General features: G+C 72.0%; 57 protein-coding genes (1 of these 57 only partly in view). 23 read left to right on the top strand and 34 right to left on the bottom strand.

Annotated features, from left to right (window positions below; translation table 11 throughout):
* Positions 1–862: the 5' portion of an ABC transporter substrate-binding protein gene (locus ASF20_RS19945; protein WP_056277255.1), read on the bottom strand. The gene continues 371 nt to the left of window position 1, outside the view; the window shows 862 of its 1,233 coding nt (coding positions 1–862); its start codon is at positions 860–862; the stop codon falls past the left edge of the window.
* A gap of 190 nt (positions 863–1,052) precedes the next feature.
* Between ASF20_RS19945 and ASF20_RS19940 the strand changes: the two genes are divergently transcribed.
* Entirely contained in the window at positions 1,053–1,454 is a 402-nt protein-coding gene (locus tag ASF20_RS19940) for a nuclear transport factor 2 family protein (RefSeq protein WP_056213332.1), read from the top strand.
* Positions 1,455–1,567: 113 nt separating this feature from the next.
* On the opposite strand, the gene ASF20_RS19935 is transcribed toward ASF20_RS19940, so the two are convergent.
* Both ASF20_RS19935 and ASF20_RS19930 read right to left on the bottom strand, forming a co-directional pair.
* On the bottom strand, positions 1,568–2,281 hold the full coding sequence (locus tag ASF20_RS19935) for a GntR family transcriptional regulator (RefSeq protein WP_056213328.1): 714 nt from the start codon (positions 2,279–2,281) through the stop codon (positions 1,568–1,570).
* Between the two features lie 123 nt (positions 2,282–2,404).
* On the bottom strand, positions 2,405–3,373 hold the full coding sequence (locus tag ASF20_RS19930; protein WP_056277251.1) for a DMT family transporter: 969 nt from the start codon (positions 3,371–3,373) through the stop codon (positions 2,405–2,407).
* Positions 3,374–3,515: 142 nt separating this feature from the next.
* Here ASF20_RS19930 and ASF20_RS19925 point away from each other — a divergent pair, with 142 nt between their 5' ends.
* The 3 genes from ASF20_RS19925 to ASF20_RS19915 all read left to right on the top strand — a co-directional run bounded on the left by ASF20_RS19925 (position 3,516) and on the right by ASF20_RS19915 (position 5,160).
* Positions 3,516–4,004, top strand: coding sequence for an Lrp/AsnC family transcriptional regulator (locus tag ASF20_RS19925; protein ID WP_056277320.1), 489 nt, complete (start codon positions 3,516–3,518; stop codon positions 4,002–4,004).
* A gap of 72 nt (positions 4,005–4,076) precedes the next feature.
* Positions 4,077–4,244: a hypothetical protein gene (locus ASF20_RS24285; protein ID WP_156389604.1), complete on the top strand. Its 168-nt coding sequence runs from the start codon at positions 4,077–4,079 to the stop codon at positions 4,242–4,244.
* A gap of 559 nt (positions 4,245–4,803) precedes the next feature.
* Entirely contained in the window at positions 4,804–5,160 is a 357-nt protein-coding gene (locus ASF20_RS19915) for a hypothetical protein (RefSeq protein ID WP_056213320.1), read from the top strand.
* Between the two features lie 15 nt (positions 5,161–5,175).
* Here ASF20_RS19915 and ASF20_RS19910 read toward each other — a convergent pair whose 3' ends face one another.
* Together ASF20_RS19910 and ASF20_RS19905 are read right to left on the bottom strand one after the other, a co-directional pair.
* Positions 5,176–6,045 (bottom strand): NAD(P)-dependent oxidoreductase, encoded by an 870-nt coding sequence (locus ASF20_RS19910; protein WP_056277316.1) that lies wholly within the window; start codon positions 6,043–6,045, stop codon positions 5,176–5,178.
* A gap of 42 nt (positions 6,046–6,087) precedes the next feature.
* A complete protein-coding gene (locus tag ASF20_RS19905) occupies positions 6,088–7,107 on the bottom strand; it encodes an alpha/beta fold hydrolase (RefSeq protein ID WP_056277245.1) in 1,020 nt (339 codons plus the stop codon).
* Between the two features lie 315 nt (positions 7,108–7,422).
* Between ASF20_RS19905 and ASF20_RS19900 the strand changes: the two genes are divergently transcribed.
* The 3 genes from ASF20_RS19900 to ASF20_RS19890 all read left to right on the top strand — a co-directional run bounded on the left by ASF20_RS19900 (position 7,423) and on the right by ASF20_RS19890 (position 10,759).
* Positions 7,423–8,751: an MFS transporter gene (locus tag ASF20_RS19900; RefSeq protein ID WP_056277242.1), complete on the top strand. Its 1,329-nt coding sequence runs from the start codon at positions 7,423–7,425 to the stop codon at positions 8,749–8,751.
* A 74-nt stretch (positions 8,752–8,825) separates the two neighbouring features.
* A complete protein-coding gene (locus ASF20_RS19895) occupies positions 8,826–9,638 on the top strand; it encodes an SDR family oxidoreductase (protein WP_056213313.1) in 813 nt (270 codons plus the stop codon).
* A 92-nt stretch (positions 9,639–9,730) separates the two neighbouring features.
* Positions 9,731–10,759 carry a matrixin family metalloprotease gene (locus tag ASF20_RS19890; protein WP_056277238.1) on the top strand — a complete coding sequence of 343 codons (1,029 nt, stop codon included), beginning with the start codon at positions 9,731–9,733 and terminating at the stop codon, positions 10,757–10,759.
* 53 nt (positions 10,760–10,812) lie between these two features.
* Here ASF20_RS19890 and phoB read toward each other — a convergent pair whose 3' ends face one another.
* From phoB to pstS, 6 genes are all read right to left on the bottom strand, one after another.
* Positions 10,813–11,517: a phosphate regulon transcriptional regulator PhoB gene (phoB, locus tag ASF20_RS19885; protein WP_056213308.1), complete on the bottom strand. Its 705-nt coding sequence runs from the start codon at positions 11,515–11,517 to the stop codon at positions 10,813–10,815.
* Between the two features lie 30 nt (positions 11,518–11,547).
* A complete protein-coding gene (phoU, locus tag ASF20_RS19880) occupies positions 11,548–12,273 on the bottom strand; it encodes a phosphate signaling complex protein PhoU (protein ID WP_056213306.1) in 726 nt (241 codons plus the stop codon).
* 86 nt (positions 12,274–12,359) lie between these two features.
* Positions 12,360–13,178 (bottom strand): phosphate ABC transporter ATP-binding protein PstB, encoded by an 819-nt coding sequence (pstB, locus tag ASF20_RS19875; RefSeq protein WP_056213304.1) that lies wholly within the window; start codon positions 13,176–13,178, stop codon positions 12,360–12,362.
* Between the two features lie 52 nt (positions 13,179–13,230).
* On the bottom strand, positions 13,231–14,121 hold the full coding sequence (pstA, locus tag ASF20_RS19870) for a phosphate ABC transporter permease PstA (RefSeq protein WP_056213301.1): 891 nt from the start codon (positions 14,119–14,121) through the stop codon (positions 13,231–13,233).
* A gap of 33 nt (positions 14,122–14,154) precedes the next feature.
* On the bottom strand, positions 14,155–15,129 hold the full coding sequence (pstC, locus tag ASF20_RS19865) for a phosphate ABC transporter permease subunit PstC (protein ID WP_056213299.1): 975 nt from the start codon (positions 15,127–15,129) through the stop codon (positions 14,155–14,157).
* 225 nt (positions 15,130–15,354) lie between these two features.
* Entirely contained in the window at positions 15,355–16,392 is a 1,038-nt protein-coding gene (pstS, locus tag ASF20_RS19860; protein ID WP_056213297.1) for a phosphate ABC transporter substrate-binding protein PstS, read from the bottom strand.
* A gap of 339 nt (positions 16,393–16,731) precedes the next feature.
* Here pstS and ASF20_RS19855 point away from each other — a divergent pair, with 339 nt between their 5' ends.
* Together ASF20_RS19855 and dut are read left to right on the top strand one after the other, a co-directional pair.
* Positions 16,732–17,619: a CoA ester lyase gene (locus ASF20_RS19855; RefSeq protein ID WP_056277234.1), complete on the top strand. Its 888-nt coding sequence runs from the start codon at positions 16,732–16,734 to the stop codon at positions 17,617–17,619.
* Positions 17,616–18,107, top strand: a complete 492-nt coding sequence (dut, locus tag ASF20_RS19850) for a dUTP diphosphatase (RefSeq protein ID WP_056213292.1) — start codon at positions 17,616–17,618, stop codon at positions 18,105–18,107. The genes ASF20_RS19855 and dut overlap by 4 nt, the downstream gene beginning before the upstream one ends.
* A gap of 10 nt (positions 18,108–18,117) precedes the next feature.
* On the opposite strand, the gene ASF20_RS19845 is transcribed toward dut, so the two are convergent.
* A complete protein-coding gene (locus ASF20_RS19845) occupies positions 18,118–18,324 on the bottom strand; it encodes a DUF3606 domain-containing protein (RefSeq protein WP_056213289.1) in 207 nt (68 codons plus the stop codon).
* A gap of 165 nt (positions 18,325–18,489) precedes the next feature.
* On the opposite strand from ASF20_RS19845, the gene motA reads away from it, so the two are divergent.
* The 8 genes from motA (at position 18,490) to ASF20_RS19805 (ending at position 24,644) form a co-directional block, all read left to right on the top strand.
* On the top strand, positions 18,490–19,362 hold the full coding sequence (gene motA, locus ASF20_RS19840; RefSeq protein WP_056213286.1) for a flagellar motor stator protein MotA: 873 nt from the start codon (positions 18,490–18,492) through the stop codon (positions 19,360–19,362).
* A gap of 2 nt (positions 19,363–19,364) precedes the next feature.
* Entirely contained in the window at positions 19,365–20,297 is a 933-nt protein-coding gene (locus ASF20_RS19835; RefSeq protein WP_056213285.1) for a FliM/FliN family flagellar motor switch protein, read from the top strand.
* A complete protein-coding gene (locus tag ASF20_RS19830) occupies positions 20,281–20,580 on the top strand; it encodes a hypothetical protein (RefSeq protein WP_056213282.1) in 300 nt (99 codons plus the stop codon). Before ASF20_RS19835 ends, ASF20_RS19830 begins: the two co-directional genes overlap by 17 nt.
* 107 nt (positions 20,581–20,687) lie before the next feature.
* Entirely contained in the window at positions 20,688–21,077 is a 390-nt protein-coding gene (gene fliN / locus ASF20_RS19825) for a flagellar motor switch protein FliN (protein WP_056277231.1), read from the top strand.
* A 19-nt stretch (positions 21,078–21,096) separates the two neighbouring features.
* Positions 21,097–22,125: a flagellar motor switch protein FliG gene (locus tag ASF20_RS19820; RefSeq protein ID WP_244476507.1), complete on the top strand. Its 1,029-nt coding sequence runs from the start codon at positions 21,097–21,099 to the stop codon at positions 22,123–22,125.
* 27 nt (positions 22,126–22,152) lie between these two features.
* Complete coding sequence (gene flhB, locus ASF20_RS19815; RefSeq protein WP_056277228.1) at positions 22,153–23,214, top strand: flagellar biosynthesis protein FlhB; 1,062 nt, start codon at positions 22,153–22,155, stop codon at positions 23,212–23,214.
* Positions 23,214–23,666 carry a hypothetical protein gene (locus ASF20_RS19810; protein ID WP_056213276.1) on the top strand — a complete coding sequence of 151 codons (453 nt, stop codon included), beginning with the start codon at positions 23,214–23,216 and terminating at the stop codon, positions 23,664–23,666. Before flhB ends, ASF20_RS19810 begins: the two co-directional genes overlap by 1 nt.
* Before the next feature lie 294 nt (positions 23,667–23,960).
* Positions 23,961–24,644, top strand: a complete 684-nt coding sequence (locus ASF20_RS19805; RefSeq protein WP_056213274.1) for a response regulator transcription factor — start codon at positions 23,961–23,963, stop codon at positions 24,642–24,644.
* Positions 24,645–24,777: 133 nt separating this feature from the next.
* On the opposite strand, the gene ASF20_RS19800 is transcribed toward ASF20_RS19805, so the two are convergent.
* Complete coding sequence (locus ASF20_RS19800) at positions 24,778–25,026, bottom strand: hypothetical protein (protein ID WP_082501464.1); 249 nt, start codon at positions 25,024–25,026, stop codon at positions 24,778–24,780.
* A gap of 499 nt (positions 25,027–25,525) precedes the next feature.
* Between ASF20_RS19800 and ASF20_RS19795 the strand changes: the two genes are divergently transcribed.
* Entirely contained in the window at positions 25,526–25,744 is a 219-nt protein-coding gene (locus ASF20_RS19795) for a hypothetical protein (RefSeq protein WP_056213272.1), read from the top strand.
* Between the two features lie 25 nt (positions 25,745–25,769).
* On the opposite strand, the gene ASF20_RS19790 is transcribed toward ASF20_RS19795, so the two are convergent.
* The 19 genes from ASF20_RS19790 to ASF20_RS19700 form a co-directional block, all read right to left on the bottom strand.
* Complete coding sequence (locus ASF20_RS19790) at positions 25,770–26,126, bottom strand: cupin domain-containing protein (protein ID WP_056277227.1); 357 nt, start codon at positions 26,124–26,126, stop codon at positions 25,770–25,772.
* A gap of 140 nt (positions 26,127–26,266) precedes the next feature.
* Positions 26,267–26,890 carry a transglycosylase SLT domain-containing protein gene (locus tag ASF20_RS19785; RefSeq protein ID WP_082487038.1) on the bottom strand — a complete coding sequence of 208 codons (624 nt, stop codon included), beginning with the start codon at positions 26,888–26,890 and terminating at the stop codon, positions 26,267–26,269.
* Positions 26,844–28,553: a flagellar hook-length control protein FliK gene (locus ASF20_RS19780; protein ID WP_056277223.1), complete on the bottom strand. Its 1,710-nt coding sequence runs from the start codon at positions 28,551–28,553 to the stop codon at positions 26,844–26,846. The genes ASF20_RS19785 and ASF20_RS19780 overlap by 47 nt, the downstream gene beginning before the upstream one ends.
* Positions 28,550–29,794, bottom strand: a complete 1,245-nt coding sequence (locus ASF20_RS19775) for a chemotaxis protein MotC (protein ID WP_244472560.1) — start codon at positions 29,792–29,794, stop codon at positions 28,550–28,552. The genes ASF20_RS19780 and ASF20_RS19775 overlap by 4 nt, the downstream gene beginning before the upstream one ends.
* A gap of 14 nt (positions 29,795–29,808) precedes the next feature.
* Positions 29,809–31,224 carry a MotB family protein gene (locus ASF20_RS19770; RefSeq protein WP_056277218.1) on the bottom strand — a complete coding sequence of 472 codons (1,416 nt, stop codon included), beginning with the start codon at positions 31,222–31,224 and terminating at the stop codon, positions 29,809–29,811.
* Between the two features lie 4 nt (positions 31,225–31,228).
* A complete protein-coding gene (locus tag ASF20_RS19765; RefSeq protein ID WP_056277213.1) occupies positions 31,229–31,894 on the bottom strand; it encodes a hypothetical protein in 666 nt (221 codons plus the stop codon).
* Positions 31,894–33,591, bottom strand: coding sequence for a flagellar basal-body MS-ring/collar protein FliF (fliF, locus tag ASF20_RS19760; protein WP_056277209.1), 1,698 nt, complete (start codon positions 33,589–33,591; stop codon positions 31,894–31,896). The genes ASF20_RS19765 and fliF overlap by 1 nt, the downstream gene beginning before the upstream one ends.
* 109 nt (positions 33,592–33,700) lie before the next feature.
* A complete protein-coding gene (fliP, locus tag ASF20_RS19755) occupies positions 33,701–34,486 on the bottom strand; it encodes a flagellar type III secretion system pore protein FliP (RefSeq protein WP_056277206.1) in 786 nt (261 codons plus the stop codon).
* A gap of 6 nt (positions 34,487–34,492) precedes the next feature.
* Positions 34,493–34,987 (bottom strand): flagellar basal body-associated FliL family protein, encoded by a 495-nt coding sequence (locus tag ASF20_RS19750; RefSeq protein ID WP_056213255.1) that lies wholly within the window; start codon positions 34,985–34,987, stop codon positions 34,493–34,495.
* A 24-nt stretch (positions 34,988–35,011) separates the two neighbouring features.
* Positions 35,012–35,728, bottom strand: a complete 717-nt coding sequence (gene flgH, locus ASF20_RS19745; RefSeq protein WP_055957344.1) for a flagellar basal body L-ring protein FlgH — start codon at positions 35,726–35,728, stop codon at positions 35,012–35,014.
* Positions 35,728–36,228: a MotE family protein gene (locus ASF20_RS25370; protein WP_348271553.1), complete on the bottom strand. Its 501-nt coding sequence runs from the start codon at positions 36,226–36,228 to the stop codon at positions 35,728–35,730. Before ASF20_RS25370 ends, flgH begins: the two co-directional genes overlap by 1 nt.
* Before the next feature lie 455 nt (positions 36,229–36,683).
* Positions 36,684–37,811: a flagellar basal body P-ring protein FlgI gene (gene flgI / locus ASF20_RS19735; RefSeq protein ID WP_056277203.1), complete on the bottom strand. Its 1,128-nt coding sequence runs from the start codon at positions 37,809–37,811 to the stop codon at positions 36,684–36,686.
* Entirely contained in the window at positions 37,811–38,194 is a 384-nt protein-coding gene (gene flgA, locus ASF20_RS19730) for a flagellar basal body P-ring formation chaperone FlgA (protein WP_244472565.1), read from the bottom strand. The genes flgI and flgA overlap by 1 nt, the downstream gene beginning before the upstream one ends.
* A gap of 226 nt (positions 38,195–38,420) precedes the next feature.
* Positions 38,421–39,209, bottom strand: a complete 789-nt coding sequence (flgG, locus tag ASF20_RS19725; protein ID WP_056213247.1) for a flagellar basal-body rod protein FlgG — start codon at positions 39,207–39,209, stop codon at positions 38,421–38,423.
* A gap of 52 nt (positions 39,210–39,261) precedes the next feature.
* Complete coding sequence (locus ASF20_RS19720; RefSeq protein ID WP_056213245.1) at positions 39,262–39,606, bottom strand: flagellar hook-basal body complex protein FliE; 345 nt, start codon at positions 39,604–39,606, stop codon at positions 39,262–39,264.
* 8 nt (positions 39,607–39,614) lie between these two features.
* A complete protein-coding gene (flgC, locus tag ASF20_RS19715; RefSeq protein WP_056213243.1) occupies positions 39,615–40,031 on the bottom strand; it encodes a flagellar basal body rod protein FlgC in 417 nt (138 codons plus the stop codon).
* Positions 40,031–40,414: a flagellar basal body rod protein FlgB gene (flgB, locus tag ASF20_RS19710; protein ID WP_056277199.1), complete on the bottom strand. Its 384-nt coding sequence runs from the start codon at positions 40,412–40,414 to the stop codon at positions 40,031–40,033. Before flgB ends, flgC begins: the two co-directional genes overlap by 1 nt.
* 90 nt (positions 40,415–40,504) lie before the next feature.
* Positions 40,505–41,815 (bottom strand): MFS transporter, encoded by a 1,311-nt coding sequence (locus ASF20_RS19705; protein WP_056277303.1) that lies wholly within the window; start codon positions 41,813–41,815, stop codon positions 40,505–40,507.
* A gap of 32 nt (positions 41,816–41,847) precedes the next feature.
* A complete protein-coding gene (locus tag ASF20_RS19700; protein WP_056277194.1) occupies positions 41,848–43,800 on the bottom strand; it encodes a hypothetical protein in 1,953 nt (650 codons plus the stop codon).
* 198 nt (positions 43,801–43,998) lie between these two features.
* Here ASF20_RS19700 and ASF20_RS19695 point away from each other — a divergent pair, with 198 nt between their 5' ends.
* The gene (locus tag ASF20_RS19695; RefSeq protein ID WP_056277190.1) at positions 43,999–44,196 is read left to right on the top strand and encodes a hypothetical protein; all 198 of its coding nucleotides are present in this window, start codon (positions 43,999–44,001) and stop codon (positions 44,194–44,196) included.
* Positions 44,197–44,273: 77 nt separating this feature from the next.
* Here the strand turns inward: ASF20_RS19695 and ASF20_RS19690 are convergent, their stop codons facing one another.
* Entirely contained in the window at positions 44,274–45,257 is a 984-nt protein-coding gene (locus ASF20_RS19690; protein WP_056213236.1) for a LacI family DNA-binding transcriptional regulator, read from the bottom strand.
* 168 nt (positions 45,258–45,425) lie between these two features.
* Here ASF20_RS19690 and ptsP point away from each other — a divergent pair, with 168 nt between their 5' ends.
* From ptsP to ASF20_RS19670, 4 genes are all read left to right on the top strand, one after another.
* Complete coding sequence (ptsP, locus tag ASF20_RS19685) at positions 45,426–47,978, top strand: phosphoenolpyruvate--protein phosphotransferase (RefSeq protein WP_056277187.1); 2,553 nt, start codon at positions 45,426–45,428, stop codon at positions 47,976–47,978.
* Entirely contained in the window at positions 47,975–48,934 is a 960-nt protein-coding gene (gene pfkB / locus ASF20_RS19680) for a 1-phosphofructokinase (protein ID WP_056277184.1), read from the top strand. Before ptsP ends, pfkB begins: the two co-directional genes overlap by 4 nt.
* Before the next feature lie 82 nt (positions 48,935–49,016).
* Positions 49,017–50,744 (top strand): fructose-specific PTS transporter subunit EIIC, encoded by a 1,728-nt coding sequence (locus ASF20_RS19675; RefSeq protein ID WP_056277181.1) that lies wholly within the window; start codon positions 49,017–49,019, stop codon positions 50,742–50,744.
* A gap of 109 nt (positions 50,745–50,853) precedes the next feature.
* The gene (locus ASF20_RS19670) at positions 50,854–52,359 is read left to right on the top strand and encodes a carbohydrate porin (RefSeq protein WP_244476505.1); all 1,506 of its coding nucleotides are present in this window, start codon (positions 50,854–50,856) and stop codon (positions 52,357–52,359) included.
* 63 nt (positions 52,360–52,422) lie between these two features.
* On the opposite strand, the gene ASF20_RS19665 is transcribed toward ASF20_RS19670, so the two are convergent.
* Positions 52,423–53,670 carry an MFS transporter gene (locus ASF20_RS19665; RefSeq protein WP_056277175.1) on the bottom strand — a complete coding sequence of 416 codons (1,248 nt, stop codon included), beginning with the start codon at positions 53,668–53,670 and terminating at the stop codon, positions 52,423–52,425.
* Between the last annotated feature and the right edge of the window lie 192 nt (positions 53,671–53,862).

The raw sequence follows: 53,862 nt of genomic DNA, 5'->3' as shown, positions 1-53,862 counted from the left end.
CGGCGAGCTCGTCGAAGCGCCCGCCGGCCGGGCCCCAGTGCGAGACCACCGGCACGCTCCAGCCCATCCGGTCGAGGGACTTTACCACCTGGGCCGAGGGCCCGACATTGCCCACGAGGAACAGGGTGTCGGCGCCGGCCTCCCGCAGGCGGGTGAGCTGGGGCACCATGTCGAGGTCGGCGGCCTCGTACTTCTCGATGCCGGCGGCCGGCAGGTCGGCGGCCTTCAGCGCCGCGGTCAGGCCCTGCTGGTTCGACTCGCCCCAGGCGTTGTTGACCAGGATCATCCCGGGCTTCTTCGCGCGATGGGTCTTCACCGCGTAGGCGACCAGGGCCTCGTCCACCAGGGCGTCCACGGCCGAGACCCGGAAGGCGTAGTTGTCGGCCGCCCCGTTGCGGGTGATCCCGGTGCCGGCGGCCCAGGGCCCGAGGAAGGGCACCTTCATCTGGTTGGCGATGGGCACCAGCGCCATCGAGACCGGCGTGTCGAGGCCGCCGACCAGCGCCACCACGCCGACCCGCTGGATCAGCTCGCGGGCGGCGAGCACGCCCTTCGACGGGTTGGCCTCGTCGTCCCGCGCCACCAGCTCCAGAGGCCGCCCGAGCACGCCGCCGCGGGCGTTGACCTCGTCGATGGCGAGCCCGATGCCGCGGGAGATCGCCTCGCCGGATTTCGCCGACTGCCCGCTCAGCGCCGTGACGAGGCCGATCCGGATCGGCTCCGCGGCCCGGGCCGCGCCGGCGGCGGAGAGCCCGAGGACGAGGCAGGCGCCCAGAGCGCCGCAGGCCCCCAGGGCGAGGCGGCGGGTCAGGGGCGTCGATCGGCCGGACAGGGGTCGGCTGGACAGGGGTCGGCGGGGCATGGGGTCTCTCCGGCGGCTGCGTCTTGCCCCACCCCGCAACCCCCATGCCAGCCGCTTCGGCCTTGAATTTGCACGGGGATTCTCGCCAGACCCCGCTCGATGCCTGCGGATGCGCCAAAGTGCATACACTTGTTGCATGCACTTTGGCGGCGTTTGCGGCAGGGAGGGGCGTGTCACCGGAGGCCCGACCATGACCGACACCACCGCCCGCGACGCGGCCAACGTCACCGCCTATCTCGAAGCCTCGATGGTGCCCGACCCCGAGCGGGCGGCGACCTACATGGCGCCGGGCATCACCATCGTGTTCACGGGCGGGCGCACCTTCGGGCATCCCCGCGAGGTCACGGCCTTCAATGCCGGGCGTTACGCCTGGGTGAAGAAGCGGATGGAGCGCCTCGATGTGGTGCCGGGGGACGGCGTCACCACGGTCTACAGCCTCGGCACCCTCTACGGCGCATGGCCGGACGGGACGCCGTTCGAGGGCAACCGCTACGTCGACCGCTTCACGGTGCGGGACGGCCTGATCGTGACCATGGAGGTCTGGAACGACAGCGCCGAGCGCCTCCTCAGCCGGCACGACCTGAACACCTGAAGCAGGCTGCGCGCGAGCGAAGCGGCGCCCGGATCGCCGAGCCGGCGCGGCGCTCGCGCGAAGCCCCGTTCCGCCAGCCCGAAGGGATCAGACGGATTCGACGCGAGGGGCGCTCAGCCGCCCACGGGCTCGATATAGGGGGCGAGCAGGCGGCCGAGGTCGCGCTCGCGCGGCGGGGCGGCGACGATGCGCGCCCGCTCGGCCACCGCGTCGAGGTGGTGGTCCATCAGCGCCACGGCCCGCGCGGGGTCGCCCGCGATCAGGGCGGCGGCGAGGGCGCGGTGCTCAGCGACCCCGCATTCGGCGGAATGCGGCCGGCTGTAGAGCGAGAGCACCAGGGCGCAGCGGTAGCCGAGCTCGGCCACGTAGCGCTCCAGCACCGGGCTGCCGGTCATCTGGGCGAGCAGCAGGTGGAACTCGGTGGCCAGGCGGATCGAGGCGCCGTCGGCCCCGCCCTGCGCCGCCTCCTCCCGGGCGATGTGCGCGTGGAGCGCCGCCTGCTGCGCGGGCGTCAGCTGCCCGGCGAGGCGCGCGACCACGAGGCGCTCCAGGCTGATGCGCACGTCGAAGGTGTCGCGCGCCTCCGCCCAGCTCGGAGTCGCCACCACGGCGATGCGGTTGCGCCGCAGTTCCACCAGCCCCTCCCCCGCCAGTTGCCCGAGGGCCTGGCGGGCGATGGTACGGCTGACGCCGAAGCGCTCGCCCAGCGCATCTTCGGGCAGGCGGTCGCCGGGCATGATCGCCCGCTCGACGATCGCCCGGCGCAGGGAGCGGCAGATCGAGCCCACCCGGTCTCGGCTCTCCACCCGCGTCTCGTCGTCCTGCATGTCGCGTCGATCCATCCCGTGCCCGTCGCGGCTCCGGAAGCACGAGTGGGACCAGATCCGGCCCCTGCCTCCGGCCGAGGGGCCGCGCGGGCGAGGGTCCGGGATGGACTCGACCGGTCCGGGTCAGGCGCGGCGCGCATCCTGCGCCGCTGTGACCAGGGCGGCGGCGAGACAGCCGAGGCCGACGAGCAGGGCAGGGCCGAGGCGCTCGCCCAGCAGCAGGGCGGAGGACAGGAGACCCACCGCCGGAACCCCGAGGGTGGCGTTCGCCATGGTGAAGCTGTCGATGCGCCGGCCGATCGTCGCGAAGATCACGAAGCAGAGCGACGTCGCCACAGGCCCGATGAAGACCAGGAGCCCGACGAGGCGTGGCGACCACGCGACGGCGAGCGGCCCCTCCACCGCGAAGGCGGCGACGGCGAGCGGGACCGCCGCCAGCAGCATCTGCCAGGGCGCGAGGTCGAGGGGATGCGCGCGCCAGCGGTGGCGGCGGACATGCAGGATGACCCCGGCCCAGCAGAGGGCGCAGACGAGCAGCAGGCCGTTGCCGAGGAGCACGTCGGGATCGGTCCAATCCATGCCCATCGGCGAGCAAACCACGGCGACGCCCACGAGGCCGAGCAGGATCGCGACGCCCTGCCGGCGCGACGGGCGCTCGCGCAGCACCAAGCCGGCGCCGAGCAGGACCCAGATCGGCGTCGTGTAGGCCAGCAGCGCCGCCCGGCCCGCATCGGTGTGGCGCATCGCGATCAGGCCGAGGGCCGTGAAGGCCATCATCTGCAGGAGCCCGACGCTGGCGAGCACCGGCCAGTCGGCCCGGGGCGGCCAGCGCAGGCGGCCGGCGAGGCCGAGGAGCCCGAACAGGACCGCCCCGGCGCTGGAAAAGCGCAGGGCCGCGAGCCAGAGGGGCGGCGCGGCGTCGAGGCAGAGCTTCATCGCCGGCCAGCTCAGGCCCCAGAGCAGCACCATCAGGCCGAGCCAGGCCCCCGTCGGAACCCGGATGCGGGGATGGGCCGGCGCCAAGGGTGGCGAGACCAAGGGTGGCGAGACCAAGGGTGGCGAGGCCAAGGGTGGGGAGAAGGAATTGACCATGAGGGGGTCCGCGGACAGATCGCGGACGAGGCCGCGGCCCAGGATGTTTATGTCCCGCTCGGCGGTATGTTCGTTCCGATTCTCCGGTTAGACCGGTACAATCGGCAAAAGATGCCGCATGCATCCGGTTTGGGGACAGATCATGCCGCCGCGGTCGATCATGCTGGATGACGCCTCCCTGCGCATCCTCGAACGCCTGCAACGGGACAGCGAGATCAGCGTCGCCGAGCTGGCGCAGGAGGTCGGGCTCTCGACCTCGCCGTGCTGGCGCCGGGTCAACGACCTGAAGGCCAGCGGCGTCATCCAGCGCTCCGTCGCGGTGGCCGATCCGATCGCCCTCGGGCTGCCGGTCAACGTCTTCGTCCACGTCACGCTGGAGAAACAGACCCAGACCGCGCTCACGGCCTTCGACGAGGCGGTGCGCCACCGTCCCGAGGTGATGGAGTGCTACCTGATGAGCGGCGAGGCCGATTACATGCTGCGCGTCGTGGTGGAGGATCTGGGCCAGTTCCAGAAGCTCGTGCTCGATTACCTCACCCGAATTCCCGGCGTCGCGAGCATCCGCTCCAGCTTCGCCCTGGGACAGGTGAAGTACACGACCGCCCTGCCCCTCGGCCATCTTCGGCGCTGAGGGGCCCTCTGGCTGCGAAGCCTGCTCACGGAGCATCCGGAGCTGCGCACCAGCGTCCTGCGCAACCGGTCCATGGGGCCCGCCATCGCCCCGATCCCGCAGGGCGCGGGCGCGCCGCAGGGGCATTCCGCGTTCGACGAGGCCTTCCGGATGTTCCAGAACGGACGCCTCGACGACGTGATCGGTCACGCCGACATCGCGGCCTCCTCCGCCCGGGCGCTGGGCGAGCCCCGGCCCTAGATCGGGTGGCCCATGACAGAGAATCCGGCCCCACGCTTCAGCCGGGTGTTGGGCGCGCGCACGCCCTGGGGGCGGGCCGTCATCGACCGGATCGACGCGATCCTGCCGGACGTCCGCGCGACGGAGGCGTTCCGGGAAATCGTCGAAGCGTGGTCCGCACTGGAGGACCGCGCCACGCTGCGGGCCGTCTCCGGTGCGTCCTTCCCGTCGAGCGCCTGGCCCGCACCGGTCTGCTCACCGGCCTCGACAACCGGTTGCGCCCCGACGGCGCGCTGGACGCCCCTGCCCGTCGTCGGCGCCCGGGCCTGTTCCTGCGGGATCGCGGCCCTCCGGGCGGGCGAGTCCGGCGACAGGCTCGTGACCCGGGCCGATGCCGCGCTCTCCCGCCGAAAGCACAGGGGCCGGACCCCGGTCACCCCGGACGGGGACGCGATTTTCGCCCGTGGCGCGGCTTGGGCCCCCGAGGCGTGGCGCGGTGCTGCGTCAGAGCGGGCGACGAACGGGCGAGGCCATGGCGCGTTGCCTCCCCACAGGTCCGCCCCCGGACACGGAGCCCCCCATGACCTTACGATCCGAAACACCCCCGTCCCCGGGCAACCTCGCGGTCGCGACGCCGCCCGAATCCGACCGGCCCACCACCGCCATGCTGAAGGCGGACATCGACAGCGGCCGGACCGGGGACAAGATCGCCCAGTACGACCCCGGCCTGTCGCAGCTTGGCACCGACGACGAGGCGGCCGGCAACGCCCCCTCGCATGCCCGCGTGGCGCTCGCCCGGAAGACCGAGGCCGCGCCGCCGAAGGCGCGGGAGGCCGCGAGGCCGGAGACCGGCGGCGGCTGGGTCATGCCGCTGTTCATCGGCCTCGCCGCCCTGGTGCCGGTGGTGGTCGGCGTGTCGCTCTTCGTCTTCCGCTGAAGGCGGAAACCGCCCTCAGGCCGTCCGGCCCCGCCGGCGGGCGACCTCGGCGAGGGCCGCGAGGTCCTTCTCGGCGTCGCCGTGGCCCATCGCCTCGATGAGGTTGTCGCGCAGCACGCTGGCGAAGGGCATCGGCACCCCGGCGGCCCCGGCCGCGGAGAGCGCCAGGCCGACATCCTTGGCGCCGAGCTTGAGGTTGAACCCCGGCGGCTCGTAGCGCCGGGCCGCGATGAGCGCGCCGTAGTTCTTGTAGACGGGGGAAGCGAACAGGGTGTTCGTCAGGAGGTCGAGGAGGTCGGCCCCCGTCACCCCGTGGCCCTCGGCCAGGGCGGACGCCTCGCCCATGGCCTCGATCGCCGCGATCAGCATGAAGTTGCCCGCAAGCTTCACCGCGTTGGCCCGGTGCGGCTCGGTCCCGAAGCCCCAGGTCCGGGCGCCCAGGGCGTCGAGGAGCGGCTGGGCCCGCGCAATCGCGTCCGGATCTCCGGCCGCCACGATGTTCAGGGCTCCGGCCTCGGCGACGTCCGGACGTCCGAAGACCGGAGCGGCGATGTAGGGCACGCCGGCGCGGGCGTGGATGGCGGCGAGCTCCTGCGCCAGGACCACCGAGATCGTGCTCATCGAGAGATGCAGGCCCGGGCGCCCGGGGCCGTCGAGGAGGCCGCCCTCCACGATCACCGCCCGCAGGGCCGCGTCGTCGGCCAGCATGGTGATGGCCGCATCCCCGGCGAAGGCCTCGGCGGCGCTCGCCACCGGGACCACCCCGTCGAGCCCGTCGGCCGCGCCGGCTGAGCGGTTCCAGACCCGGACCCTGTGCCCGGCCCGGACCAGGCTCGCCGCCATGCCGCGGCCCATCCGTCCGAGGCCGATCACGCCGACATCCATGCGCACGCTCATGTCGTCTCTCCCGTCGTGGTGGCCCGGCACTCAGTGGCCGTCGAGGAATTCGAGCGTCAGGCTGTTGAACTGGTCCGTCGCCTCCATGTGGACGAGGTGCCCGATGCCGGGCAGCACCACGGCGCGGCCGTTCGGCATCCGGCCGGCCAGCGTCCGCGCGTGCTCGGCATTGCGCCCCATCCCGGCCCGGAGGGCTTCCGGCGCGAAGGGCTTGCCGGGGGCGTTGTGGTCGTTCTCGCCCATGATGAAGAGGGTCGGGACCGGGAGCAGCGGGATCTCGTGCACCACCGGCTGCCCCCAGATCGCCTGGTAGGCATTGACGAAGGACTGCAGCCAGCGCGGATACTCGCCCGAGCCCTTCACCCGCTCGCGCAGCGACACGAAGGGTTCGATGGCGGAGGCCGGCAGCGACAGGGCGTAGTTCGTCATCAGCTGGCGGCGGTAGGACTCCGCCGTGGCGTCGCCCTCCAGGCGCAGCAGGGTGGCGTCGGAGACCGGCGGCACCGTGAACCGGTAATCCTCCAGGCCGATCGGCGCTTCGAGGACGAGGCTGTTGACCCGGGTCGGGGCATTGCGCGCGAGGCGCACCGCCAGCATCCCCCCCATGGAATGGGCCACCACGTCGACCCGGGCCAGGCCGAGGGAGTCGAGCAGCGCCACGGTGTCGGCCGCCATGGCGTCGAAGGTGTAGGGCCCCACGGGCTTGGCCGACTTGCCGAAGCCGAGCTGGTCCGGGGCCAGCACCCGGTAGCCCGCGCGGGTCAGGGCCTGGATCACCGGCTGCCAGTAGCTCGACGGGAAGTTGCGCCCGTGCAGCAGCAGGACGGTCCGGCCGTTGGCCTGTCCCTCCGCGGGCACGTCCATGTAGGCGAGGCGCTGGCGCTCGCCGTCGCGCATCCGCTCGAGGTAGAAGACCGGGTACGGGTAGGCGAAGCCCTCCAGGGCGATGCCGAGGGGCGCCGTGTCGTTGGCGGTCGGCTGGGCGGCGGCGGGCGCCACGGACAGCAGGGCCGCCAGCAGCAGGGCGGAGAGTTTGAGGAGCGCGTCCATGTGGGGTCCCGGCAACGGCGCGCAATCCTACGCACCGGGCTGACATAGCGCAGGTTCCGCACCAGCGTCGCCCGATCCCGGTGACAAACGACACGCCGCGTTTCCCCGGCCCTTGCGGTTTCCGGCCCGGCGTCCCAGGGCTCGGCCATGACCACCGACGTTCCCGGCCCGGATCCGCGCGGCCGACCTTCCTCCCCGGACCGGACGACGTCCCGGGATCAGGATCCCTCCCAGGGTCAAGATCTCCCGCACCAGGATCTCCCGCCCCGGACACCGCCCGAGCCCGGACTGGACGGCATTCCGGTGCGCGAACGCATGCTGGCGCTCCTCGCGATCGGCCTCGCCATGACCATGGCGGTCCTCGACGGCGCCATCGTCAACGTCGCCCTGCCGGTGATGGCCAAGGACCTCGGGGTCGAGCCCTCCGCGGCGATCTTCGTGACCAACAGCTTCCAGATCGCGGTGACGGCCGCCCTGCTGCCCCTGGCCGCCCTGGGCGACATCCTGGGCTATCGCCGGATCTACCTCGCCGGTCTCGCCGTGTTCACGGCGGCGTCCGTCGCCTGCGCCTTCGCCCCCACCTTCGAAGCCCTGGTGGCCGCGCGGATCGCGCAGGGGCTCGGGGCGGCCGGCATCATGAGCGTGAACACCGCCCTGGTGCGCTTCATCTACCCGCAGCGGATGATCGGGCGCGGCGTCGGCAACATCGCCCTGGTGGTGGCCATGGCCTCCGCCGCCGGTCCGACGGTGGCGGCCGCCATCCTGTCGGTGGCGAGCTGGCCCTGGCTGTTCCTGGTCAACCTGCCGGTGGGGCTGATCGCCCTGACGGTGGGGGCCCGCACCCTCCCGGTGACGCCCCGGAGCGGCGGGCGCTTCGACCTCCGCAGCGCCCTCCTCAACGCCGTGACCTTCGGGCTCCTCATCATCGGGGTCGACGGCCTCGGCGACCCGGCGACCCGGGGCGTGGCGCTGGCCGAGATCGGGGCGGCCCTGGCGATCGGCGCGGTGTTCGTCCGGACCCAGACCCGGCTGGCGCGCCCGCTCCTGCCCGTCGACCTCCTGCGGATTCCCGCCTTCGCCCTGTCGATGGCGAGCTCGGTCGCCTCCTTCGCGGCCCAGATGATGGCCTACGTCGCCCTGCCCTTCTACTTCCAGGACGTGCTGCACCTCTCCGAGACCCAGACCGGCTTCCTGATGACGCCGTGGCCCCTGGCCATCGCCCTGATGGCCCCGATCTCGGGGCGCCTCGCCGACCGCTACGCCCCGGGGCTGCTCGGCGGCTTCGGCCTCGCCCTGATGGCCACCGGCCTGACGGCGACGGCCCTCCTCCCCGCGGGCGCGTCGCATCCCGACATCGCCTGGCGCCTGACCCTGTGCGGCCTCGGCTTCGGGTTGTTCCAGTCGCCCAACAACAAGGTCATCATCACCAGCGCCCCGCGGGACCGCAGCGGCGGGGCGAGCGGGATGCAGTCCACCGCCCGCCTCACCGGACAATCCTTCGGCGCGGCCCTGGTGGCGGTGATCTTCGGCCTGCACCAGGGCGGCCCGCCGGCCGGGCCGGTGACCGCGACCCTGTGGTGCGCCGTCGCGCTGGCGAGCCTCGGGGCGGTGACCAGCGTCCTGCGGCGCCAGCCCCGCGCCTGACGCATCCGCCGCGATCGCACCAGGGCCCGACCTGCGCGTTGACCCGGATCAGTGCCTCACCGAAGGACGATCCCATGAACCTCGACCTGTCCGGCAAGCGCGCCCTCGTCAGCGGCTCCACCAGCGGCATCGGCTACGCCATCGCCAAGGCCCTGGGCGAGCTCGGCGCCAACGTGGCGATCAACGGGCGGACGCAGGACCGGGTCCGCGACGCCGTCGACCGCCTGAAGCGCGAGACCGGCCGTGCCGGCTTCATCGGGGCGCCCGGGGACGTCGCCAGTCCGGACGGGGCGGCCCGCGTGGTCGCCGGCCTGCCGGACGTCGACATCCTGGTGAACAACACCGGCATCTTCGAGCCGAAGCCGTTCTTCGAGATCCCGGACGAGGACTGGCAGCGGTTCTTCGAGACCAACGTGATGAGCGGCGTGCGCCTCGCGCGGGCCTACACCCCCGGCATGGTCGCGCGCGGCTGGGGCCGGGTGGTCTTCATCTCCAGCGAATCCGGCGTGAACATCCCGGTGGAGATGGTCCATTACGGGATGACGAAGACCGCCCAGCTCGCCGTGGCCCGGGGGCTCGCCGAGACCGTGTCGGGCAGCGGCGTCACCGTGAACAGCGTGCTGCCGGGGCCGACCCTGTCCGAGGGGGTCGCCGATTTCATGAAGAGCATGGCGCAGGGGCAGGACGGCGGAGCCGGGGGCGCCGTCGACCTCGACGCCGCCGGACGCGCCTTCGTGGCCGAGCACCGCCCGACCTCGCTGATCGGCCGCCTCGCCACTGTCGAGGAGGTCGCCAGCATGGTCGCCTATATCTGCAGCCCGGCCGCCAGCGCCACCAGCGGGGCGGCGCTGCGCGTCGATGGCGGCGTGGTGCGCAGCATCGTGTGAGGACGTGCCGCCCCGACGCGTGGCGGCCGGTCCGGTAAGGATTTAGCAACCTCTGCCGCCGACCCTGGCCCGAACGCACGGGAGGGCGGTCGATGGGGGATTATGCGCTGGAAGGTCCGCGCTGGGGGACGGGCGCGGCAGGCACGGGCGGCGGCACCGTCACCTGGGCCGTCGACGGCACGATCCCCACCGGCTTCGTGGGCCTCCTCCAGGCCGCCTTCGCCACCTGGGCCGCCGCCGCCGACATCGCCTTCCAGCAGGTGGCCGCGACAGCCAACGCCCAGATCGACTTCACCCTCGGGGGGATCGACGGGCTCGGCAAGACCCTGGGCTACGCCACCTATTCCTACAGCGGCCAGCGCATGCAGTCCGCGGAGGTGACCTTCGACAGCGGCGAGGGCTGGCACGCCTCCGGCGCCCGCATCGTCGGCACCCAGAACGTGGATCTCTCCCTGGTGGCGCTGCACGAGATCGGCCACGCGCTCGGCCTCGACCATTACGACGCCAAGCCCGAGGTGATGAACGCCATCCTCGACAGGGGCATCACGACCCTGGCGGCCGGCGACATCGCCGGGATCCAGGCCCTGTACGGTGCGCCGCCCGCCCCGGTGGTGGCCGCGGCGGCACAGACGAGCCCGGTCGCCGGCACCGCCGTCACGGCGGTCTATCGGTTCTACGACACCCATACGGGGGATCACTTCTACACCACGAGCACGGCCGAGAAGGCGCAGATCGAAAAGACGCTGCCGTGGTTCACCTACGAGGGCACCCCGTGGGCGGCCCCGGCCCAGGGCGCCGACACGGTGGACGTGTTCCGGTTCTTCGACACGGCCTCGAACGCCCACTTCTTCACGACGAGCGTCGCCGAGCGGGACCAGGTCCTCAAGACGGCGCCGACCTACACGTACGAGGGCGTGGCCTTCGAGGCCTACGCGGATGCGGGCGCCCCCGGCGGCCTGACCCTGGAGCGCTTCTACAACACCCAGACCGGCCAGCATCACTTCGCCGGCAGTGCCGAGGAAGCCAACGGCATCAACCACGGCGCCGCCGGTCCGGGCTGGGTCGACGAGGGCAAGGCCTTCACCGTCCACCTGCCCACCGATGCGATGATTTTCGCCTAGGCGGCGGGCCCGGCTATCCGCCTGACGGCTGGGCCGGCGCGCCTCGGGATCGGCTACTCGGCCTCGGCCTCGAACATCTCGTCGAAGGAGTAGCCCGAGCCGCGGACCGTGCGGATCGGGTCGCTCTGGCGCGGGCGGTTCAGGGCCTTGCGCAGGCGCCCGACATGGACGTCGACCGTGCGCTCGTCGATGTAGACGTCGTGGCCCCAGACGCCGTCGAGGAGCTGCTCGCGCGAGAACACCCGGCCGGGGCTCTGCATCAGGAATTCGAGGAGCTTGAACTCCGTGGGCCCGAGATGGATCTCGCGGCCTTCCCGGCGGATGCGGTGGCTGACCCGGTCGAGCTCGATGTCGCCGGCCACCAGCAGGTTGGCGACGTGGGCCGGCTTGGCCCGGCGCAGCAGGGCGCGGACCCGGGCGAGGAGCTCCGGCACCGAGAACGGCTTCACGATGTAGTCGTCGGCGCCCGTTCCGAGGCCCCGGATGCGGTCGCCCTCCTCGCCCCGCGCCGTGAGCATGATGACCGGCAGCCGCTCGGTCTCGCGCCGGGCGCGGATGCGGCGGCAGAGCTCGATCCCCGACAGGGCCGGCAGCATCCAGTCGAGCAGGACGAGGTCGGGCACCTGCTCCTGCAGGCGCAGGTCCGCCTCGTCGCCGCGGGCGGCCGAGTCGACGATGAACCCCTCGGCCTCGAGGTTGTAGCGGAGGAGGAGGGTCAGGGCCTCCTCGTCCTCGACGATCAGGATACGCGTACTCATCGTGCGCTTTCGATCAGACCGGCACGGGGGTCAGGCCGCGCCGGGCATGTCCACGGTGGCGTAGTTGGACGCGTCGTTCTTCGGTCGCTCGCGCTCGGCCAGGAGGTTCTCGCCAGTGACGAGGTAGTGGATCGTCTCGGCGATGTTGGTGGTGTGGTCGCCGATGCGCTCGATGTTCTTGGCCACGAACAGGAGATGCGTGCAGAACGAGATGTTGCGCGGGTCCTCCATCATGTAGGTCAGGAGCTCGCGGAACAGGGAATTGTAGAGGGCGTCGATGGCGTCGTCGCGCTCCCAGACGTCGAGGGCCGCCTTGGTGTCGCGGCTGGCATAGGCGTCGAGGACGTCCTTGAGCTGCTCCTGCACCAGGTCGCTCATGTGCTGGACGCCGATGACGATCTTCTGCGGCTGGATCTGGTCGGCGATCGCCACGACGCGCTTGGCGACGTTCTTGGCGAGGTCGCCGATGCGTTCGAGATCGTTCGACACGCGGATCGCCGTCACGGTCTCGCGCAGGTCGATGGCCAGGGGCTGGCGCCGGGCGATGAGCAGGATCGCCCGCTCCTCGATCTCGCGCTGGAGGGTGTCGAGGCGGGCGTCGGCGGCGATCACCGCCTGGGCCAGGGGCGCGTCCCGGCGCACCAGGGCCTCGCCGGCCTCGGTCATCATCTTCTCGGCGATGCCGCCCATCTCGGAGATCGAGCGGCGCAGGTCCTCGAGGTCCGTATCATAGGATTTGACGATGTGGTCGGGCATGGGGTTCGCTCCTCGATCGGGCCCGCCTGTCCGGGGCCCGCCCTGGCGGTGATGGGGGACGCGGGCCGAGACCGGCCGGCGGAGGATCAGCCGAAGCGGCCGGTGATGTAGTCCTGCGTCTGGCGCTTTTCCGGATTCATGAAGATGCGCGTGGTGGGCCCGAACTCCACCAGTTCGCCGAGATACATGAAGGCGGTGAACTGCGAGATGCGCGCCGCCTGCTGCATGTTGTGCGTGACGATGACGATGGTGAATTCCGAGCGCAGCTGCTCGATCAGCTCCTCGATGCGGCCCGTCGAGATCGGGTCGAGGGCCGAGGTCGGCTCGTCGAACAGGATCACCTCGGGGCGCTGGGCCACCGTGCGGGCGATGCAGAGACGCTGCTGCTGGCCGCCCGAGAGGCCCATGCCGGATTGCTTGAGCTTGTCCTTCACCTCGTCCCAGAGGGCGGCCTTGCGCAGGGATTCCTCGACGCGCATGTCGAGGTCGGCCTTGGGCAGCTTCTCGTAGAGGCGCAGGCCGAAGGCGACATTGTCGTAGATCGACATCGGGAACGGGGTCGGCTTCTGGAACACCATGCCGATGCGCGAGCGCAGCTCGTTCAGGTCGACCCCGGAATCCAGGACGTTCTGGCCGTCGAGGAGGATCTCCCCTTCCGCGCGCTGGTCCGGATACAGGCTGTAGATCCGGTTGAAGGTGCGCAGCAGGGTGGACTTCCCGCAGCCCGACGGGCCGATCAGCGCCGTGACCTGGCGGTCGTGGAAGTTGAGGTTGACCGACTTCAGGCCGTGGAAGCTGCCGTAGTAGAAGTTCAGGTCCTTGACGGCGATGCGGACCGGTGAGGACTCGTCGGCCTTGTGGCGTCCGGTGAGCTGCGCGGACGTGATCCCGGGGGCGGCGTTCATCGGTTCAAGATCCTATCGGGCGAAGCGGCGGGGACAGGCGGCGCGCGGGTGGTCAGCGCGACCGCTCGGTCTTGATGACGAAGCGGGCCACGATCGACAGGGCGAGGATCGTGACGGTGATGAGGAGGGCGCCGGCCCAGGCGAGCTGCTGCCAGTTCGGATAGGGCGAGAGGGCGAACTGGTAGATCATCACGGGCAGGTTCGGCACGCCGCCCATCAGGTTGGGGGCGAACCAGCTGTTGTTGTTGAGCGCGGTGAAGAGCAGCGGCGCGGTCTCGCCGGCGATGCGGGCCAGGGCCAGGATGATGCCGGTGACGATGCCGGCGCTGGCGCCGCGCCAGGTGATGCTCCGGATGACGATGGAGGGCGGGGCGCCCAGCGCGGCGCCGGCCTCGCGCAGGGTCGAGGGCACGAGGCGCAGCATGTCCTCGGTGGTGCGCACGATCACCGGGGTGGCGATGATGGCCAGCGCCACCGCGCCGGCCCAGCCGGAATAGGAGCCCATGGGGCGCACCATCAGCGTGTAGACGAACAGGCCGATGAGGATCGAGGGCGCCGAGAGCAGGATGTCGTTGAGGAAGCGGATGACGTCGGCGATCTTCGAGTTGCGGCCGTACTCGGCCAGGAACGTCCCCGCCATCACGCCGACGGGCGTCGCCACCAGGATGGCCAAGAGGGTCATCACCAGGCTGCCGAGGATCGCGTTGGCGATGCCGCCGCCCTCGGAACCGGGCCCCGGCGTCGGGGCGGTGAAGAGGGTCGGCGAGACGCCCTTGATGCCCTCGACCACCAGCATGAACAGGATCGAGCCGAGCACGACGATGCCCACCAGCGTGGCGATCGTGCTCGCCAGGATCAGGATCCGGTCGGCGACCCGGCGGCCGGGCCGGACCCGGCTGATCCGGGCCGGGGCGGCGGTGGTGAGGGGGTTCGCGGCGTCCATGATGCGGCTCCTGACGACTCGGTGAGGCTGGCCTCAGGCGACCTTCGCGCGGCGGGTGAGGAGGCGCGCGACGATCAGGACGAAGAAGGTGATGACGAAGAGGATGCAGCCGAGGGCCATCAGGGCGTTCAGTTGCATGCCGTCGGCCTCGTTGAACTCGTTGGCGATGCGCGAGGCGATGGTGGAGCCCGGGTCGAAGACCGAGCCCGAGAGGCGGTTGGCGTTGCCGATGACGAAGGTCACCGCCATGGTCTCGCCGAGCGCCCGGCCGAGGCCCAGCATGATGGCTCCGATGATGGAGACCGAGGCCTGGGGCACCAGCACGTGGCGCACCACCTCCCAGGTGGTGCAGCCGATGCCGTAGGCGCTCTCCCGCAGCACCGTCGGGATCTGGTCGAGCATGTCGCGGGTGATCGAGGCCACGAAGGGCACGATCATGATGGCCAGAATGATGCCCGCGGTGAGGATGCCGACGCCCGAGGGGACGCGGGCATAGAACAGGGTGCCGACGATCGGCATGCCCTCGACGAGGTTCGACACCGGCACCTGCACGAAGCGGGCGAAGAGCGGGGCGAACACGAACAGGCCCCACATGCCGTAGATGATGCTCGGCACCGAGGCGAGGAGCTCGATGGTCATCGAGACGGGCTTGCGGGCCCAGCCGGGGCAGAGCTGCGTCAGGTAGACGGCGATGCCGAGCGAGAGCGGCACGCCGATCAGCAGGGCGAGAACGGCCGAGGCCAGGGTCCCGACGATGGCCACGAGGCCGCCGTACTGCTCCTGCCCGATGTTCCAGACGCTGGAGGTGATGAAGCCGAGGCCGAATTCCTGGAAGGCCGGCCAGGCGCCGTACGCGATGGAGGCCAGGATGCCGGCCAGAAACAGGAGCACCAGGATCGCCGCGCCGTAGGAGGCCGCGCGGAACAGGCTGTCGCCGAGGCCGCCGGGCGTCTTGCGGGCCGCGGCGCGGCCCCGCGTCAGGGCGATCTGGTCAGTCAAGGCGGCCATCCGAATATCTTCTCTTCACCGGGCGGCGTCCTACCCTGCGCCGGTCGTCGGCGCGAGGGGGGATCACCGGATCGTTGCCAAGGGGTGGCGATAGGGGGTGGCGAAGGGGGAGCCCGGCATCGCGACGCCGGGCCCGTCGGTCGCAGTCATTGGGGCGCGGTGGCTCGCCCCCTGGCCCCGCGGGCGGAGCGCCCGCGAGGTTCGGCTTCCCGGGTGAGGACGGGTCTACATGTTGAAGACGGGTTTGCCGTCCTTGCCCTTGATCTCCTTCCACGCGTCGTGGATCTGGCTGACGACGGTGTCGGGCAGCGGCACGTAGTCGAGGTCGACGGCGAGCTTGTCACCGTTCTTGTAGGCCCAGTCGAAGAACTTCAGCACCTCGGCGGTGCGGGCCGCGTCGGCCGGGTCCTTGTGGACCAGGATGAAGGTGGCGGCGGTGATCGGCCAGGCGCCCTCGCCGCCCTCGTTGGTCAGCGAGATGCCGAAGCCGGGGGCGGCTTTCCAGTCAGCGCTGGCGGCGGCGGCCTGGAAGGCCTTGTCGTCGGGCTGCGGGAACTTGCCGGCCTTGTTCTGGATCAGGGCGTAGCTCAGCTTGTTCTGCTTGGCGTAGGCCGACTCGACGTAGCCGATGGCGTTCGGGACCTGCTTGACGGTGGCGGTGACGCCCTCGTTGCCCTTGCCGCCCTGGCCCACCGGCCAGCTGATCGTGGTGGCCGCGCCGTACTCCTTCTTCCAGGGCTCGGAGACCTGGGAGAGGTAGGTGGTGAAGATGTTGGTCGTGCCGGAGGCATCGGACCGGTAGACCGGGGTGATGTTGGCGTCGGGGAGCTTCAGCCCCTCGTTCAGCTTGGCGATCTTGGCGTCCGACCACTTGGCGATCTTGCCGGCGTAGATCTCGGCGATGACCTCGCCGGTGAGCTTCAGCTTGCCCGGCTCGACACCCGGGATATTCACCACGGTGACCACGCCGCCCATGACGGTCGGGAACTGGACGAGGCCGTCCTTCTCCAGGGCGGGGCCCTTCAGCGGCGCGTCGGTGGCGCCGAAATCGACGGTCTTGGCCTGGATCTGCTTGATGCCGCCACCCGAGCCGATGGACTGGTAGTTCAGTCCGAGGCCGCTCTCCTTGCGATAGGCTTCGGCCCACTTGGAGTAGACCGGGAACGGGAAGGTGGCGCCGGCGCCGGTGATCTCGGCCGCCTGAGCGGGGGCGAGAGTGGCGAGGCCGAGGCCCACGAGGGCGGCGAGGGTCGTGAATTTCATCTGTGGTCTCCTTGAGGAGCGCGCATCGGCCCGGGCGCGGCGCCCGTGCGCCGTTGTGCACCGCGCCATACGGTCGGTTGGGCTAAGGCGGTATGACGATTGCGCGACAGTTCGATGACACGGGCCCCGGACAGGGGCGGACCGGCCGCGGCCGACGCGCTTTTCCGGGGAGGACGGGCCGGCGCTCGGTCCGCGCCGCCGCCTTGAATCGGGATTCGCGGGAGGCTATCGCCGGGGCCGAGGGCGAGTCGCTGCCGGTCGAGGCCTCGACCGGAACGGCGCGCCGCCGGGTGCGGACGTGCGGCGCCCGATTCCCGACCGTGCCTCGAGGGATGCGCCATGACCGAGATCCGCCCGCGCCGCAGCGTCCTGGCCATGCCGGGGTCGAATCCGCGCCTGCTCGTGAAGGCCCGCACCCTCCCCACCGACGTGGTGATGATCGACCTCGAGGACGGGGTGGCCCCCGGGACCCGCGCCGCGACGCGCGAGGCCGTGGCCCGCGCCGTGGCCGAGGGCGGCTTCGGCCCGCGCGAGGTGGTGGTGCGGATCAACGCCCTCGACACGCCCGACGGCGCGGACGACCTCGCCGCCATCGCGCCGGCCGGGCCGGACGCGATCGTGGTGCCGAAGGTGACGGGGGCCGACGCCCTGGTGGCGGTGGGCTCGCGCCTGCGCCGCCTCGGCGCCCCGGACCGGACCCGGACCTGGGCCATGATCGAGAGCCCGATGGCGATCCTGCACCTCGCCGAGATCGCCAGCTCGGCCCGGGACGTCGACACCCGGCTCGCCTGCCTCATGGTGGGGCCGAACGATCTCGCCAAGGCCAGCCGGCTGCGCCTCGGCGTGCCGGGCCGCCCCGCCCTGATGCCCTGGCTGATGAGCGTGATCGCGGCCGCGCGCGCCTACGAGATCGACGTCATCGACGGCATCTACAACGCGTTTCGCGATGCGCCCGGTTTCGCGGCCGAGTGCGCGCAGGGCCGCGATTGCGGCTTCGACGGCAAGATGCTGATCCATCCCGACCAGATCGCCCCGGCCAACGCCGCCTTCGGCCCCGAGGAGGCCGAGATCGCCTGGGCCCGGCGCATCCTCGCCGCCTTCGCCGAACCGGAGAACCGCACCCGCGGCGTCATCGGCCTCGACGGCCAGATGGTGGAGCGCCTGCACGCGGCCGAAGCCGCCCGCACCGTGGCCCTGGCCGACGCCATCGCGGCCCGGACGGCGTGAGCGCGGCCCTCGCCGTCGAGATCCGCCTCCTGGACGGCCGCCTCTCCGGTTGGGGCTTCCCGCGCTGGGGTTCGGCGGCCGCCGCGGGCCTCGACCTGCATGCCTGCCTCGACGCGCCGCTGGCGCTGGCGCCCCAGGGGCCGCCGGCCCTGATTCCGGCGGGCTTCAGCCTGGCCATCGGCGACCCGGGCTGGTGCGGCCTCGTCTTTCCGCGCTCCGGCCTCGGCCATCGCGAGGGCCTCGTCCTCGGCAACGGCACCGGCGTGATCGACGCCGATTACGAGGGGCCGCTGATGATCTCGGCCTGGAACCGCAATCCCGGCGGGACCGACCTGCGCATCGAGCCCGGCGACCGCATCGCCCAGCTCGTCTTCACCCGCGTGACCCGGCCGGCGCTCACGCTCCGCGACGCCTCGGACGCGGTGCCGCCCTCCGGGGAGGCCGGTGCGCGGGGCACCGGCGGGTTCGGTTCGACCGGGCGGCGCTAGGGCGCGCGCCTCAGACGATGCCGCTGCCCGCGAAGGGCCAGGGCCGGCCGAGCTCAGCGGCGACCTTCGCGGGCTCGTGGCCGACCGCGGCGACGGCGGCCTCGACGTCCTCGCGCGGCACCTCGAAGCGGCGGGCCCAGTAGGCCAGGGTCCAGGGCTCCGAGACGTTGACGGTGGCGGGCTCGTGGTCGTTGTCGGGGGTCGCGCTGCTGCTCATGGCGTGTCTCGCTGCTGTATCGGGTTCTTCCCTAACGCGCGGCCGGGCCGCCGGTGCGTTTTCGCGGCTCACCCGCCCCCGTGCCCCGCCCACCCAGCCCCGCGCAAGCCATCCTGCGTAGGTCCGCTGCATCGGATTCCACATTCCCATCGGAGGCGTTGAGCCTTGGGCGTTCTGATCGGCCTCGTCATCGCAATCGGCTGCATGCTCGGCGGCTTCGTCGCCATGGGCGGCCACCTCGTCGTGCTCTGGCAGCCCTGGGAGTTCGTCATCATCGGCGGCATGGGCGCCGGCACCTTCGTCATGGCCAACCCGATGAAGACGGTGGTCGATACGGGCAAGGCCAGCCTCGACGCGCTCACGGGCAAGGTGCCCAAGCGCAAGGACTACCTCGCCCTCCTCGGCCTGATGCACGCCCTGATCCGCGAGCTGAAGACCAAGCCCCGCAACGAGGTCGAGCCGCATCTCGACGACCCGGCCAATTCCGAGATCTTCAAGGCCTACCCGGACGTGGCCAAGAACGCCGACCTCGTGCTGTTCATCTGCGACTATGCCCGCCTGATCCTGATCGGCAACGCCCGCGCCCACGAGATCGAGGCGCTGATGGACGAGGAGATCAGCGGCTACCGCAAGGACCGCCTCAAGCCCTACGGCGCCGTGACCACGGTGGCCGAGGCGATGCCGGCGCTGGGCATCGTGGCGGCGGTGCTCGGCATCGTCAAGGCGATGGGCGCCCTCGACCAGTCGCCGCAGATCCTCGGCGGCCTCATCGGCGCCGCACTCGTGGGGACATTCTTCGGGGTGTTCATGTCCTACGGCGTGCTGGCCCCCTTCGCGATCAAGATCAAGACCATCCGCGAGAAGCAGAACCACGTCTACATCATCGTGAAGCAGAGCCTGATCGCCCACATGAGCGGAGCGGTGCCGCAGATCGCCGTCGAGCACGGGCGCAAGGGCATCTCGCTCGGCGATCGTCCCACCATCGACGAGGTCGAGAACGCCACCGTCACCGGCGGCGCCCAGCGGGAGGCCGCCTGAGCATGGACGGCCCCACCGGGAACGCCACCGACATCCGCGCCCGCCTGATCGAGGCCGGGGGCCTGTCCCTCGACCGCATGCCGATGCTGAACGTGGTGTTCGACCGGCTCACCTCGGGCTGCTCGGACAACCTGAAGCCCCTCGTCGCCTCGCCGGTCTACTTCGCCTTCAGCGGCTTCGCGAGCGGCCGCTTCGGCGAGATGCTCGACGCCTACGAGAACAACGCGGTGGCGGGCATCTTCCACGCCCCCGAATGGGACAGCCACATCCTCATCGGCCTCGACCGGGACTTCCTCTTCACCATGGTGGAGGCCCTGTTCGGCAGCGACGGGGCCGAGCCGCCGGTGGAGGACGAGCGCGCCTTCTCCAGCCTCGAGATCCGGCTCGCCCAGACCATCCTCGAACAGGTCGGCCGCGCGCTCGAATCGTCGTTCTCCCTGGTCTCCGCGACGCCGTTCCGCCTGGAGCGGACCGAGACCCGGATGGAGTTCGCCGTGATCGGGGGGCGCAACAACAAGGCGGTGGAGGCCAAGTTCACCATCCAGGCGCTCAACCGCGGCGGCGAGATGTTCCTCATCCTGCCCCAATCGGTCATCAACCCGATGCGGCCCGCCCTGTCCAAGGTGCTCACCGGCGACACGGCCGCCCGCGACCCGAAATGGACGCAGCAGATCGCCGCCGAGGTGCAGAAGGCGGAAGTCACCCTCCGGGCGGTGCTCGAGGAGCGCCTGCTGACGCTGGGCGAGATCGCCGACCTCAAGGTCGGCCAGATCATCGGCCTCGACGCCACGCCCTCGACCCGGGTGAAGCTCGAGGGCAACGACCGCCCGCTGTTCTGGTGCCACATGGGCCAGGCGCAGGGCTCCTACGTGCTGCGGGTCGACGAGGCCATCGCACAGGACAAGGAAGGCACACCCGATGACACCGTGGGTTGACACCATTCTCCTCGTGGCCCTCGTGGCGACGAGTGCCTGCGTGGTGCCGATGTACCTCAAGCTGAAGCGCCTCGACCGGACCCAGGCCGAGTACGGCCGCATCCTGACGCAGTCGGGCCAGGCCCTCGCCCAGGCGGGCGACGCGGTCCGCAACTTCAGCACCGAGGGACGCGAGATCCTGGAGGCCCTCGACCAGCGCATCGGCGAGGCGCGCCAGACCCTCGCCGAATTGGAGGCGAGCCGACGCGATCTTGCGGCCACACGCGCCCCCCAACTCGGCTGAGGCCGGCCGATCCGCTTGCGCCCCGGCCGCGTTTCCCCGATCCTTTCCCTTCCGCTGCCAGACGACTCTTCCCCTGACGTTCGATTGCAGCCCCTGACGAGCGGACGATGAGCAACAGCCCCTTCGACGATGCGGACCTCGCGTCCACCGGCACCGCCCCGGTCTTTCCGACCGTCTCGCCCAGCGTCGCGCCCGAGGGGTCGGCGGCCGGCGACGCGCGGATCGGCGATGGCCGCAACCTCGATTCGATCCTGCGCATCCCGGTGCTGATCCAGGTGGTCCTCGGCTCGGCGACGATGCCGGTGGCCAACCTGATGAAGCTCGGGCGCGGCGCCATCGTGCCCCTCGACCACCGGGTCGGAGAGCCCGTGGACGTCACGGTCAACGGCCGCGTCGTCGCCCGGGGCGAGATCGTCGTGGTCGAGGAGGACAATTCCCGCTTCGGGGTCTCCCTCACCGAGATCGTCGGCCCGGCCGATGCCGGCCAGAACGGCTGAGGGCGAACCCGTGGCGAGCGTGCCGATCCCCCACCGGACGCAGGGCGTCCACCGGCACCTCAACCCCGTGGACGAGGTCGCGGCGCTGCTGCTCGCCATGGGCAAGCCGGCGGCCGGTCGACTGCTGAAGTACTTCGATCCCGAGGAGATCCGGCGCATCACGCGCTCGGCGACGCAGCTCGGCACCGTCAGCGCCCACCAGCTCGACGACATCGTGGAGATGTTCTCGCACGAATTCGCCGCCGACGGGCGCCTCGTCGGCACCGCGTCGGAGGTGGAGAAGCTCCTCACCGGCCTGCTCCCCGCCGACCAGGTGGCCGAGATCCTGGCCGACGTCCGGGGGGACGCCACGCGCTCGGTCTGGGAGCGCCTGACCACGGTCTCCGAGGGCGTGATCGCGAGCTACCTGATCAAGGAGCATCCCCAGACCGCGGCCCTGGTGCTGTCCCGCCTGAAGCCCGCGGCGGCCGCCAAGGTGATGGCCCACCTGCCCCAGCCCACCCGCAACACGGTGATGCGGCGGATGCTGAGCTTCAAGCCGGTCTGCGACGCGGTGATCGCCACCGTCGAGCGCGCCCTGCACGAGGACCTCCTCGCCAGCGGCGCCCGCAACGGCGGGGCCGACACCCACGCGAAGATGGCCGACATCATCAACAAGATGGAGCGGACCCAGATCGACGAGGTGCTCACCAGCCTGTCCGAGTCGCGCCCGAAATCCGTGGAGATCCTCAAGGGCCTGCTCTTCACCTTCGACGACATCGTGAAGCTCCAGCCCCGTGCCCGGACCACGCTGTTCGACGCCGTGCCCAACGACCGCCTGGTCCTGGCGCTCAAGGGCACCGACGCGGAGTTCCGCGGCGTCATCCTCGGCGCCCTCTCCGCCCGCGTCCGCCGCATGGTCGAGCACGAGCTGAACGGCGGCGAGCCGGCCGCGCAGAAGGACGTGACCGAGGCCCGCCGCAGCATCACCGACCTCGCCCTCGAGATGGCCGGGCGCGGCGAGCTGGAGATCAATTCCGGGGACGAGGTCGAGGCCCTCGTCCGCTAGGGACGGTGGCCCGACCCGGCGTGAGCGATGTCCGACGAGGATCAGGAGAGCAAGACCGAAGCCGCCACCGAGCGGAAGATCCGGGAGGCCGTCGAGAAGGGCAACGTCCCGTTCTCCCGGGAGGCCCCCATCTTCGCCTCGATCCTTGGCCTGTTCATCGCCCTCAGCTTCGTCGTGCGCGACGCGGTCACGCCCCTGATGCAGGCGCTCGCGCCCTTCTTCGACCATCCCCGCGATTTCGCCCTGGAGAACAATCAGGACGTCGCCCGGATTCTCGAAGGAACCGCGATGGCGGCCGCACGCTTCCTGATCCCGGTCGTGCTGATCCTCGGCCTCTGCGGCCTCGTCTCCGCCCTGATCCAGAACGTGCCGAGCCTCGTGGGCGAACGCATCCGCCCGCAATGGTCGCGCATCTCGCCGGCGGCGGGCTGGGGACGAATCTTCGGAAAAGCGGGTCAGCTCGAGTTCCTGAAATCGGTCCTTAAATTTTTAAGCATCAGTCTCGTCTGCCTGCTGCTCCTGCGCTCGGAGGGCAGCAAAGCCGTGAGTGCCATGTTCACCGACCCGAGCCAGATCCCGGACCTCATCCTCACCGTCTCGATCCGGCTCGTTTCCGTCGTCTGCATCGCCACCATCGTCATCGTGGCCGCCGACCTGGTCTGGTCGCGCCTGCGCTGGCAGCGCTCCCTGCGGATGTCGAAGCAGGACCTCAAGGACGAGCACAAGCAGACCGAGGGCGATCCCCTGGTGAAGAGCCGCCTGCGCTCCCTGGCCCAGGACCGCTCCCGCAAGCGCATGCTCGCCAATGTGAAGCAGGCCACCGTGGTCATCGCCAATCCGACGCACTACGCGATCGCGCTCCGGTATGCGCGCGACGAACAGCCCGCGCCTCTCGTTCTCGCCAAGGGAAAGGACCTCGTGGCGCTCCGCATCCGAGAAATCGCCGAGGCGAACGGCATTGCGGTCGTGGAAGACAAGCCTCTCGCAAGGTCCCTGTACGACAGTGTCGAGGTGGACCAGATGATTCCCGCGGAGTTCTACAGCGCAGTGGCTCAGATCCTGTTCTTCCTGTTCTCGAAGGCTCGCTGATGACCGAGGCGTCTTCCTCCCCCGGAGCCCTGTGCGTGGACGTCCCGGACGTGCTCGCCGATGCCGAGCGCGTCTTCGCCAACGCGATCCGGGACTTCATCGCCGAACTCTGCCTCCTCGACGGCGGCATCCTGATCGGCTGGGTGCAGGCCGCCCGGCACGGGAACATCGCCGACCTCGTCGCCTCCTCCGCCGAGCCGTTCTTCAAGGAAGCGACCATCGCGTATGCGGACGGGGCCGACGTCCGGTTCGACTGGGGCCGCTCGCTCACCGTGGTGCTCGACATGGAGTTCGTCACCGAACCCGTGACGGTGTTCTTCAAGCTCATCCTCGACGGCGTCTACGTGGGCGTCGCGATCCAGCGGATCCTGGCCGACCAGGGCCCGACCTTCTGCCTCGACGGCTTCGAGACGGCCCTCGCCGGGGCCCGCCTGACCCGCGCCGCCGCCTGAGCGGAGGCCGGGCGCACCGGCCCGATCGATCCGGCCCGGCTGCGTCCTCGCAGCTCCTCACCCGCACCGCGACCGTTTGTCGACGCGCCGATCGCGCGATCACATCTGCGTGTGACCCGAACCTCATTGACGGCGCCGGCGATGCCCGACATTGCTAAATGATAGGCGATTCCCTCGGCCAGGTTGGACTTGAGGAGCGACGTGCAAGGCTCCGTACCGACCCCTGATTGTTTCGCTGTCCAGTTGTAACCCAGCATACCCCCCGACTGTCGCAAGATCATCCGGAGATTGCCGATGTATGTCCTGGTCGACGAGCGGCCTTCGGTGAATTCCGGCTACAAGGCGAGCTTCGACCGCGAGGGCATCTCCTCCCTCGGCCTCGACCCGCAGGAATTCACCCACTGGTTCCAGTCTTCCTCCCGGGTCGACCGCGAGGCGATCCAGGGCTTCCTCCTGGGCGATTTCGAGGGCCGGGCGAAGTGCGCCACGCTGATCCGCAAGCTGTCGCGCGCCCCCATCATCGCCCTGAGCGACGTGCGCTCCCTTGACCAGACCCTGCAGCTCTTCGAGGCCGGCATCGACGACGTGCTGCCCAAGCCCGTCCATATCCGGGAGATCCTGGCACGCTCCGAGGCGATCTGGCGCCGGGTGAACGCGCAGGCCAGCCCGGTCCGCGAGGCGCCGCCCGAGCCCGAGCGCCTGAAGGTGCATTTCGATGGCCGCGATCCCGAGGTGGACGGCGCGGTGCTGCCCCTGCCGCGGCGCGAGCGCCACATCCTGGAGTGCCTGGTGCGCAACCGGGGCCGGCGGATGACCAAGTCGCAGATCTACAACATCGTCTACGGCGTCTACAGCAACGGCGTCGAGGAGAGCGTCATCGAGGGCCACGTCAGCAAGCTGCGCAAGAAGCTCAGCCAGCGACTCGGCTACGACCCGATCGAGGCCAAGCGCTTCATGGGCTACACCTTCGTCGGCTGAGCCCCACCTGCCGCGACGCCGATGCACAACGAAACGGGCCCACCGGGGCGGATCCTTCAGGGGATCGCCCGATGAGCCCGGGTTCGACGACCTTGGCGGATGGACCGCAGGGTCGCGGCGGTCGGTCTCTTCCTCAGAAGGAGCCCGTCGTTTCGACTTCGCTGCCGGCCAGCGCGCTCTGCGGGGCGGTGGCGGCCTTCGCGGGGGCGACGGGCTGAGGGGTGGTGCTCAGGTCGCTGAGGGTCCGCACCTGCTGGGTCTCGCGCGCCTGCTCACGGAACAGCGGGGGCGTCAGGTAGAGGGCCTCGCCCGCCTGGGCCGCGCCGGTGGCGACGGTGGCGGACGCGAGGACGGTCAAGGCGAAGAGGCGGGTCGCGCGCATCTGAAATCTCCGGTTTGGCTGGCGACGTGCCGGCCGTTGAGGAGATGAAACCACATTTTTGTGCGCTGCGACTTGCTCATTTTGCAACGCACCATAATGCGAAGGCCTCAGCGTCCAACCACTATAGCGCATGCTCCAGAGGAGGGTTCGGAGGCTTCGACGCCAAGAGCCATGTCTTCAGCGCATAGGCCTGAAATGGAAGATTTGGCCGCCCAAATTTAATTTTCGCGTCTCTCAATCGTATTTTGATGTTCTCAGGTGAGAAACAGCACATGCGCCACGGTTCATCAGCATCCGCCCCACCGATCGCGCGCCTGTGCTTGCAAGAGCGGCTCGCCGGCCGATCCCTGATCGGGCGCGGCCGTCGCCGTGATTCAGCGGCCCGCCCCTTGCGCGTCGTCCTCCCCAAACGCCGAGGGGCGGAGGAATCTATTTACCACATTCGCCCGCTCACGCAGCCGTGACGGCCGAAAGCCGGCGCGCCGGACGTTCCGTGTTCATGCACATGTCCCGGTCGGCTCTCCCCGCGCTCCAGACCCTGGCGGCCCTGCCAGCCCGTGACGCCGATATGCTGCTGGGGTCCGCGGAACGGATGTGTCGCGCCCAATCGGGTCGGGAACAGCAGAAGGCCTTGCGGCGCATCGCCGTCTATCGCCGTGTCCTCGGCCTGCCGCCGTCGATGCAGCTGATGCAGGAGCGATGGGCGGCCTCCGCGTGAGGACGCGCCCGAGCCCCGGGACGGCTCAGGACCCTGCCGGCGGGGACGGCCCGTCGCCGGGCTCCGCCGTCGTGACCAGGGCCTCCGGGCGTTTGACCTCGATCTCGACGAAGGCGATCGGGTGGTCGGAGCCGTTCATCACGTCGTGCCGGATGCCGGCCGGGCGGGCATAGGCCTGTCCGGCCTCCAGGATGCTGTCGGTGACCCGGTCGCCGTCGTGGACCCTGAGGGTCCCGGCCACCAGCATCACGACGAAGTAGGGCCATCCGTGCTCGTGCCAGCCGGTGACCGCACCGGGCGCGAAATCCCACCGCGTGATGCGCACGGTCGCGTCGTCCTGCTGAAGGGTGGCGACCGCGGGGATGGTGCAGGCAAAGGCCATGGGCGTTCCTTCCTAAGCCGGGACGCTCGCAAAGTCGGCGCCACCTGGCGGGCCCCGGAGGCCGTCCAGGCCACAAGGGGGCTCGGACGGGGGCGTGGCGCGAGAGGAGGCTCCGACGGAGTCCCCAACGCGCGCGCGCCTTACTGGCAGAAGCTGCGCGCCCCCGGCGTCCAGGCGCCGAAGCCCGTGGCCACCATGTTGGTGATGACCCGGCAGACATACTGCTTCTGGGCCGGATTGTTGTTCGGACCCGCATGATAGCGCGCCACCGCCAGGGTCCAGCTGCCCTCGCGCGCCTTCAGCTGCTTCAGGAACAGGGTCGCGTACTCGACGTTCTGGCGCGGATCGATCATCGCCTCCAGGCTGGCGAACTTCTCGCGGTGATAGTGGTGGTTGATCTGCATGCAGCCGAGGTCGACGAGCTTGATTCCGCTCGCCCGCGCCTGGGCGAGCTGGCTCATCACGTCGGCGGCGCTGGTGCCGAAATAGGCCCGGCCCTGGATGTTCATGGCATAGGGCTGCAGCGAGCCGCGCCGGCCGCTCTCCGTCAAGCCGACCGCGTAGAGGACGCCGAGCGGCACCCCGTGCTTGGCCGAGGCCCCCGCCATCTCCCGCTCGCAGATATTGGCCGAAGCCGGCAGCGCCGCGGCCTTTCCCGGCACCGGCGGGGCGCTGTTGGCCAGCGCCCCGCCCAGACCGGAGACGGCCAGGCCGGGGCTAGAGGTAAACGCCGCTGCGATCAGGGCTGCTCGAAACGCTCTCATGCATCCGCTCGTGGAGGTCGGAGGCGGCCGGATCGCCGCCCGGGGAGGACCGGCGCCCGGCCTGGTCCGGGGTGGGGCGGCCCTGGTTCGCACCGGACTCGCCCTGGCCCGGGAAGCCCTGTGCGCCCTGTCCCTGTTGCGAGCCTGGATTCCCCGATGCGCCCCGGCCGTCGGCCGGGGGCGACGCGACGGTGACGGTGACGCTCTCGGGCCGGTAGCCGCCCTGGCGCAGGAGATCGTTGAGGACTTCGCCGCCCTCGCGGAGCAGGCGCGCCGAGTCCTCGCGGCTGGCTTGAAGACTCATCTCGAGCTGGCCGTCGCGCAGGCGCATCCGCACCAGAACGGTGCCGAGGTCCGCCGGATGAAGCTGCAGCGTGAGAAGCTTCAGGGGGCCCTCCCCCGTCGGAGCCCCGGGCAGCGCGCCGGGGACGGCCCCGGCCGGTCCGCGCGTCAGCTCCGCCAGGACGGCGGCGGCCACCTGCTGGGCCGGCGCGGCGGCCGGGCCGGACAGGGACCCGGCCGGCAGGGTCAGGGGGGTGGACAGGTTCGCGTCGGCAACGCCCGGCAGGGCCGGCGCGAGGCTGCTCCGGGCCGCGCGCGCGGCCGCGGTGCCGGTCTCGGCGGACGCCGCCACCGGATCGACGCGCAGGATCGGAGAGGGTGTCGCGGGGGGCCGCTCGGTCGCGCCCGGTCCCGCGCCGCCACGGACGGGATCGCGCGCGGGCATGACGGCGTCGCCCGAGAGCGATCCCGGCGCGCGCGCGGGGGCGGCCGCCGCGGTCGCGGAGACGAGGGCGGCCTGCGTCGGGGGCTGCGCCGGAAGGACGGGGGCGCCCGATGCGGGCAGGTTCGCCGGGCCGGTGGGCGGCGCGGCCGGGGTCGGGCCGACCGCAGCGGCGGCTTCGCCGGGAGCCAGGCCCCCCGCGGCGGCGGCCAGGCCCCCCGCGGCGGCGGCCAAGCCCCCCGCGGAGGCGGCCAAGCCCCCCGCGGCGGCGGGCAGCCCCCCAGCGGCGGCGGGCAGGAGCGCCGCAGCACCGGGCAGGCCGGGCGCGCCCGGCGCCGGGACGGCCGCCCGCGATCCGCCGAGGAGGCTGGGAAGCACCGGCGCGAAGTGGGTCTCGCGCTGGAGCACGGCGATGCGGGTCCGCGCCTCGGCGCCCGCGGCCTGCGGCACGCGGCCGGCGGCGACCGGGTCCGTCCCGGCCAGCAGGTCCGCCCCCGGAAGCAGGTCCGCCCCGGCTAGCGGGTCCGTCCCGGCCGGACCGTCCGGTCCGCCGGGCCGGGTCGCCGGGCCGCTGGCCACGGCCTGCCCCGGGGCCTGGGCCGGCAAGGCGCGGGCCACCAGGGTCTCGAGGGTGATCGCCTGCGGCTTCGGCGCCGGGGCGCCGGCGGCGGGGGCGGCCGTCGGAACCACGAGGGCGAGCAGGGCCAGCGGATCGGTCTCCTCGCCGGACGGGGCCGGGGCGGCCTCGTCGTCGCGGCGGCCCGGCCGGTCGGCCTCCGGCGTGGGCGTCTCGTCCGCGTTGCGTCCCCCTCCGAGGGCGCCCAGCACGGCCCCGAAGGCATCGCGGGGCGCCTCCGGTGTCTCCGAGCCTGCGCCGCGGGGGCCGGGCGCGTCCGACAGGGCGCGGGGGCCGGGACTGGTGGCACCGAGGGTGTTCAACGCTCGCTCCTGCGCATGATCTCGTCGATGCGCCCGATGGCGTCCTGCGCCCGGGCAATGGATGGCGCGACCGGCAGGACGCGGGGACCCGTGGGGTCCGCCTGGACCGGGATCGGGGCGGGCGGCCCGGCCCGGATCTCCCGGGCGGTCGAGAGCGCGGCGTCCAGGAGGTCGCGGTCGGCGGAGTCCAGCACGGTGCGGTCGGTCATGCGCAGGGTCTCGACGGATTCGTCGAAGCGGCCCTCCACGACGAGGAGGGCCGCCGCGCGATAGAGGCGCGCGCGCACCGCCTCCGGCGAGCCGGGCTCCGCCAGGGTGACGCCGCGCTCGGCGGAGAACACCGCCGTGGTGGTCTTGCCCTGATCGAGGGCGGCCCGGGCGAGAAGGAGGTAGAGCTCGCGCCGCCCCTCGATCTCGATCTCGTCGAGCATGGCCTGGAGGCGGGCGAAGCGGACGTCGTCGCCGGCAAAGTCGAGTCGGGTGAGCGCGGCGGCGAAGCGCTGGCGGAAGTTGCCGGCATAGACCGAGTGGCGGAAGCGCCGCAGGTACTGCACCGCCAGGGTCTCGAATTTCGCCAGGTCGTTGGCCTGGGCCAGCACGAAGATCTCGCGGCGCAGCGCCCCCTCCTCCACCAGGGTGCCGGGGGCGAGCAGGCGCGCGAGGTCGAGGAGGCGGATCGACTGGGTGGGATCGTCGCGCACCACCAGGGCGGACTGTGCCAGGGCGAGCTGCGCGCCGAGGCTCACCGGCACGACCAGCGGGTCGATCTTCACCAGGAGGGCGCGGGCCTCCTTCTCGCGTCCCTCGAGATAGGCGAGCGCGCCGAACACCACCGGCCGCTCGGCCTCCGGCACCTTGCCCGAGGCGACGAGGTGGCGCAGCAGCCCCGGGCCGCCGCCGCCGAGCCCGAAGGTCACCGCCGCGTGCACGCTGACGGGGTCGGCCCAGGTCTCGGGATCGAGGCCGAGCATGCGCGATTCGGCCAGGGACAGAAAGGCGCGCTGGCCCTGATGGGCCTGGGCCGAGCCCTGGGCGATCCGGTCCTGGAGCAGTTGCAGCGTGCGCACCAGCTCCACCGGAACCGGGCGCGGGGCCACGGGCAGGGGCTCGATCGGGGCGGCCGGGGCGGCGCCGTGATCGCTTCCGCCGTGATCCCCCGCGCCGTGGGAGTCCGCCCCCCAGGCGGCCGGGACGAAACCCAGGCCGGCGAGCAGGACGCAGGCGATCCGCGCGCGGCGCATCCCGGCGGCCCGCATCACTCGGGCCGCGCCCGCAGCAGGATCTCGATGCGCCGGTTCTCGGCCGCCTTCGGATCGGCGGGGTTGCGCGGCTGACGGTCGGCATAGCCCTCGATGCGTTCCAGGCGCGCGTCGGGCACGCCGCCGCGCACGAGCATGTAGGAGGCCATCTGTGCCCGGGCCGAGGACAGGCGCCAGTTGTCGTAGACCTCCGAGCGGAAGGGGCGCGCATCGGTGTGGCCGCGCACGACGATCCGGCCGGGCCGGTCCTTGAGGATGCGGGCGACCTGCTCCAGGGCCCGCACCACCTTGGCCTGCGGCTCGGCCGAGCCGACGCTGAACATCGCGAAGTTCACCTCGTCGGTGAGGCTGATGAGGATGCCCTCGCCGGTGCGGCGGACCTCCGTGCGGGGCGCCGGCGCGCCGCCCTGCATCGGCAGCACCTTGGCGATCTCAGCCCTGATCTCGGCCAGCGTCGCGGTCTCGGCGGCATCGGCCGCCTGCCGGGCCTCCTCGGCCGCCCGGGCCTCCGCGGACCTGGCTTCCGCGGCCGCCTTCTCTGCGGCGGACTTCTCGGCGGCCGACTTGGCCTCGGCCGCAGCCTTCGCGTCCTTGTTCGCGTCCTTGGGCGCTTCGGTCTTGGGCGCCTCGGTCTTGGACGCCTCGGTCTTGGGCGCCTCGGCCTTGGCCAGGAGCGCCATCACCCTGGCGTCCGTCTCGCCCGGCAGGGCCGAGGCGACCTTGATCGCGGCCGGCTTCGCCCCGGGGGCGGCCGCGCGCACGTCGGGGCGCGCCTCCTGCGGCAGGGGGGTCACCGTCCCGGTGGACCCGGCCTGCTCGGTGCGTGTCTTGGCGAGGGGCGCCACCTGCCAGTAGAGCGGATCGAAGGGATCGCGGGCGGCCTCGCCGCCCTTGATGCCGGGCTCGCCGGTCTCGGTGACGACCGCGTCAGCCGAGGCCGTCTCCGGGCCGGGCTCGAGCTCGGCGGCGAGCTTGGCCAGGACCGCGTAGGGGTCCTGGAACAGGGCCGCCTCGCGGGCGCGGCTGCCCGGCGGCCCGGAGGCGCTCTTGCCGTCGGTCTTGGCGTCCGACTTCGCGTCGGACTGGCCGCCCTTGCCGTCGGCGCTGCTGTCGCCGGTTCCGCCGTCGGGCTTGCCCTCCTCCGGCGTGGGCTCGCCGGGCTTGTTCTGGGGATCGCGCAGGCCCTTGCGATCGAAGCTCACGTCGGCGAGCTTCACCGGGTTGAAGTACTCGGCGATGGCCGACTTCGTCTCCTTGGTGGTGGAGCCGATCAGCCACAGCACCAGAAACAGCGCCATCATGGCGGTCATGAAATCGGCGAGCGCGATCTTCCAGGCACCGCCGTGGTGACCGTCCTCGTGGTCGCCGTGGCGCCGGATGATGATGATCTCGTGGTGGCCCTCGTCCGCCATCGGGTCAGGCTCCCTGGACCGCGGCGGTCATGAGGCGGCCCCAGGCGCCGAGCTGGGTCTCGATCACGGTCTGGTCGGCCTGCACCGTGACGTCCACGGCCTCGGAGGGCTGGAACGCGAGGGTGGCCTCGAAGGGGCCGAGCTTGCCCGCCACCGCGTCGAGGAGGTCGGCCGGTCCGCTCACCCGCACGGGCGCGCGGGCCTCGCCGAGGATGCGGGCGAGGCTCTGGGCCAGCTCGTCGACGGCCTGGCGGCGCAGGGCCTCGGTGAGCACGGGCACGAGGAGATGCCCCACCCGGTCGGTGAGTCCGGCGCCGAGGGCCTGGAGCGCGTCGGCGAAGCCGGCCGCGAGGCGGTCGCCCTCTTCGACGCACCAGGCCTGGCGCATTTCGATGAGGCGGGCCGCGTGATCGGCCTGCAGGCAGGCGATCACCGAGGCGGACTCGGCCGCAGCCTCCGCCCGGCCGAGTTCGCGTCCGCGCTCCAGGCCCCGGGCCTCGGCGGCGCGGAGCAGGGCCTCGCGGTCCTCGGGCGGTTCCACGGGCTTGCGCATGAGGGCCGCGAGCCCTTCGGAGGGACGGGGCGCGGCGGTGTGGGGCGCGGGGGCGCCGCGCACCGGCACCACGGCGTCGGAGAAGTCGGGCAGGAGGCGGGCGATCGCGGGGGCCATCACGCGGCCTCACGCAGCAGCCAGCGCTTCAGGATCTCGGCGGCCTGCGCCTCGTCGGCCTCGATCATCTGCTCAAGTCTCTTCTGCGGCGAACGGTTCAGCTTCTCGGTCAGATCCTCGATCATGCTGGCGACCGGGCTCTGGCCGGGGGCCGCGAGGCTCGCGACGGCGTCCGGATCGGCGCCGAGGGCGGCGTTGGGACCCGCGAGCGCCGCGTTCGGCGCGGCCGCCGCGAGGGCCTGGGCCTCCGCCGCCGCGGCCAGGGCGCGGGCCTCCTCCTGCTGGGCGGCCGGGATCTCCAGGATGGCCCGCATGGCGGGGCGCAGGCCGAACCAGATCAGCAGGCCGGCGACCAGCAGGATGGTGCCGGCGTTGATGAGGGTCGCCGACTGGCGCATCAGCACGTCGGTGAGGCTGAGGGGGGCCACCGGCTCCAGGGGCTGCCCGTCATTGACGAAGCCGACGGCGGCGACCTTGACGTTGTCGCCGCGCTCCTTGTTGAAGCCCGCGGCCGAGCCGACGAGCTGCTCGATCTCGGCGACCTGCGCGTCGATGGCGGCCTTGCTGGCATCCGGCCCGGCCAGGGCGGCGAGGCGGGCGCGGTTGACGAGGACCGCCACCGAGATGTGCTTGATGTTGTAGCCGTCGCTCACCGTCTGGATCGTCTTCGAGGAGATCTCGTAGTTCGTCAGATCCTCGCGCTTCTGCGTCTCGTTGCTGGCGGTGTCGCCGCCATCCGAGCGGGCGCGCTGGTCGGGCAGGTTCGCCTGCGCGGTGGTGGGCCGCTGGCCGGCGTTGCGGTTCTGCGAGTTCTCGGTCTCGCGCACGGCCCGGGTCGAGCGCTCGACGCGCTGATCGGGATTGAAGATCGTCTCGTTCTGCACCGTCTTGTCGGTGTTCAGGCGCGCCGCGACGCTGACCTCGAAGTTGCCGACGCCGAGATAGGGGGTCAGCGTCCGGCGGATGTTGTCCTGGACCTCGTGGCCGATGGTCTTCTCCAGGGTCGCCATCTTGCCGGTGGGCACCGCGTTGGCATCGTCCCCGGAGAGCAGGAGCGAACCGTCCGAGCCGATCACGGTGACGCGGTCCGGCTTCATGCCGGGCACCGCGGAGGCGACGAGGTGGCGGATCGACTGGGCGCCGCTGACGTCGTCGGCGGGCTCGGTCCGCACCACCACGGAGGCGGAAGGGGGCTGCTGGTCGCGGCGGAACGAGCCCCGGTCGGGCAGCACGATGTGGACCCGGGCGGCCTTCACGCCCTTCATGCCCTGGATGGTGCGGGCGATCTCGCCCTCCAGGGCGCGCACGCGGGTCACCTCCTGCATGAACGAGGTCATGCCCAGCGAGCCGAGGTCGTTGAACAGCTCGTAGCCGGACTTGGCGCTCTGCGGCAGGCCCTTCTCGGCGAGCAGCATCCGGGCCTGGGCGGTGTGGCCGTAGGCGACGAGCACCGCCGCGCCGTCGGCGCTGACGTCGAAGGGGATGTTGGCGTCCTTCAGGACGCTGCCGATGCGCCCGACATCCTCGCGGCTCAGGCCCGTGTAGAGGGGCTCCTGGGCCGGGCGGCTCAGGTAATAGGCGCCGAGGCCGACGGCGAGGAACACCACCACGCCGATGAGCGACAGGGCGGCGATGCGCCGTCCGCCGAGGGCGAGGATGTTGTTCCAGAGCCGTTCGGCGTGCTGAAGACCGGACATTCGGTGGGCTGCTCCGCTTCGGATCCGCGATCCGATCCCGTCCTGTCGCCCGCCAGCCTTGCGCGGAGATTGCGTCGCGACGCGCCGGGCGGCCCGCGCCGCCGAAGCGCTAGAAGAACGACCGGACTAGGCCTCCCACCAGCATGTTCCAGCCGTCGATGAGGATGAAGAACAGCACCTTGAACGGCAGCGAGATCACCGTGGGCGGCAGCATCATCATGCCCATCGACATGACGATGGTGGAGACGATCATGTCGATCACCAGGAACGGCAGGGCGATCAGGAAGCCGATCTCGAAGCCGCGGCGCAGCTCCGAGATCATGAAGGCCGGGATCAGGATGCGCAGGTCGATCTTCTCCCCCCCCTCGGCCTTCGGGATGTTGCGGCTGGCCAGATCCGTGAAGGTCTGGAGGTCCTTCGGGCGGACATGCTGGGTCATGAACTCCCGGAACGGCTCGACGAGCTTCGGGATCGCCTCCACCTCGGAGATCCGGTTCTCCGTGAGCGGCTTCAGGCCCTCCTCCCAGGCCCGGTCGAAGGTCGGCGCCATGACGTAGAAGGTCATGAACAGCGACAGGCTGACGAGGAAGATGTTGGCCGGCGTGCTCTGGAGGCCGAGGCCCGAGCGCAGGAACGAGAACGCGATGGCGAACCGGGTGAAGCTCGTCACCATGACGAGGAGGCCGGGGGCCAGCGACAGCACGGTGAGCAGCGCCACGAGCTGCAGGATGCGCCCGCTCGCCGCCCCGTTCCCGGCCGGCAGCAGCGCATCGAGGGCGGGCAGGCCCGTGGCCGACTGGGCCAGCGCCGGCCCGGCGAGGGCGAGGCCGGCGCCGAGTCCGGCGGCGAGGGCGAGGCCGGCGGTGACGGATCTTGAGAGGGTCGGCACGGTCATGGGCCCCTACTGCACCACCAGCATCTCGACGATCAGCTCGCGGACCTGCCCCTTCGTGCGCAGGGCCACCCGCTCGTTGAGGTCCTCGCGCAGGTGCAGGAGCCCGCTGGCACCCTCAATCTGCTTCAGGGAGACGGTGCGCAGGTAGGCGACGATGTCGGAGCGGATCTCGGCGAGCGCCACGTCCGGGTTCGGCACGGCGCCGGTCTTGAACACGACCGAGGATTCGAGGCGGACCCAGGCGTCGTTGGTGTCGGCGAGGTTGGTGACCACCGAGCCGACGCTGCGCAGGGCGAGGTCGCCGGTGTATTTCAGGACCTTGACCGCCTTGTCCTCCTCGTCCTTCTTCTTGCCGTCCACCGCCTTCTCGACGGTGGACAGGAGGTAGAGGCCGAGACCGCCGCCCGTGCCGATGGCGACGAGGCTGGTCAGGGCGAGGGCCAGGATCCAGCCCTTGCCGCCGCCCTTCTTCGCCGCCGTCTTGTCGTCCTTGGCCGCCATGGTTCCGCTCCCGCCCCCCAGGTCTCAGAACGGCGCCAGGGTCTCGAAGACCTGCTGACCGAAGGTCGGCGCCTGCACGTCCGAGATGCGACCGCGCCCGCCATAGGAGATGCGCGCCTCGGCGATCTTGTCGTAGTCGATGGTGTTCTTGCGCGAGATGTCCCGCGGCCGGACGATGCCCGCCACGGTCAGCACGCGGACCTCGTTGTTCACCCGCACCTCCTGCGAGCCGCTGATGACGACGTTGCCGTTGGGCATCTGCTCGGTGACGATGGCGGCGACCTGGAGGCGCAGCACCTCCGAGCGGTCGATGTTGCCGGCGCCCTTGGTCTCGGTGGAGGAGCGGATGCCGGCATCCGCGGTGGCCGTGTCCTTCAGGGCCGAGACGCCGTAGCCGAAATCGAAGCCGAGGCCCGACTTCTGGCTGCGCGAGCGGTCGCTCGAATTGCCGAACTGCGCCTTGTCGTCGATGAGGATCGAGACCGTGATCACGTCGCCGATGTTGCGGGCGCGTGGATCCTGGAACATCTCGGCGCTGCCCGGCGCCCAGGTCGAGTGGTAGGTCCGGCGCCCGAGGGAGCCGTAGGTGGTCGGCAAGGCCTCGCGTGGCGGCTGCAGGCCGGTGCCGATCGGCGTCAGCAGCGGCGCCTGGCCGATCCGGTCCACCGGCGTGTTGCAGGCGCCGAGGGCGGGCGCCGCCAGCACCAGGATCAGGCCGGCCCGGAACGTGTTGGGAAGCATCAGGATTTCTCGCTCGTGCGGGGCTTCTTGCCCGGCTCGGTCTTACCCGCGCCGGTCTTGCCCATCTCGGTCATCATGCGGGCCAGCTGCGCGGCGCGCGCGGCCTCCATCTCGCTCAGGATCGCGCTCGCGTTCCGGGCGTTGAGCTTGGTCAGGATCGCAGCGGCGCCCTCGTCGGGCATGTTGGCGAGCTGGAGCGCGGCGGCATCCGCCCGCATCTTGGTGTAGATCGCCACCACGCCCTCGTCGGCCTTGGCCAGGAAGGCGTCGCGGCGGGCGAGCCAGGTCTCGTACTCGGCGCGCTTGGCCTCCAGGGCGGCGATCCGCTCCTCGACCTGCCTCTCCAGGGTCGCCAGCTGCTCCTTCTGCCAGGCGAAGCGGGCGTCGGCGGCGGCGTCCGCGATGCTGGCGCAATAGGCCGGTGGCTTCGGCGCGGGCTTGACCGGCTCCGGCTCGGGGGCCCGGACCTCGGCGACCTGCGCCGGTTCGGCGGGCTTCACCTCGGACGCCTTGGCCTCGGACGCCTTGGCATCGGACCCCTTGGCATCGGACCCCTTGGCATCGGACCCCTTGGCCTCGATCGCCCCCGTGGTCTCGATCGGCTGGGACACCACCGTGACGGGCTCGGCCGGGCCGACCGGTGGGATGACGCCGGCGACGGGCTTGTCTGCCACGGGCTTGGCCGCGACGGCGAGGCGGGGCGCGGCCGGCCTCGCCGCGGCCTTCGGGAGCGGGCCCGGGTTCAGCCCCGAGATCGCCGGGCGACCGCCCTCGACGGCGCCGGCCGGGCCGAGGCCGAAGGCGGCGAGCGCCAGGACGCCGACGAACAGGAGGCCGACGAACAGCAGGACCCGCAGCGCCATCAGGGCGAGCCAGCGGGCGGGCCGGGTCAGGCCGGGCGGGCGCACGACGAGGCGGGCCGCCGCGCCCGGCAGGGGATGGCCGTTGGCCGCGCTCATTGCACCACGAGCTCCGCCTGAAGCGCCCCGGAGGTCTTCACCGCCTGGAGGATCGAGATGATGTCGCTGGGCTTGAGGCCGACGTTGTTGAGGCCGCGCACCAGGGTCTGGAGGTCCGAGCCGCCGATGATCGCCATCCGGCCGGACTGCTCGTTGACCGCCACCTCCGTGCGCGGCACCACCGCCGTCTGCCCGTTGGAGAACGGCGCCGGCTGCGAGACTTCGGGGGCCTCCGTCACCCGCACCGTGAGGTTGCCGTGCGTCACCGCCACGGTGGAGATCTGGACGTTGCGGCCGATCACCACCGTGCCGGTGCGCTGGTCGACGACGACGCGGGCCGGGGTGTCGGGGTTGACGGTGAGGTCGCCGATCTCGGCCACGAACCGGGTCTGGGCGATGTTGCTCGGCCGCATCAGGGCGATGGCGCGCTGATCCCGCGGGGCCGCGACCCGGCGGTTGAAGCGCGCCAGCGCGTAGGCGTTGATGGCGTCGGCCACCATGGTGGCGGTCTTGAAGTCGGGGTTCTTCAGCTCGAACACGAGTTCCGGCAGGTCCCGGAAGGTGCCCGGCACCTCGCGCTCGATCAGGGCGCCGTTGGGGATGCGCCCGGCCGTCGGCACGCCCTGGGTCACCGTCTCGGCCTGGCCGCCGACGCTGAAGCCCGAGACCGCGAGGGGCCCCTGCGCGGCGGCGTAGGTCAGGCTGTCGCCGCCCATCAGCGGCGTCATCAGCAGGGTGCCGCCCTTGAGGGAGGTGGCGTCGCCCAGCGAGGTCACGGTGACGTCGATGCGCGAGCCGGTGCCGGTGTAGGGCGGCAGGTCGGCGGTCACCATCACGGCGGCGACGTTGCGGGTGCGCAGGCGGGCGTCGCGGACGTTGATGCCCATGCGATCGAGCATCGACTGCAGGGATTGCTCGGTGAACTGGGCGTTGCGCAGGGTGTCGCCGGTGCCCTGCAGGCCGGTGACGAGGCCGTAGCCCACGAGCTGGTTGTCGCGCACGCCCTTGAGGGTGGCGATGTCCTTGATCCGGGTGCCGGCCAGGGCGGGCGCGGGCAGGGCCAGGAGGATGGCCGCGGCGAGAGCCGGGAGCTTGGCGAGGATTTTGGCCAGGAGGCGGTGCATCAATGGTCCCCGGTCCGGATTCGGCCGTCGGCCATCACGGTGCCGAGCACGATGCGGTTGGTGTCGGTGTTGCGCACGCGGATGACGTCGCCGAGGCCGCCGTTCTGGAGCGGCGCGCCGACGGCGGTGATGAGCAGGCCCTGCTCCTCGAACACGATCTGCGTCGGGGTGCCCCGGCTGACGAGGCGGGGATCGTCGATGGCGTTGACCGGCACCGGCTCGCCCGGGAGCAGCATCCGCTTGGCGACGCGCCCGGAGATCGCCAGGGCGGCGTCGACCACGGCGGTGCGGGCCTTGAAGCTTTCCGGATAGGCCTGCATCCGCAGCATCGACGGCTTGATGGTGTCGCCGGGATAGATCGTCACCGTCGGCACCGGCAGCATCAGGTCCTCGGCCGCGGCCGGCCCGGCCAGCAGCGCGAGCCCGACGGCGGCGAGGCGGCACCGGCTGCGCGGGGAAAGGCCCAGAAGGTGAATACCCATGACGTGGTCGCGCCCTTGGAGAATGCCCGAACGGGCGGCCACGGCCCCGGCGGAGAGCCGGTGCCGCCCGTCGCCGCCGCGCGGAGGTGGGGGTATGGGGCTCAGGCGGCGGCGCCGCCCGACGCGCTTAGCGGATGCCCTTGGAGATCGTTCCGGCCATCTCGTCGGCGGCCTGGATCACCTTCGAGTTCATCTCGAAGGCGCGCTGGGCCGTGATCATGTTGGTGATCTCCTTGACGGGATCGACGTTCGAGCTCTCCAGGTAGCCCTGCTGCAGCTTGCCGAAGCTCGGGTCGCCGGGCACGCCGGTGACGGGGGCACCGGAGGCCGCGGTCTCGCGGTAGAGGCCGTTGCCGAGGGGCTCCAGGCCGGCATCGTTGGCGAAGTTCGCCAGGGTGATCTGGCCCAGGTTCTGCGCCTGCACCTGCCCGTCCACCTTGGCGAAGACCTGGCCCGACTGGTTGATCACCACGTCGACGGCGCCGTTGGGGATGAGGACCGCCGGGTCGAGGGCGTAGCCCTCCAGGGTGACGATCTGGCCGGTGTTGTTGCGGTTGAAGGCCCCGGCGCGGGTGTAGTTGATCTCGCCGTTGGGGTTGGTGATCTGGAAGTAGCCCCGGCCGTTCACCGCGAGGTCGAGCTGGTTGGCGGTGTTGGCGAGCGGCCCCTGGCGGTGCAGGTTGCGGATGGCGGCGGTGCGCACGCCGAGGCCGAGCATCGCGCCCTCCGGCACCGGCTCCTGGCCGGCCTGGTTGGGCACGCCCTGCTGGCGCTCGGCCTGGTAGAGCAGGTCGGTGAACTCGGCCCGCGCCCCCTTGAACCCAGTGGTGTTCAGGTTGGCGATGTTGTTGGCGATGACCTCGAGGTTCATCTGCTGGGCGTTCATGCCCGTGGCCGCGATGGCGAGCGCTCTCATGGTGTCCCGGTCCCGTCGAAGCGTTTGGCAGGGTTGTCCACGCGATCCATCGTCAGATCGGCATGCGGCTGAGCTCGAGATAGGCGGCGACCACCTTGTCCCGGACGGCGATGGCGGTCTGCAGGCTCTGCTCGGCCGACATCACCGCCTCGACCACCTGCTGCGTCGAGGCCTTGCCCTGGATGCCCGAGATGGCGGTGGCCTCGCCGGTGCGCAGGGAGGTGCGCAGCCCCCCGGCGAGCTGCGCCATGACGTCCCCGAAATCGGTGGCGGGACCGGCCGTGGCGGCCGCCGGGATCACGGGGAAGCTCGTGCGCGCCAGCGGCGCGGCCGAGTCGGTGCGGGTGATGCCGGCGGCCCGGTCGAAGGCGGCGAGCGAGGTGAGGGCTTCGATCATCGCGGGTCTCAGGTTCTCAGGAGGTCGATGACGCTGGCGACCATGGCGCGGGCCTGCTTGATCACCTGGACGTTGGCTTCGTAGGAGCGGTTGGCCTCACGGATGTCGGCCATCTCCACCAGCACGTTGACGTTGGGCATCTTCACGTTGCCCTCGGCATCGGCCGCCGGGTTGCCGGGGTCGCGCTCGATGCGGAACGGCGCGTCGTCGGTGCCGATCCGCCGCAGGGCCACGGTGGGGCCGCCCGCGGCCCGGTCCAGGGCGGACCGGAAGGTCACGGTCTTGCGGGCATAGGGGTCCGCCCCGGGGCCATCGCCGACGGATTGCGCGTTGGCGACGTTCTCGGCGGCGATGCGCAGGCGCAGGGACTGCGCCTCCATGCCGGCGCTGGCGAGGCGGGTGGAGGCGGCGAGGGGGTCGATCATCAGCTCTTCACCGCCGCCTTGAGCATCCGGTCGAAGGCCTTGACGATGCCCATGTTGAGGTTGTGGTCGCGGCTGACCTCGCCGGCCTTGAGCATCTCCTGCTCCAGGCTCACCGAGCTCGAGGTCGAGAGCGCGTCCCAGGCCTCGGCGGCCGAGACCGGCTTCGTCGGGATGCGGCCCTCGACGGAGGTGACGTGGGCGCTCTCCGTCAAGGCCATGCCGGCGGAGGCCGTGCGCGCCATCACCTCGGAGAACGGCACCACGTCGCGCGCCTTGTAGTCGGGCGTGTTGGCGTTCGCGACGTTGCTCGCGATGGTCGACTGACGCACCGCGAGGTAGCGCGCCTGCTGCGAGGCCAAGTCGAAGAGGTAGACGCCTGTCACGGTCGGCTCCGGTCCCGATCATTCATGACCGAAGCTTTAGGGAGCCTATCTTGTCCGAGGCTGACGGGGGCGGCGCGCGCCGGCCGCCGCTCAGCGCGCCTCCGCGTTCGCCTCGAGGTCCCGGCCGCGGGTCTCGGGCATGAGGAGGGCCGCGATCGTGCCCACGATGCTGAAGGCCACGAGGTAGTAGGCCGGGGCCAGCTTGTCGCCCGAGACGGCGATGAGCTTGTTCACGAGGTAGTTCGTGCTGCCCCCGAAGATCGAGACCGAGAAGGCGTACACGATGGAGAGGCCGGCGCTGCGCACCGCGCGCGGCAGGGCTTCGGGGATCGCCACGATGATCGCCGCCGCGTTGATCGAGGACAGGGCCGAGAGCAGGAAGGTCACGGCGTAGACCGATGGGCCGGTCGGGTCGCGCACGAGCCAGGCAAAGGCCGGCACGGTCAGCACCACGATGAGCGCGCGGGGCCAGATCATCACCGGGCGCCGGCCGAACCGGTCGGCGAGCCAGCCGCCCAGCAGCGGGAAGACGATGGAGGCGAGGCCGAGGGCGATCGGCACGGCGGTGGAGACCGTCTCGGTGAGCCCGAGGGTGGCCTGGGCGTAGACCGGCATGTTGGTGCCCACCGCGTTGGAGACGGTGGAGGCCGCGATGACGAGGAAGGTCAGGACCAGCATCCGGCCGTGCTCGCGCACCAGGCGCCGGACCACCGCGCGCGTGGACTCGGCCGCGGCCGGGTCGGCGCGCTCGCCGGCGGTCTCGGGCAGGTGGCTGCGGATGATCAGGCCGACGGGGACGACGCCGATGCCCAGCGCGAACATCACCCGCCAGCCCCAGCTGGCCATGGCGTCGTCGCCAACCGCGTAGGTCAGGGCCGAGGCCACCAGGCCGGCGATCAGCGCGGCGCAGCCCTGGCTGGCGATCTGCCAGCTCGCCACGAAGCCGCGCTGCTGCCCCGGCGCGGCCTCCAGGAGGTAGGCGGTGGAGGGGCCGACCTCGCCCCCCAGCGCGAGCCCCTGGATGAGCCGGCCCACGATGACGATGACCTGCGACCAGCCCCCCAGGGTGGCGTAGCCGGGGGCGGCCGCCAGCATCACCATGCCGATGGCCATCAGCGCGATGGTGATCAGCATGGCGGGCTTGCGTCCCGCCCGGTCCGCGAAGGCCCCGATGAGGATGCCGCCGATGGGCCGCATGACGTAGCCGATGCCGAACAGGGCCAGGGAGGCGAGCAGGCTGTCGGTGGCGTTCTGCGAGGGGAAGAACGCCTCCCCGATGGGTTTGGCGAAGAAGGCGTAGATGGTGAAGTCGTAGAACTCGAGGGCGTTGCCGAGCACCACGGCGGCGACCGCCTTGCGTTCGAGGCGCGGGGGTCCCTCGGTGGTTCCGGTCGTGGGCATCGTCGTGTCCTCGTGGGTGTCCGCGGCCGGGCTCATGGCACCGGCACGTCCTGCGTCAGGGCATCGATGGAGAGCAGGTAGCCCAGCAGCGCCTCCTGGTCGGCGGGGCCGAAGCCGGCCGCGGCATCGACCCAGTAGGGGTGCCCCTCGCCCGTCACGCGCGCCGTGCGTGCGGTGGCGGAGGCGCGGTTGGCGGCCACGACCCGCCCGCGCAGGTCCCGGTCCACCAGGGCCCGCAGGCTGTTGCGCGGGTCCGGCGCGAGGCAGCTTTCCAGGGTGCCGGGCACGCCGAGCTGGCCGGCGGGGTCGGTCCCCACCGCCACGCCGCCATCGTGCAGGTAGGGCGCCGACCAAGCGAGGCCGACGAGGTTCGGGACCTTGTAGCCGCCCTCGGTGCCGGCATGGGCCCAGCCGAGCCGGACCTGCTTCAGGGCCTCGCCCTCCAGGGGGATCGGCACGATCCTGGGATCGGCCGGCAGGGGGAACGGCGTGTCGGTCGCGAACATCGACGGCGGTGCGAGGTGCGCCTCCATCTTGGCCCCGGCGCGGGCCCGGGTCGGCTCGGTGCCGATCTCGCCCACGGGCACGATCCGGTTGTTGGTCAGCGCCGGGCCGGCATGGCAGCCGGCACAGCCGGCCCGCGCGAACACCGCGCGGCCGGCCTCGGCCCCAGCCTTCGGGGCGGCCGGCGGACGCAGGAGGTTCTGGAAGGCCGACATGGCGTTGTTGGCGAAGTTCGCCGGCTCCCCGGCCGCGGAGGCGAACAGCCCGTTGTCGGTCATGTAGTTGGTCGCCGGAAAGCTCGGCAGGACGGCGTAGCGGTTGAGGCCGGGCGAGCCCGGCGTCGGGTCGAAGGCGGCCAGGATCGCACTCGGCCGCGTGGCTTTCGTCGGGTCGTAGCGCAGGGCCGGGTTCACCGCCCCCTGGAACAGGATGCCGAGGTAGAGGTCCGGATCGAGGCCGAACAGCCAGGGCGCGGCGGCGGCGAGCTGGGTCGTGTCGGAATTGGCCGCGTGCACGTTGTTGTTCAAAGACGACAGCCCGTGGAAGGGCCCGACCGCCTCGCGCCCGCTCCAGCTATAGGGCTCGCCGTAGGCCGAGAAGCTCGACGGGATCGAGGTCGGGTTCGTCACCCGGTCGGCGGAGGAATCGAAGCTGCCCGGCGGCCAGCTCGCGACCTCGACCTTGGCCGCCGCCTCCAGCTTGTCCCGGTCCGGCAGCACCGCGGTCCCTCCCCCGGCGGTCGGGATCGTGCGGGACGGATCGCCCGCGACGGCCGCGAGGTCGACGCTGCCGTGCATGAAGTAGGCGGAGGCGTTGGCCGAGAGGGCGAGGAGCAGCCCGGCATTGAGGTCGGCGTTCGGCGCCCCCTCCACGACCTTGCCGGATCGGGGATCGACCGCCGCGTGGCAGAGGGCGCAGGTGATGCCGAGGCGCAGGTGGCCCCGGTCGTAGAAGGTCTTCAGACCGATGATGCCGAGGCCGCCCTTTTCGACGTCGAGGCCGGTCGAGACCAGGTCGCCCTTGCGCCACTGGCGTTCGCCGATCCGCACGTCCTGGGCGACGCGGACCTGGAGGTTGTGGGTGGCCGTCCCGCCCAGCAGCAGCACGGCGCGGGCGACCTCGTAGGGCGTCAGGGCGCCGTCGAGCATCCCCATCACGTCGGTGAGGAAGACCTCGTTCCCGAAGGTCTCGGTGTAGAAGGCCTCCCGCCCGCGCGCGATGACGGCTTCGTCGATGGCGAAGGCGCCGGCCTCGGGCGACAGGGTGCGACGCCCCGCCTCGGTGGTGCGCAGGGTCGCGGCCTCCTCCCGGCCGATGCGGCGCCCGAGCACGTCGTAGGCCGTCGAGATCGGGTAGCGGTCGGGGTTCGCGAGGGCCTCCCGCGACGGCGTCGGCGCGTAGCTGAAGCGGCCGAAGCCGGCGAGGCCGGCCCCGGCGGCGAGGAGGACGAAGGAGCCGACGAGAAGGGAACGGGAACGCATGCCGAGGGTCTGTCTCCGGCCTGCAGGGGCCGGCGGACAACGAGTGCCGACGGCCAAGGTTCGATGACGGATGCGCGAGGGGCCGCGCCGCGCCGATCGGGTCTGCGGGACCGCACGGGGTCCGGCCCCTCGGAACCGGCGATCCCTGCGGGCGCTTGCTCCCCCGGGCGGGCCATCCGTCCGGTCGGGAGGACAGCCATGTCGCATGACACCGAAACGCATCAAGCCCTGCTCAGCGCCCTCAAGGCCGCCCAGGGTCGGTCCGACGGCGCCTTCGAGAAGGCCGTCACGGACGCCTTCGCGCATGTCTTCGAGCATCTCGAGCGCCTGAACGCCGTCAGCGGGCCGGACGAGGACCGGCCCCTGCACCCCGGCGAGTCGCCGACCCTGCGCTGAGTCCGCCCCGCGACGGATCCGGCGCCGGGGCGAGACCGGGCCGGCGACGCCTCGGGCCCCCTGCGGCGGGCGCGGAGCTAGCCGCGCCCCGACGACCCCCGGACCACCAGCCGGCCGCTCAGGGTGACCTTGCGGACGGCCTCGCCCGGCGCCTTCAGCCGGTCGAACAGCAGGGCCATCGCCTGGGCGCCGATCTGCGCCACCGGCTGCTCGATCACCGTGAGACCGGGCTCCACCAGGTCGGTCCAGGGGTCGTTGTCGAAGCCCGCGAGGCCGAGCTGGTCCGGGACCGCGAGGGCGAGCGTGCGCGCGGCGCGCACCGCGCCCATCAGCGTCAGGCCGTTCGACAGGATCAGCGCGTCGGGCCGGTCCGGCTCGGCCAGCCAGCGGGTGAGCGTGGCCTCGGCCGCCTCCGCGGTGGGCGGCGCCACGCGGGCCAGGGGCTCGGCGCCGCGATGCCGGAGCGCCGCCTCGTAGGCGGCCTGCCGCTCCTGCGCGGTGGAACTGGTCGAGCCGAACAGCCCCCCGATCCGGCGATAGCCGCGCTCCCAGAGATGATCGACCAGGGCGCCGGTGGCCGCCGCGTTGTCGAGGACGACGCTGTCGTAGGTCCCCGCCGGGCCGGTGCGGTCGATGAAGACCACCGGCACGTCGAGGCTGTCGGCCTTGAGCGATTCCGCCGTTCCGCGCGTGGGCGCGAAGATCACGCCGGTGACGCGCTCCTCCTCCATCAGCCGGAGGTACAGGCGCTCGCGCTCCGGATCCTCGTCGGTGTTGCACAGGATCACCCGCATGCCGGCGGCGTAGGCCGCGTCCTCCACCGCCCGGCTCACCGCCGTGAAGAACGGATTGCGGATATCGGCGACGATCAAGCCGATGGTCTGCGTCGATTGCGAGCGCAGGCGGCGCGCGGACAGATTCGGGCGATATCCGGTCGCCCGAACCGCTGCCTCGACCTGCTGGCGCAGGACGTCGCTGACCGGCCCTCGACCGAGAGCTCGGGAGACCGTGGCCGTCGAGACACCGGCGGCGCGCGCCACGTCACGAATACTGGCACTCATCTGGCGGAGAACGTTTTCAGCGTCATGACGTCGTTCTGGCATCCTGTCCCACCATCGGCAAGCGGCGATACGGCATTATTGCGCCGAATCGCGTTGACACCGATTGTGAAAACGTTTTCATAGTGCCAACGAGCATTTCAACAACCGTTTTTCCGGGAGGAGCACGCCATGCTCGCGCCGACGCCGATCCTACCTCCGCGCCTGCTGATCCAGCTGGGCGCGGCCCCGGCCAGCAAGGAAGCGGCGATCCGCGCGGCGGCCCAGCTCCTCGTCGCGTCCGGCTGCATCGATGCGCCCTACGAGGCCAGCATGCTGCGGCGCGAGGGCGTAGCGAACACCTATCTGGGCCACGGCGTGGTCATCCCGCACGGCATGGTCGACGACCGTCACCACGTCCGCGCCAGCGGGCTGGCGGTCCTGCAGGTTCCGGGCGGGATCGAATGGCACGACGGCCAGGTCGCCCACCTGGTGGTCGCCATCGCGGCGCAGTCGGACACCCACATCACCATCCTGCGCCGCCTCACCCGGCTCATCCAGGACGAGGCGCGCCTCGCCGCCCTGCGCACCACCCCCCGCAAGGAGGAGATCGCCGCGGCCCTCACCGAGGACGCGCCCGCCCCCGGCGCGGCCGGCCCGGCCGGCGACCTCAGGCAGCGCTTCGACTGGACCGTCGACTATCCCACCGGCCTCCACGCCCGCCCGGCCGCCCACTGGGTCGAGACGGCCCGCGCCTGTCCCGCCCGGATCCAGGTACGCCACGGCGCCGAGGTGGCCGACGCCAAGAACCTGATCGCCCTGCTCCAGCTCGGCCTGCGCTGCGGCGACGGGGTGACGATCTCGGCGGAGGGCGACGACGAGGCCGGCGCCCTCGCCCGGATCTGCGCGGCGGTGACGGGCCTGAGCGCGGGGGAGAAGGCCGCCGCCAAGGCCGCGGCGGACGCCGCCGCCCGGGCGGCCGGCCCGGTGGCCGGCTGGAATCCCGCCGATACGCCGCGGGTGCTGGCGGGCCTCGGCGCGAGCCCCGGCCTCACCATCGGCCCCATCCACGTGCTGAGCCAGACGAAGGTCACGGTCCGGGACGAGCCCGAGCCCCTGACGTCGGGCGGCGACCGCCTGCACGCCGCCCTCGCCGCCACCGAGGGCCAGCTCCGGGCGCTGGCGGACGACACCGAACGCCGCCTCGGCAAGACCGATGCGGGCATCTTCCGGGCCCAGGGCGAGCTCATCGCGGACACGGACCTGATCACCCTGGCCTGCCAGCTGATGGTGGAGGGCCACGGGGTCGCCTTCGCCTGGAACCAGGCGGTGGAGCGGATGGCCGGCCGGCTCTCGGCCCTGGGCAATCCCGTGCTGGCCGCCCGCGCGGCGGACCTGCGCGACGTCGGCCGGCGGGTGCTGGCGCAGATCGACCCGTCGCTCAAGAGCGGCCACGACCTGCCGGACGTACCCTGCATCCTCATCGCCCCCGATCTCGCCCCGTCCGACACCGCGGGCCTCGATCCCACCCGGGTGATCGGCCTCGCCACGGCCCAGGGCGGCCCGACCTCGCACACCGCGATCCTCGCCCGCACCCTCGGCATTCCCGCCCTGGTGGCGGGCGGCCCCGCCCTGCTCGCCCTGGAGAACCACACCCCCGCGATCCTCGACGGCGGCACCGGCCGGCTCTACCTCGATCCGAGCGCCGCCGACCTCGCCTCCGCCCGGGACTGGAGCGCGCGCCAGCGCGCCAAGGCCGAGGAGGAGGCCCGCGCGCGCGCCCTGCCCGCCCGCACCCGGGACGGGCACGCGGTCGCCATCGGGGCCAACGTCAACAATCCCGAGCAGGTGCCCTTCGCCCTGGACCAGGGCGCGGAGGGCGTGGGCCTGATGCGCACCGAGTTCCTGTTCCTCGAGCGTGGCGACACGCCCACCGAGGACGACCAGTACGCCACCTACCGGGCGATGCTGGACGCCCTCGCCGGCCGTCCCCTCATCGTGCGCGCCCTCGACATCGGCGGCGACAAGCAGGTGGCCCACCTGCACCTGCCCCGTGAGGAGAACCCCTTCCTTGGCGTGCGCGGCGCCCGGCTGCTCCTGCGCCGGCCCGACCTGATGGAGCCGCAGCTGCGGGCCCTCTACCGGGCGGCGAGGAATGGAATTCCCGCCGATGCGGCCACCGGCAAGGAGGCCCCCCTGTCGATCATGTTCCCGATGATCACCTCGGTGCCGGAGGTGCTCGCGCTCCGGGCCCATTGCGACCGCATCCGGGCCGAACTCGACGCGCCGGAACTGCCGCTCGGCATCATGATCGAGGTGCCGGCCGCCGCGATCCAGGCCGACGCCCTGGCCCGGCACTGCGATTTCTTCTCGATCGGCACCAACGACCTGACGCAGTACGCCCTAGCCATCGACCGCCAGAACACCGAACTCGCGCCGGAGGCCGATTCCCTGCATCCGGCGGTGCTGCGCCTGATCCACCTGACCTGCGAGGGCGCCGCCCGGCACAAGCGCTGGGTCGGCGTCTGCGGCGGCATCGCCGGCGATCCGTTCGGCGCCTGCCTGCTCGCCGGCCTCGGGGTCGACGAATTGTCGATGACCCCGCGCGACGTGGCCTCCGTGAAGGCGCGCCTGCGGGCGAGCGAGATGGGCGCGCTGCGGGCCCTGGCCGCCCGGGCCTGCGCCCAGGAGGACGCGGCCGCAGTCCGGGCCCTGGCCGTCCTCCTCGACGGAGAGCCCGCATGACCCGCGTGGTCACCCTCACCCTCAACCCGGCCCTCGACCGGACCGTGATCCTCGACGTCCTCCGGCCCGGCCACGTCCACCGGGCGCGCAGCACCCGGTCGGATGCGGGCGGCAAGGGCGTCAACGTCGCCGCCTGCCTCGCCGACTGGGGCGTGCCGGTGGCCGCCGCCGGCCTGCTCGGCCAGGACAATGCCGGGCCGTTCGAGGCCCTGCTCGCGGCCAAGGGCATCGCGGATCGCTTCGTCCGGATCCCGGGCGAGACCCGGACCAACCTGAAGCTGGTCGACGGCACCGGCGGCGACACCACCGACATCAACCTGCCGGGCCTCGCCGTCGAGGCCGGCAGCCTCGCCGCCGTCCGGGCGATGCTGCGCGAGGCCGTGGAGCCCGGCACCCTGGTGGTGCTGGCCGGCAGCCTGCCGGGCGGCGTGGCCCCGCCGATCTACGCGGAGATCGCCGCCGAGCTGCGGCCGCTGGGCGCCCGCCTCGTCCTCGACGCCTCCGGCCCCGCCCTGGCGGCGGCCCTGGCCGCCCCGGCCGCGGCCCTGCCCTTCGCGGTCAAGCCCAACCGGCACGAGCTCGAGGAGTGGGCCGGGCGGTCCCTGCCGGATCTGGCCGACGTGGCGGCGGCGGCCCGGGGCCTGGTGGCCCGCGGCATCCCCCTGGTGGTGGTCTCGCTCGGTGCCGAGGGGGCGCTGTTCGCCAGCGCCGACGGCACGGACCTGGCCCATCCGCCCGCGACCCGGGTGACCAGCACGGTGGGCGCGGGCGACGCCCTCGTGGCCGGCCTCGTGGCGGGCCTGCAGGCGGGCCTGGACCGGACCGCCACCGCCCGGCTCGCCCTGGCCTTCGCGGCCGGCAAGCTCGGGCTTGCGGGCGCCAACCTGCCCGCCCGCGACACGGTCCTGGCCCTCGCCGCGGCGGTACGGGTGGAGCCCCTCACGGCCTCGGCCTGAGGCACGGACCTTCGACGCAGCACGACGACGCACCGGCGGGCCGGGACGCGCCGTAAGGTGAGGAAACCATGGGGAGGAAGCCATGACGCAGGTGCTCGCAGTGGTGGGCGGTGGGGATCTCGGCCTGCACGCGGTGCTGGCCGGCGAGGCCCTGCGCGAGGCGGCGGGCCGGCGCAACCAGCCCCTGGACCTGGAACTGCGCGGCAAGGGCGTGCCCGGCACCGCCCTGAGCGCCGGCGCCATCGCCCGGGCCGACGCGGTGCTGCTGGTGGGCGAGGGCGACCTCGATGAGGGGCGCTTCGGGGCCATGCGCCGGGCCCGGATCCGCATCGAGGACGTGCTCACCGACGCCCACGCGGTGCTCGACCGGTTCCTCGGGGGGGCGGGCGAGGCAGCCGCGGCGACGGACGGGGCGCCGAGCGGACGCCGGCGGATCGTCGCCATCACCTCCTGCCCCACCGGCATCGCCCATACCTTCATGGCCGCCGAGGGCATCCAGGCGGCGGCCGAGGCCCTCGGCTACGCCGTCCGGGTCGAGACGCAGGGGTCGGTGGGCGCCCGCGACGCCCTGACCGCCGAGGAGATCGCGGCGGCCGACCTCGTGCTGATCGCCGCCGATACCGGGGTCGACCGGACGCGCTTCGCCGGCAAGCGGCTCTACGCCACCAACACCAAGGCGGCGATCCGCGACGGCAAGGGCTTGCTGGCCACGGCCTTCGCCGAGGCGCAGCGCCAGCCCGACGCGGGGACCACCGCGGCGGACAGGTCGGCCCGTCCGGCGGCGGCGGAGGAGAAGAAGGCGGGCGCCTACAAGCACCTGATGACCGGCGTCTCGTTCATGCTGCCCTTCGTGGTGGCGGGCGGCCTGCTCATCGCCCTGGCCTTCGCCGTCGGCGGCATCGACGCGATGAAGCCCGACCACGCCGGCACCCTGGGCTTCGCCCTGGGGGAGATCGGCGCCAAGGCGGCCTTCGCGCTCATTGTTCCGGTGCTGGCCGGCTACATCGCCTTCTCCATCGCCGACCGGCCCGGCATCGCGCCGGGGATGATCGGCGGCATGCTCGCCGCCAACCTGCAGGCGGGCTTCCTCGGCGGCATCGCGGCGGGCTTCATCGCCGGCACCACCACCGCCTTCCTCAACCGGCACATCCGCCTGCACCGGAACCTGGAGGGCCTGAAGCCGGTCCTGATCCTGCCGCTGCTGGCCACCGCCGTCACCGGCCTGCTCATGGTCTACGTCGTCGGCGTGCCCGTGGCGGCCATCCTGGCGGCGCTCACGGACTGGCTGCGCAGCATGCAGGGGGCGAGCGCCGTCGTGCTCGGTCTGGTGCTCGGCGGCATGATGGCGGTGGATATGGGCGGCCCGGTCAACAAGGCCGCCTATGCCTCCGCCGCCGCGCTGATCGCATCGGGCATCACCGCGCCCATGGCCGCCGTGATGATCGGCGGGATGACGCCCCCCCTGGGGATCGCGCTCGCCACCCGCCTGTTCCCCGGACGCTTCTCGCAGGCCGAGCGCGAGGCCGGCGCCGCCGCCGCGGTGCTCGGCGCCGCCTTCATCACCGAGGGGGCGATTCCCTTCGCGGCGGCCGATCCCCTGCGGGTGATCCCCGCGATGGTGGCGGGCTCGGCGCTGGCCGGCGCCGTGGCGCTCAGCCTCGGGGTCGAACTGAAGGTGCCCCATGGCGGCCTCTTCGTCCTGCCGATCCCCAACGCGGTGACCAACGTCCCCGGCGCCCTGATCGCCCTGGTGGTCGGCACCCTCGTCACCGGGCTGCTCGTCGGCCTGCTCAAGACGCGCGCCGCCTGAGCCCGGCCGTCCCCCCTCCGTGGGGGAGGAACCCGCGCCGGGGCTGCGAACGATCGGACTACGACCACCCAACCCGGCACCAAGACCGGCCACGCGAACACCACGGACCATGAGGGGACGACAGATGGGCACGGGATTGAAGACGGCTGCCATCGGCCTGGGACTGGTAACGCTGACGCTCGGACCGCAGGCACAGGCGCAGGATGCGGCCGCCGCCGGGTTCGGCGTTACCGACACGGCTCAGCGCCCGGCGCTGCGCTCTCCGGGCCGATTGCCGCCCCGTCCCGACGGCCAGGACATCACCGGAGCGCAGAGCGCGGCCGGGGCGGCGGACACCCTGGGCCAGAGCGCGACGCCCGCCACCCTTCCCACCGGCGTGTTCGATCTCGGCCACGGCCTCACCCTCAGCGCCAACTACACCGGCCAGGCCGCCGCCAACCCCATCGGCGGCATCCGCCAGGGCCGCGCCTATGCCGGGCAGCTGTTCTTCGGCATCGATGCCGACCTCGACCGCATCGCCGGCCTCGCCGGAGGCGCCCTCCACGTCGCCGTCACCAACCGCCACGGCGACAACCTCGCGGGCGACTTCATCGGCAACAACACCTCCGTCCAGGAGATCTACAGCGGCGGCCAGACCACCCGCCTCACCCTGCTCAGCTACGAGCAGAAGCTCCTCGACGACCGCCTCGTGGTCGAGTTCGGCCGCCTCGTGGCCAACATCGCCTTCCTCAACTCGCCGCTCTACTGCAACTTCCAGTCCAATTCCGCCTGCGGAAACCCGACCTTCGTCTTCAAGACCTCGAACTTCACCTTCTGGCCCGTCTCCAGCTGGGGCGCCCACGCCAAGGCCTGGCTCACCGACCGCATCTTCGTCCATGCCGGCGTCTACGAGGTCAATCCCCGCCACCAGCAGCCCGGCGACAACGGCCTCGACCTCTCCACCCGCGGCGCCACCGGCGCGGTCCTGCCCTTCGAGCTCGGCTACTCTACCACCTTCGCCAACGACCCCCTGCCCCGCAACTACGGCATCGGCGGATGGTACGACGCCTCCGACTACGCCGACCCCGTGCGCGACATCACCGGCCAGCGCGCCGTCCTCACCGGCCTGGCCCCCGCCACCCGCTTCGGACGCTCGGGCGTCTATGCGCGCTTCGACCAGATGGTCTGGCGCCCCGATCCCGGCGCCGTCCAGGGCCTGACCCTGTTCGGCGTGGCCATGGCGGGCACCTCCGGGCGCCTCGTCGAGGACTACTTCCTCGAGATCGGCGCCCTCCAGACCGGCACCTTCGCGGGCCGGCCCTTCGACACCCTGGGCTTCGTCGTCAACACCCAGCGCTTCTCGCCCCTGGCCCTGTCCAACATCGCCGCCGTCCAGGGCACCCTCGGCCTCGACCGCGCCCTGCCCCGCCAGCAGATCATGATGGAGCTCAACTACGGCATCCAGGTCACCCCCGCCGTCCGCCTCACCCCCAACCTCCAGTACATCATCAACCCCGACCAGACCCGCTTCCCCGCCTACCCAAAGAACATCCCCGATGCCCTCGTCGTCGGCGCCAAGCTCTCCGTCGACCTCTTCACCCTCGCGGGCCTCGCCACAGGACCCGGGGCGTACTGACGCGGCGGCTCCGGGGATCGGGTCCCGTGGGCCTGCGCATCGCCTGCGGCGGCCGGGACCTTCTCAGGCCCGCTCCGCCGAAGGCTCCGGCATGCGCGTGAGGAGGAGCGCCGAACCGATGCCGATGGCCGCCGAGACGAGGAACGCCGCCGTGAAGCCGCTCCAATCGACGATGCTCCCGGCCAGCACGTTCGAGAGGGCGATGGCGACGCCCTGGACCGTGGCGATCACCCCCGAGGCGAGGTTGTAGCGGGCCTTGTCCTCCATGAGGTCGGCGATCACCAGGGGCTTGATGGCGCTGTAGAGGCCGGTGCTGACGCCCTCCAGGCCCTGCACCGCGAAGAGCCAGATCGCGTCGTCCGACAGGGTGTAGAGCAGCGCGCGCACCGGCAGCATCGCGAAGGCGAACAGGAGGATCGGTTTCCGGCCCCAGCCGTCGGCGAAGCGCCCGACCAGGATGGCCATGGGCAGCATCACCGCCTGCGCCGCCACGATGGTCGTCGAGGTGATGGCGGCCGACCAGGTCTCGTGGGCCAGGGAGATCTTCTGCGCGACCAGGGAAGCCATCGGCCCGTTGGCGAGCTGGAACAGGAAGATCGCGGCGGCGAAGACGAGGAGCGGGCGATTGCCGAGGAGCACCTTGAAGGCGGCCCCCGAGCGCGGCTTCGGCTTCACCCCCTCGGCGAGCTCCCGCCCGACGATGTCCCGGGGAATTGACAGGACCGCCGCGGCGGCCGCGAACGACAGGGCCGGCACGAGGAAGAACACCGCCCGGTCGGGAAAGCCGTAACCGACCAGCGCGATCAGGACGGCGATGACGACGTTGCCGGCCCGGTACCAGGCGCTGTTGCGGCCCATCCGGCGCGACAGGCGCGCCTTCGGGAAGATGCCGAGGGTGAGGCCCGCGATGGTCGGGGTGAAGCTGCTGCCCGCCGTGGTCAGGACCGTGAAGGCGAGGAGCACCGGCCAGAATTGCGGCCAGAGCGCAATGACCACCGCCCCGGCGGAGGCCGCCATCAGAGCGGCCACGATGGCCCAGCGCTTGTCGCGCGCGCGGTCGATGACGGCCCCGAGGGGGGCCTGCAGGCCGACGCCGACGAGCCCCGCCAGGGTCGTCACGAGGCCGACCGTGGTCGCGCTCCATTCGCGGTGCACCAGCAGGAAGACGTTGAGGTAGGGCCGCAGCCCGCCATTCACGTCGACCAGGGTGAGGTTGAGCAGGTCGAACTTGCGCGGATGCAGGTCCTTCGCGGTGCCCGCCTCGTCTTGTCCCTCATCTTGGCCGCCGTCTTGTTCCGCCCTGTGCGCCATCGGTCTGTGTTGCCCGTTCCGGTCCCGCTGTGACCGGATGTGACGTCCCGGCGGTCGTTGTGTTCCCGGGCGGGCGGCATTGGGAGGACGACGAGGGGGTCGGGCATGGTCGCCCCCAGGCGCGCATGGCGCGACCCGCCACGGCGGAGGCCGGGCGGGTCGGTGTGAGATCTTGTCGGTCGGGAACGGCTC

The sequence above is a fragment of the Methylobacterium sp. Leaf88 genome (assembly GCF_001422795.1).
Lineage (GTDB): Bacteria > Pseudomonadota > Alphaproteobacteria > Rhizobiales > Beijerinckiaceae > Methylobacterium.
This window is presented reverse-complemented; position numbering and strand designations above follow the sequence as displayed.

Excerpts from the sequence above, each read along its gene's own strand:
- ASF20_RS19940 (WP_056213332.1), top strand. The coding sequence starts at position 1,053 with ATGACCGACACCACCGCCCGCGACGCGGCCAACGTCACCGCCTATCTC.
- ASF20_RS19935 (WP_056213328.1), bottom strand. The coding sequence starts at position 2,281 with ATGCAGGACGACGAGACGCGGGTGGAGAGCCGAGACCGGGTGGGCTCG.
- ASF20_RS19930 (WP_056277251.1), bottom strand. The coding sequence starts at position 3,373 with ATGGTCAATTCCTTCTCCCCACCCTTGGCCTCGCCACCCTTGGTCTCG.
- ASF20_RS19925 (WP_056277320.1), top strand. The coding sequence starts at position 3,516 with ATGCCGCCGCGGTCGATCATGCTGGATGACGCCTCCCTGCGCATCCTC.
- ASF20_RS24285 (WP_156389604.1), top strand. The coding sequence starts at position 4,077 with ATGGGGCCCGCCATCGCCCCGATCCCGCAGGGCGCGGGCGCGCCGCAG.
- ASF20_RS19915 (WP_056213320.1), top strand. The coding sequence starts at position 4,804 with ATGACCTTACGATCCGAAACACCCCCGTCCCCGGGCAACCTCGCGGTC.
- ASF20_RS19910 (WP_056277316.1), bottom strand. The coding sequence starts at position 6,045 with ATGGATGTCGGCGTGATCGGCCTCGGACGGATGGGCCGCGGCATGGCG.
- ASF20_RS19905 (WP_056277245.1), bottom strand. The coding sequence starts at position 7,107 with ATGGACGCGCTCCTCAAACTCTCCGCCCTGCTGCTGGCGGCCCTGCTG.
- ASF20_RS19900 (WP_056277242.1), top strand. The coding sequence starts at position 7,423 with ATGCTGGCGCTCCTCGCGATCGGCCTCGCCATGACCATGGCGGTCCTC.
- ASF20_RS19895 (WP_056213313.1), top strand. The coding sequence starts at position 8,826 with ATGAACCTCGACCTGTCCGGCAAGCGCGCCCTCGTCAGCGGCTCCACC.
- ASF20_RS19890 (WP_056277238.1), top strand. The coding sequence starts at position 9,731 with ATGGGGGATTATGCGCTGGAAGGTCCGCGCTGGGGGACGGGCGCGGCA.
- phoB (WP_056213308.1), bottom strand. The coding sequence starts at position 11,517 with ATGAGTACGCGTATCCTGATCGTCGAGGACGAGGAGGCCCTGACCCTC.
- phoU (WP_056213306.1), bottom strand. The coding sequence starts at position 12,273 with ATGCCCGACCACATCGTCAAATCCTATGATACGGACCTCGAGGACCTG.
- pstB (WP_056213304.1), bottom strand. The coding sequence starts at position 13,178 with ATGAACGCCGCCCCCGGGATCACGTCCGCGCAGCTCACCGGACGCCAC.
- pstA (WP_056213301.1), bottom strand. The coding sequence starts at position 14,121 with ATGGACGCCGCGAACCCCCTCACCACCGCCGCCCCGGCCCGGATCAGC.
- pstC (WP_056213299.1), bottom strand. The coding sequence starts at position 15,129 with ATGGCCGCCTTGACTGACCAGATCGCCCTGACGCGGGGCCGCGCCGCG.
- pstS (WP_056213297.1), bottom strand. The coding sequence starts at position 16,392 with ATGAAATTCACGACCCTCGCCGCCCTCGTGGGCCTCGGCCTCGCCACT.
- ASF20_RS19855 (WP_056277234.1), top strand. The coding sequence starts at position 16,732 with ATGACCGAGATCCGCCCGCGCCGCAGCGTCCTGGCCATGCCGGGGTCG.
- ASF20_RS19845 (WP_056213289.1), bottom strand. The coding sequence starts at position 18,324 with ATGAGCAGCAGCGCGACCCCCGACAACGACCACGAGCCCGCCACCGTC.
- ASF20_RS19835 (WP_056213285.1), top strand. The coding sequence starts at position 19,365 with ATGGACGGCCCCACCGGGAACGCCACCGACATCCGCGCCCGCCTGATC.
- ASF20_RS19830 (WP_056213282.1), top strand. The coding sequence starts at position 20,281 with ATGACACCGTGGGTTGACACCATTCTCCTCGTGGCCCTCGTGGCGACG.
- fliN (WP_056277231.1), top strand. The coding sequence starts at position 20,688 with ATGAGCAACAGCCCCTTCGACGATGCGGACCTCGCGTCCACCGGCACC.
- flhB (WP_056277228.1), top strand. The coding sequence starts at position 22,153 with ATGTCCGACGAGGATCAGGAGAGCAAGACCGAAGCCGCCACCGAGCGG.
- ASF20_RS19810 (WP_056213276.1), top strand. The coding sequence starts at position 23,214 with ATGACCGAGGCGTCTTCCTCCCCCGGAGCCCTGTGCGTGGACGTCCCG.
- ASF20_RS19805 (WP_056213274.1), top strand. The coding sequence starts at position 23,961 with ATGTATGTCCTGGTCGACGAGCGGCCTTCGGTGAATTCCGGCTACAAG.
- ASF20_RS19800 (WP_082501464.1), bottom strand. The coding sequence starts at position 25,026 with ATGCGCGCGACCCGCCTCTTCGCCTTGACCGTCCTCGCGTCCGCCACC.
- ASF20_RS19795 (WP_056213272.1), top strand. The coding sequence starts at position 25,526 with ATGCACATGTCCCGGTCGGCTCTCCCCGCGCTCCAGACCCTGGCGGCC.
- ASF20_RS19790 (WP_056277227.1), bottom strand. The coding sequence starts at position 26,126 with ATGGCCTTTGCCTGCACCATCCCCGCGGTCGCCACCCTTCAGCAGGAC.
- ASF20_RS19785 (WP_082487038.1), bottom strand. The coding sequence starts at position 26,890 with ATGAGAGCGTTTCGAGCAGCCCTGATCGCAGCGGCGTTTACCTCTAGC.
- ASF20_RS19775 (WP_244472560.1), bottom strand. The coding sequence starts at position 29,794 with ATGCGCCGCGCGCGGATCGCCTGCGTCCTGCTCGCCGGCCTGGGTTTC.
- ASF20_RS19770 (WP_056277218.1), bottom strand. The coding sequence starts at position 31,224 with ATGGCGGACGAGGGCCACCACGAGATCATCATCATCCGGCGCCACGGC.
- ASF20_RS19765 (WP_056277213.1), bottom strand. The coding sequence starts at position 31,894 with ATGGCCCCCGCGATCGCCCGCCTCCTGCCCGACTTCTCCGACGCCGTG.
- fliF (WP_056277209.1), bottom strand. The coding sequence starts at position 33,591 with ATGTCCGGTCTTCAGCACGCCGAACGGCTCTGGAACAACATCCTCGCC.
- fliP (WP_056277206.1), bottom strand. The coding sequence starts at position 34,486 with ATGACCGTGCCGACCCTCTCAAGATCCGTCACCGCCGGCCTCGCCCTC.
- ASF20_RS19750 (WP_056213255.1), bottom strand. The coding sequence starts at position 34,987 with ATGGCGGCCAAGGACGACAAGACGGCGGCGAAGAAGGGCGGCGGCAAG.
- flgH (WP_055957344.1), bottom strand. The coding sequence starts at position 35,728 with ATGCTTCCCAACACGTTCCGGGCCGGCCTGATCCTGGTGCTGGCGGCG.
- flgI (WP_056277203.1), bottom strand. The coding sequence starts at position 37,811 with ATGCACCGCCTCCTGGCCAAAATCCTCGCCAAGCTCCCGGCTCTCGCC.
- flgA (WP_244472565.1), bottom strand. The coding sequence starts at position 38,194 with ATGCTGCCGGTGCCGACGGTGACGATCTATCCCGGCGACACCATCAAG.
- flgG (WP_056213247.1), bottom strand. The coding sequence starts at position 39,209 with ATGAGAGCGCTCGCCATCGCGGCCACGGGCATGAACGCCCAGCAGATG.
- ASF20_RS19720 (WP_056213245.1), bottom strand. The coding sequence starts at position 39,606 with ATGATCGAAGCCCTCACCTCGCTCGCCGCCTTCGACCGGGCCGCCGGC.
- flgC (WP_056213243.1), bottom strand. The coding sequence starts at position 40,031 with ATGATCGACCCCCTCGCCGCCTCCACCCGCCTCGCCAGCGCCGGCATG.
- ASF20_RS19705 (WP_056277303.1), bottom strand. The coding sequence starts at position 41,815 with ATGCCCACGACCGGAACCACCGAGGGACCCCCGCGCCTCGAACGCAAG.
- ASF20_RS19700 (WP_056277194.1), bottom strand. The coding sequence starts at position 43,800 with ATGCGTTCCCGTTCCCTTCTCGTCGGCTCCTTCGTCCTCCTCGCCGCC.
- ASF20_RS19695 (WP_056277190.1), top strand. The coding sequence starts at position 43,999 with ATGTCGCATGACACCGAAACGCATCAAGCCCTGCTCAGCGCCCTCAAG.
- ASF20_RS19690 (WP_056213236.1), bottom strand. The coding sequence starts at position 45,257 with ATGAGTGCCAGTATTCGTGACGTGGCGCGCGCCGCCGGTGTCTCGACG.
- ptsP (WP_056277187.1), top strand. The coding sequence starts at position 45,426 with ATGCTCGCGCCGACGCCGATCCTACCTCCGCGCCTGCTGATCCAGCTG.
- pfkB (WP_056277184.1), top strand. The coding sequence starts at position 47,975 with ATGACCCGCGTGGTCACCCTCACCCTCAACCCGGCCCTCGACCGGACC.
- ASF20_RS19675 (WP_056277181.1), top strand. The coding sequence starts at position 49,017 with ATGACGCAGGTGCTCGCAGTGGTGGGCGGTGGGGATCTCGGCCTGCAC.
- ASF20_RS19670 (WP_244476505.1), top strand. The coding sequence starts at position 50,854 with ATGAGGGGACGACAGATGGGCACGGGATTGAAGACGGCTGCCATCGGC.
- ASF20_RS19665 (WP_056277175.1), bottom strand. The coding sequence starts at position 53,670 with ATGGCGCACAGGGCGGAACAAGACGGCGGCCAAGATGAGGGACAAGAC.